The sequence below is a fragment of the Herpetosiphon geysericola genome (genome assembly GCF_001306135.1).
Lineage (GTDB): Bacteria > Chloroflexota > Chloroflexia > Chloroflexales > Herpetosiphonaceae > Herpetosiphon > Herpetosiphon geysericola.
Map to the genome: position 1 here is coordinate 173,014 of NZ_LGKP01000022.1, position 57,671 is coordinate 230,684.

Consider the following 57,671-nt stretch of genomic DNA (forward strand, 5'->3'; position numbering starts at 1 on the left):
AACCCTTGCCCCACTGGTTTTTGGCCAGCCTTGGAATTGAAACCGATTGATTGTTTGAGTTTTGGCAGGTGCTATGTACTACACCATTCGCCACGTTACCCGCTTTCGCTATAGCAACCCAATTAGCGAAAGTATGATGGAAGTTCGCAAACAGCCCCGTACCGAGGGCGAGCAACGCTGCCTTTCGTTTGACATAACCACCAAGCCCAAATCGAAAGTCTTGGTTTATCTCGATTCGCAGGGCAATACGGTGCACCATTTTGATCTACCTCGTGCCCACACCCAGCTGGAAATTGTGACCCAAGCCTATGTGGAAAATCGTGTTCAAGCGCCAGCAGCCGATCTTACGCTCGATCTCAGCACATGGCAAATCCTCGAAGATCATGCCTTGAATGGCTACGATTGGGATTATCTCAACCCAAGCCAATTTGTGGCTTCAACCGATTTGCTCCAAACTTTCGCCGCCGAAATTGGCCTCAATAAACAGAGCGATCCGCTTTCCTTGGCCCGACTGATTACCCAATCAATCTACGATAAATTTGAGTATGTTCCACAGAGCACACGTGCTGATTCGCCGATCGACGAAGCTTTAGCGACGCGACGCGGAGTTTGCCAAGATTACACCCATATTATGCTCAGCCTCTTGCGCTCGTTGCAGATTCCGGCGCGCTACGTGAGCGGCTATCTGTTTCATCGAACCGATGATAGTGTGCGTTCTGCTGCTGATGCTTCGCATGCGTGGGTCGAGGCCTGGTTGCCCAGCCTTGGCTGGATCGGCTTCGACCCAACCAACAATGTCGTGGTCGGCGATCGCCATCTGCGAGTAGCAATTGGCCGCGATTACGCCGATGTACCGCCGACGCATGGCATTTTCAAGGGCGAAACCCAAAGCACGCTCGAAGTCGCGGTGCAAGTGCGCTTGGCCGACGAACCATTGCACGCCGACGAGCCGTCGCAGCTCGCAGGTTGGTCGCAGGTTGAGGGTGGCGATGTGGCGGCGGCAATTCAACAAATGCAGCAACAACAATAGGTTTTATTCAAAAAAGCATGGGTGGTTTTCGCCCATGCTTTTGCTTTAAGTTGGCAGTTTGTAGGTAATTTTCGTATCGTCGACCTGAATAATTCCACGAGTTTTTAGCTGGTTGATGAGTGATGCTAGTTCTTGCTCGGATAGTTTTTTGGCAAAAATTGCATTGATCGTGTTACTCAGGGTTTTAATCGTTCGAGGCTTGTTACTTTTATTAGCTTGAAGATATTTACTGACGATCTCAATCTTTTTTGGTGGGGTTGGAGTTGGGGATGCCTGTTGTTTCGATGCTGTTGTTGCTTGAGCTACTTTTATGGGAGGAATCTCGCTAACATCTTGAACCCGCTTGGCCATAATCTTTTTCGTTTTGAGGTGCTGAATCAAGGGATCGAAGCCGGTATCTTTGGAAACAATATGAAAATAGGCATTTGGTTCTTGGGCGGCTAATTGCCCAATATAAAAGGCAATATGAAAATCGAGCGCATTGCTGCCATTGCCCGATATTTTGATGTAGCAGGCGCGTTCGCCGAGCTGCTGCAGGGCAACTGCAATCTCAATTGGCACTTTTGTCTGATTTGCGCCAACGAAGATCAGTAGTTTAATTTGTTTGTGATTAAGCAATTCGATTGTGGCTGGTTGCACATTTTCGTAGTCGATCAGCACAAAATTGGTTCTCAAATATGCCCCCTTAGATGATCAGCAACGCTCCACACCACCCTTATTTAAACTAGCTGCATCCTCATGATAATCGATTTGGAGCACTTAACCAAGCGGTTTGCTTAATTGCTCGTTCAATGCCCAGGCTGGCAAGGGTTCTCTGGCTGCACGCCACGCGCTAGGGAGGCCCTCAAGGCCCACATAACAGGCCACGATTCCCCCAACGATCGCGCAAGTTGTATCACAATCGCCTAAGCCTTCCAACGTCAGCCAAATTGCTTGCTCAAAATCGGTTAAGTGTTGGGCAGCACACCACAAAGCAAATGGCACCGTATCTTGGGCCGAAATCTTGCTGCCATTGCCCAAATGTGCCGCAACTGTAGCAATTGGGGTGGTCGAATCAAGCTCAATCGCCATGGCTAAGCCCTTGGCTACTTGGCTTGCTGGCACCCATGGCTGAATTAATTGTAAAAACGTGCTTGGGCTTGGCACTGTGGTTTGGTGGGCTTGCCATGCCAACGCTGCTGCAATCGCCACCGCAATCGCCCCAGCAATTGCTTCAGGATGAGCATGGGTAATTTCGGCAGAAGCTGCTGCTTGCTGGGCAACGCTTGGCAGATCAGCAGCCCAAAACGCGCCAATTGGTGCAACCCGCATGGCCCCGCCATTGCCAAATTAGCCTTGGCCTTGATGCAAACTTGGCGCTTCCTCGCGCCAACTTTTTCCGCGCTGAATGCGGCCTAAAATTGCTCTGGTAGCTGGGCCATAGCCGCGCGAACGCTCGTAGTGCAGGGCAAAACTTTGGGCCAATACATCTTGATCGATGGTTGCGGTTTGGCGCAGCACCGAAAAAACCGAAGCTGCCATTTGAGTGTCATCAGTCCAATGCCATGGGCCTTGGGGAACTTGGCGCAAACGCACGCGCGCAGGCACTGTCGAATGGGCAAATTCAAAAAAACCGCCCAATGCATCGCCTATCGCCAAGCCTTCGAGGGCAATTTGGGCACGATCTAGGGCGCTATCAGGGTTCATTCAATTAACCTCAACTTCGATAATTCGGTTTATTTTAAAGCAGGTACAGCAAGTAAACGCACACGTTTAGGCTGTTTTGGCTGTGACTGCGAATGTCACACGCGCTTGGTATGCTAGGCTTGCGCTTGAAGTAAGAGTTGATCCAGTATTAAGCGAGTGTTTCAGAGCGCAAAGGAGGCTTGATGATACCATCATCGCTTAACCCACCCCAAGTTTTCCAAAAATCCACTCCGCGCAATGTCAAGGAAGTGCCGTTTGTTGAGCTAGCCGATGGTCGGTTGCAAGGCGTTATCTCCAGCGGCTCGGATATTCAGCGGGTCTATGTGGCCTATTTCGAGGCGCGCAGCCTCAACTTCTACTGTAGCACCAACAATAATCGCCCGTGTGGTGGCTTGCGGGGCAGCCCATGCAACCATCTGATCAATTTGCTTGAAGAAGGCATTAAGCAATTTGGCATTCCAGCTATTTTGAAATATCTGCAATCTGCCCACGACCCAACCACCATCACCACAATTGGCGATTTTTTGAAGCTTGCTGGCCATATAACCCACCAAGCGCATGGCGCAATTTTCAGCCGCTTTCTTGGCTCGCTCCAGTTGCTTGAACTTCCGCTCAGCGCATTGCCATTGCCAGAGATGGATTGGTTTGCAGGGGGCGCGTGATGCTTGCAGCTGAATTTCATGCTAGCAATGAACTAATTCAAGCAATCGATCAGCTGTTGCTGGCGGGCTTTACCAATCTCAATCATAGCCATCAAACGACATTACAACGGCTGGCCCAAGTCTATCGTGCCACGCCGCTCGAAGCAGCAATGCTCAGCGCCGTGACCGATTTGAGCGATGGCGTGTTGCAACCAGCCGCTTTTAAGCTGCTGGCCGTTGCGCGGGCGGCGATCCAAAGCGCGCAATACGATCAACTTTCGCAGCAACTGAGGGCGCAACTTGGCCGCCCAACGAGTAATCAGCCGCTGCCTACCATCGCTGCGCTTGAATCGACCCCGCCCTTGTTGAGCAGCGTGCAGCATTGGCTGACTGATTTGGCAGTAGTGGGTTTTGCGCGGCTTGAGCCTGCAATGATCAACGCTTTTAGCCCAACCCTTACCCAACTCCAAGCCAACCCAGACTATCTGCGTACCGCCGCACTTTTGGCGGGCTGGATGCACGAACTTGTGCTTCAGCCAGAGCAATTGCCGCTCTTTCGCTGGGCCGATTTGTGGACGCGGGCAATGCTTTCAACCCTCAGCATCAGCGCAACTCCTGCAACCCAAGCTATCAGTGGCACGCTGTATCCTTTGGGCTTTGAATGGCGCCACCATTCCACCCTGGTCAGTTGGGTCTTGTACGCAGTGCTGGAGGCTGAAGCAACGCCGCGCATGGTCACCATCACCCAATCGGCCTATAAAGTTGCGGCCATTCAGGACGATCAACTGTGGTTGCTCTTTCCCGAGGCTAGCGTGTTGTTCGAAAGCCTGAGCACTGGCAAGGCTTTGGTTTTGCATAATCAGCAACTGCTGGCTGCTGGCCATTTACTGTGGAATGCGGCGGCGGCTCAGTTGGGCGATAAATATGATTTGCTTGCGGTTGCCGAGCGCCATTTTGGCCTGAATGCCAAGCAACCACTTGACCAAGCCCAACTTGCGCCCGAACAACGCCACCCAGTGCATTTGGCTGAGCCGATTGTGCTGAGCGACTATCAACTAGATCAAAGCGCCGAAGATGCCAGTTTGAGCGTTGGTGAACAGCGCTTCAAGCTTGATCTGGGCGCAATCAGCGGTACTGAAATCGATGTTGACGTGCTCGCATCGGCCCAACGCTTGTTTGGTTTGCTGCGCTTCGACGCTGGCGAATGGTTTATACGGCCATTGGCAACCAGCCTCAAAAAAGGCAAGCCATTGTTTATTGGGCTTGAAAACGGCAAAGTTTTCAAGAAAGCACCCAAAAATAACGCAGTTGGGATTCTCAAAGAACGCGCCAGCCGTTTGCTCAGGGAGAAATCATGAACCAATCCGAGCTATTAAATCGGCGCCAAGTGCTCTATTGGCGCATGCTCAGCACCATGTTTGGCTACGACCAACAAGCTGAAAATCTTGAGGCCATGAGCCAGCAGATTGCCAGCGATTTGGAGTTGCCCGAGTCGATTTTGCACCCAACGCTTTCGCTGGATCAGTTGTTTCAACGCTATCCTGAGCTTGAGCCAGAGTTTAATCTGACTGAGCTTGACGATCGCCACGATGAAACAACCTTGCGCCGCTCGTTGATTATTTCGAAGTTAATGCTGAATGTCTTTGGGCCGCAAACCCAAAAGCGCTTGATCAGCGCTGCTGAGTTTGCCCAATGGCTCAAAGATGTAGGCCATCTTGAGCGCTGTTTGGGCCTTCAGCCTGGAGCCTTGCGCCAAAGCCAGCCTGGTCAAGGCCAAGCTAGCCAACCTGGTGGTCTCCAAGGCGGCCAAGGCATTGGCTCAGGCTTCAATTTTTCCGAAGAAGATTTGCGCCACGTTATCCAAGGCTTGGAAAAAGATTTGATCAAGCGCATGGCTTTGCGTGAAGTGCTGCAAGATAATCGGCTTGCCGCCCAAATTACACCATCAATGGCGGTCGTTGAGCAATTGCTGCGCGATAAAAGCCATCTTTCGGGAAATGCCTTGAATAATGCCAAACGTCTGATCAAGCAATATGTCGATGAATTGGCCGACGTGTTGCGTTTGCAAGTGATGCAGGCTGTTTCGGCCAAAATCGATCGTTCGGTGCCACCCAAGCGGGTGTTTCGCAACCTCGATTTGAAACGCACAATTTGGCGCAATCTGACCAATTGGAATCCCAAAGAAGGCCGCTTGTATGTTGATCGGCTGTATTATCGCCAAACCGCCAAAAAACGCACGCCAATGCGCATGATCGTCGTCGTCGATCAATCTGGCTCAATGGTCGATGCGATGGTGCAATGTACAATTTTGGCCTCGATTTTTGCTGGCTTGCCGCATGTCGATATGCATTTGATTGCCTTCGACACGCGCATGCTTGACCTCACGCCGTGGGTGCACGACCCATTTGAGGTTTTGCTGCGCACTCAGCTTGGCGGCGGCACAAGCATCAACGAAGCCTTGCAATTTGCCAGCGAGAAAATTCTAGAGCCACGCAAAACCGCAGTGGTCTTGATTACCGATTTTTATGAAGGCGGCTCGCAGCAAGTGCTGCTGGATTCGATCAAAGCTATGATCGAATCGGGCGTGCATTTTATTCCGGTCGGCGCGGTCACTAGTTCTGGCTATTTCAGCGTCAACGATTGGTTCCGCACCAAGCTCAAAGAGATGGGTCGACCAATTTTTGCTGGCAGCCCCAAAAAGCTGATCGAACAAATTAAGCATTTTATTACGCTTTAGTAAGGAGTTTTGCTCATGTCAGATACATTATTGCGCTTGCCCGCCGAACTCAAATATGCCGACGAATTGCGCTATTTGGCCGAACGCGACACTGGCCAACGCCCTGCGCGCTGGTTGCTTTCGCCGCAAATGGTGCGCACCTTCGTATTGGGCAGCACGCCCGGCCAAAAGCTTGATCGCGAGATTGCCCAAAAATGGTATGGCGACCCCAGCATTGCCGAACGGGCAATTGTCACGCTGGCTTCAGATCGCGGCTTGCTCTTGATTGGCGACCCTGGCACTGGTAAAAGCTGGTTGGCCGAATTGCTGGCGGCGGCAGTTAGCGGCAATTCAACCTACGTGGTGCAAGGCACGGCGGGCACGACTGAAGATCAAATTAAATATTCGTGGAATATTGCTATGGTGATTGCCGCTGGCCAATCGCGTGAGTCGATGATTGCTTCGCCAATTATGACCAGCATGCAGCTTGGGGCGATGGGTCGCTTTGAAGAATTGACCCGCTGTACCAGCGACGTGCAAGATGCACTAATTTCGATTTTGAGCGAAAAATACATTTCGATTCCTGAGTTGCGCGAGCAAAACGTGGTCTTTGCCCAACAAGGTTTTAACATTATTGCTACCGCCAACAGTCGTGATCGCGGGGTCAACGACCTTTCATCGGCGCTCAAGCGGCGTTTCAATTTTGTGCATATTCCAGTTGTTACCAACAAAAAGCAAGAGCGCGAAATTATTCTGTTCCGCACCGCCGAAGTTTTGGAGCGCCAACAAGTGCGCGTCGACGTGCCACCAACTTTAATCGATGTGCTGCTGCAAACCTTCGCCGATTTGCGCGAAGCCAGCGCCAGTGCTAGCTCCGACGATGCCAAGCTTGAATCGGCGCTCTCGACCGCTGAACAAATTGGCGTGCTCGAAGATGCGGTGCTCTATTCAACCTACTTTGGCGAGCAACGCCTAACGCCTGAAATTCTTGGGCGTTCGTTGGTTGGCACGCTGATTCGTCGCCGCCCAGAAGATATTTCGGTGATGAACAAATTCTGGCATAGCGTGGTGGCCAAGCACAGCGAAAAACATCAAGGCGAATGGCGCGATTTCATGGCTGGCGGTCAGGATGCAATGAAGGTCATCGAGGGGTAACCCAATGCTTGATTCACTTACCCAGCAATTAAATGCTACGGCGGCGGCCTTTACCGAGGATGCAGCCGCCTTGCAACGCTTGCTTCAGCGCATGGCTCACGATGTTGAGCGCGCCGAACACGAAGCGCTTGATCTCTTTCCGGTGGCGCATCACTCGCCTGCTTCGGCCTTGCAACTGGTGCGCCGTTTGCACCAAAAGCAGCCCAAAGTCATTTATATCGAGCTTTGCGAAGATATGCTTGATTTAGTTGGTCATTTGCGCGATTGTAAATTGCCAGTCGCGTTTCAGGCTTTTGCTGCCGAAAGCGAGTTGGTGCCAGCAGAGGCGCTGCCAATTAGCGTGATTGCGCCCTTGACTGAATCCTCAGCAGAATATCAAGCGATTGCCTATGCCTTGACCCATCCCGAAACGCAGTTGGTGTTTGTTGATCGTCCGGTTGATTATGTGTTTCAATGGCAACCAGTGCCGATTATCAACGAAGCTGAATCTGACGAAGACGACGAGGCCGCCCAGCTTCATGGCAAATCAATTGGCGTGACGATTGGCACGCTTGAGCCAACCTTCGACGACTTTTTGCATTATTTGCTGCAAAATTCCAACTCGCGCCATTTTACTGAATGGTGGGAGCAATACGTTGAACGGGCGATTTTGCACGCTGATTATTCAACCTATCGCCAAGTGATGACCTTGGTTGGCAGCCTAATTCACCAACTTGGCCGCAAACCGCAGGATGTGATCAACGATCGTTTGCGTGAACGCTATATGTGGACGCGGATCAAACAACATTTGGCTGAGCATGCAATTGATCCTGCCGATGCCTTATACATTTGCGGCGCGGCCCACTTGGCCAGCGATGTCGCCGAATTTGGCACCAATACTGCTGAGCAATGGGCCGACATGCCCGCCAAAAGCGCTACTCAATGGCTGTTTGGCCTAATTCCATCAAGCTTTGTGGCGATTGAGCAACAATTCAATCATCCAGCAGGCACGATTGCTTTGGCCGAAGCGACATGGCGTAAAAGCCTCAAAGCTGGCCAAGTTAAGGCATTTCAGCTGAGCAAAGATCAAAAAGCTGCCAAGCCAAGTCGGGCCAAAGCGCCAGTTAGCGCAACCCAACCCCACAATCCGCAGGCTTTGGCCAACTTTTTGCAACAGCCGCCCGACGTTGCCGAAGCCGACCACGAGCAATTGCTCGACTGGTGTGCTCGCATTGTGGCCTTGGCGCGCGAAAATGGCTATTTGGCCAGCACCGCCGATTCGATTGCAATTTACGAAACGGCCTATCTGTTGGCCAATATTCGCAATCGCTATCAGCCTTCGCCCTACGATTTTCAAGATGCGGCGATTACCTGCTTGGAAAAAGATCGCACGCCGCGCAAACGCAATATCAGCCAATTGTGCCGCGTGTTGTTGGGCGGCGATCGGGTTGGCACAGTTGGTTATGAATCGCTGCCGCCATTGGCCAAAAATATCTATGACCGCTTGGCTCCGTTGAATGTCAACCTGTACGCCAAAACCAACCAACGGGCCTTAATGGATTTTAGCCAAAGCCCCGATTTGCTCGATAGCTCAGAGTTATTGTGGCGCTTGAATTATTTGTTGGGCGATTATGTGGTTCAACCAATTATTGGTGAGCGCAAACTTGGCAGCAAGCCAGTCCAAGAATCGTGGGAGATTCGCATTGGCAAATATCAACGCGATGTGATTCAACTTGGCTACGAGGGCATTACCTTGGAGCAAGTGCTTGAACAGCGGATGCGCCAACGGGCCTTTGGCGATGATGCGACCGCCGCCAAAGCATTACACACCGCCGAAGCCAGCTTGATGTATTTGCGTAGCCCGCGCTTTACCGAAGAATTGGGCTTTCACAGCCGCGCCTTGCTCATCCAAGAAACTGGGGTGCAAGATGCGCCGGATATTTTCGACCGCGCGCGCCATTTAGTCCAATATTATCGCACCACGCCGCAGGGCTTGGCGGTTTGGCTCGAATCGTTTGTGGCAACTGGCTACAGCCATTATGCCTCGTTGCTGCCGCAGGCAATTGCCGATCGTGGCACAACCCCAGAAGTGGTTGCTGGCATGTTGGGCTTTATCTTCTCGCTCGAAAGTTTGGCCTTGTCGGTTGGCTGCCAGCGTAGCGAATTGATCATTAGCGTTGAGCTGGCTGGCAAGGGCGAGGTTGTTCCCGATAAACTTGGTTTGTTGTGGGTGGCCGAGTGGCTGCTCAATCGGCGCACAATTCAATCAATGCGCGAATTTTTTGCGCATCTCACCGAAGATTCGCTGAGCTTGCAAGGGTTGCCAGCCTACTTGAACGGCTTTATTTTGGCCTTGAAGTTTGCTCCACGAATTGCCTTGTTTGTGGTTGAATTGTTGAGCCATATCTTCCGCGTCGTGCCCGATTCGGTGCTAATTCCATGGTTGCCTGGCTTTATTCTGCAACTGCGCCGCAACGCAACAATTTTGGAGCCATTGATCAAAGAAGCAGCCTTGGTCTTCCCATCAAATGTGGCTGGGCTGGGCAACTGGCAACCAAACTGGATGCAAGATCAACAACGTTTGCCAGAAGGTGAAGTGACAATAAGCGCCGAGCTAAGCCCTGATGATCAATTAGTTCATGAGTTATTACTCGCTCATCCTGCTGGTATGCAAGCGCTGGCCGTGTTGCTCAAGCTTGGGTAGCGATGAGGGGTCGGGATTCAGGGGCGAGGGGTCAGCGTGAAGGATCGGAGGTGAGGAGCACAAAACCACGAAGAACGCGAAGTTCGCAAAGGGGGATTTCGAAGAAACATAACAATCCCCAAAACGAATATGAGAGGGTGCTGGGGGATGAAAACCCCCGGCGTTTCCCTCCGGCGGAGGGACGGAAGGGTGGCGAAACGATGATGGGGACTGGTTGTTGGGGATCGGGGATTGGGAGCCGAGGAACCGCGAAGGACGCGAAGCACACGAAGGGGGGATTTCGAAGAAACATAACAATCCCCAAAACGAATATGAGGGGGTGCTGGGGGATGAAAACCCTCGGCGTTTCCCTCCGGCGGAGGGACGGAAGGGTGGCGAACTGTGGTAGGAATCGGCTACTGGAGATCAGATCGCGGTGCGAGATTTAACGCAGAGGCGCAGAGAGTAATGGTTAGAGGCTCTAGGCAATTGGAAATATTGTGGTATCCCAATAACTTCGATAGCCAAAAGCCCCTCCTTTGGGCGCTATAATAGCTGCATTCGTTGGTTTTAATAGTTAGGAGTTGCGACGATGCCACCCTTTAATCAACCAGCACCACAGCTTACCAATCAATATACAAGCGATCGCTTGCTGCAACTATATCTGCGCCGCCGTTTGCCCGCCGAGGTTTTGGCCCAAATGAGCCCCGCGTTGCACGAAATGGGCGATTTAGCCGCCAATGAACTGTATCAATTGCAATTGGCTGATCGGCTGAATGAACCTGAACTGACTCAGTGGAATGCCTGGGGCGAACGCATCGATCAGATTCTATTGACCCCGCTCTGGCAACGTGCCCAGCAGATCGCAGCCCAATCTGGCTTGATTGCAACTGGCTATGAACAAACCTTCGCTGAATATTCGCGCACCTGCCAATTTGCCTTGGCCTATCTCTTTCATCCATCGAGCGATGTTTATACTTGCCCTTTGGCGATGACCGATGGCGCTGCTCGCACCGTGCTTCAATCGGGCAATCAGGCCTTGATTGAACGGGCAATGCCCCATTTGACTAGCCGCGATCCCAAGCAATTTTGGACGAGCGGCCAGTGGATGACTGAATCGACTGGTGGCTCGGATGTTGGGCTTTCAGAAACCATCGCCCGCCAAGATACCGATGGCACATGGCGCTTGTATGGCCGCAAGTGGTTTAGCTCGGCGACAACCTCGCAAATGGCCTTGACCTTGGCGCGACCAGAGGGCAACCCTGCTGGCGGGCGTGGTTTGGCCTTATTCTATGTCGAAACCCGCGACCAACAGGGGCGGCTCAATCAGATCGAGGTCAATCGGCTCAAGGATAAATTGGGCACGCGCAAAGTGCCGACTGCTGAGCTAAATCTGCTTGGCACGCCAGCAATTCCTGTCGCAGGCTTGCAGGATGGCGTGCGTGCGATTGTACCAATGTTGCAAATTACCCGCACTTGGAACAGCGTTTCTGCGGTTGGCTTTATGCGCCGCGGCATGGCGCTAGCCCAAGATTATGCCCAAAAACGCTTCGCTTTTGGCTCGCTGCTCAATCAAAAACCATTGCATATTGATACCTTGGCTGGTTTGCAGGCCGAGTATACTGGGGCATTTCTGCTGACGTTCTATTTAATCGAATTGCTGGGTTTGGATGAAGTTGACAAGAGCACACCCCAACAACGCCAATTATTGCGCTTACTGACCTCGATTACCAAATTAACCACTGCTCGCCAAGCAGTCCAGCATACCAGCGAAATTGTTGAGAGTTTTGGTGGCGCTGGCTATGTCGAAGATACTGGCTTGCCAAGCCTGGTGCGCGATGCTCAAGTGCTTTCGATTTGGGAAGGCACAACCAATGTTTTGGCGCTCGATAGTTTACGTGCGATCAGCGAAGACCCTAGTATTTGGCCAAGTTTGCGCCAGCAAGTCAACCTGTGGCTCAGCAACGTCCATGAACCGAGTTTGAGCCAAGCGCTTGAGCTAGCCCAAACCACGCTCGATTGCTGTGAACGCTGGCTAGCTGAGAGCAATCGTGATCGGGCGGCTGCTGAAATGGGCGCCCGTCGTTGGGCATTAACCGTTGGCCGCGCGCTTGAATTGGCACTATTACTTGAGCATGCTCAAGCGGCCTTGAGCGACCACGCTGATCGTTGGTTGGTGGCTGCTGCACGGCGGTTTAGTTGCAGCCAGATCAATTTGCTTGTGGCGATCGATCCCAACGATAATCAAATGTTGTTAAGTTAATTTTTTACAATTGAATAGCTCGAAAATCCTAACATGTAATCATATTCAAAGCTTAATAATCACGCCCTAGTACTATGAAAAAGTAGTTGAACCTAGTACCGTTGTCTGTTTGCGCGCATGAATAGGCTAGGGTATAGTAGGGCAACTTGTTATTCCTCCAACGATCCAATAATTAATAGCTTAGCCGATTGAGCCAAAAAGGGTTTTTTCATGAAAGCACTAATAGCGTGGTTAGCTCAGGTTGATCATCCGCTTGAAGATGTGCGGCGCCGTGGCCAAATTATCATCAGCGTGATGTGTGCGATTTTTGTTATTGCGGTGATTGCCCTTCCATCCTTGTTCTTTAATCCCAAGCCATTAACCTCTGGTGTGGCCTTAGGCTTAGGTATTATCTTGTCATTGATCGTTATTCCACTGGCGCGCCGAGGCAAAGTATCGTTTGCTGGTTGGATTGTTGTGATCTCAACGGCCTTTATTATCTCGATTCCCATGATTTTACGCGGCGAAAGTAGCTATACCTTGGCCTATTTGTTGATTCCGGTCTTGATTGCTGGGGTTGTGCTGCGGCCATGGCAAATTGTCGGCGTTTTGATGGGCATATGGGTCATGATTTGGGTGTTGGAATTGAATTATCCTACGGCGCAGACCGTTGCCACAAGGGGCGGCGTATTAACCCACGCCCTGCTCATGACGTTTATCGGCGCCGTGATTAGCTTTGTGAATAGTCGAATTACGGTTGGGGCGTTTGATGCAGTGTCTTCTGGTCAACAGACAATCGAACAAAATGCTCGTCAATTGGCCGAACTTAATGCCTCGCTCGAACAACAAGTCCATGATCGCACCGCTGACCTTGAAACTGCACTCGTAAAGTTACAAGAGCGTGCCAGCACTCAAGAACGCTTGCTTGATGAGATTGAGCAACAACGCGAGGTGATTCGTGAAATGAGTGTGCCAGTGTTGCCAGTAGCGGCCAAGGTGTTGGTCATGCCATTGATTGGGGCGCTTGATAGCGAACGGCTTAGCCGCCTGCAAGATAATGCGTTGCAAGCGGTGCAGCGTCAATCAATCAAACATTTGGTCTTGGATATTACCGGGGTTGTGGTGGTCGATAGCCAAGTTGCCCAAGGGTTTATTAGCGTGGTGCGAGCGGTGCGCTTGCTTGGCGCAGAAACCATGCTGGTTGGCGTGCGGCCAGAAGTTGCCCAAGCCATGGTCTCGTTAGGGCTAGAATTGGATACAATCAGCACCTCGGCGACATTGCAAGAAGGCCTGCAACGGATTCATAGCTACAATTAAGCGTCGTTTGTTGGCTCAAATGGTTCGTCCCAACGGTTAGCATATGCCAAGGCTGCGGTGCGCTTGCGCTGCGATGACGTCCAATCGATCGTTGGGCGATCGGCGGTTTGCGGAATGTAGCCCAACCGATACAGCACCATCAAACTGTGCTCCTCGGGAATGTGCAACAGCTTGTTGATTTTCTCCCACTGGCCTTCAACTTCCATCGGCGTCGAAATAAACTGCATGCCAATGCCAAGTGAGGTGGCAGTTAGCCAAATCGTTTGCATCACCGCGCCCAACGAAAGCAGCGAGTACATTCCCGATAGGTCGTCGGGCTTGTATTCGCTTTTATCCAGCGTAATCCCCAAAATCAAGGGCGAGCCAGCCACCAATTTGCGGGCATCCTTGCCAAGCACTTTGGGCACTTGAAATTTGGCCATCAACTCGCCGCCACGCTCGGTAAAAATATATTTGGCAAACGGTTTAAGTACTGCTGGCAGGTTGTCGATCAAAATGCCATCGCCTCGTTGATCAACTTCCTTCTTTGAGAAGCGAAAATATTTGCGATAGCGTTGCCAGAAGCGACCACCAGCCATTAATTTCTGCATCGATTCGCCAGCAATATCAGCGAGTTGCATACGCGTCGCTTGATCTTGGATGACGACGAAACGCCATGGCTGCGAATTAAAGTGCGAGGGTGCACAGGCTGCCATCTCCAAAATAGTTCGCACATGGGCTGGGTCAAGCGGGCGATCTTCAAATGGGCCATTGGTGGTGCGGCGCGAACGAATCGCATCGAGCAAATCCATAGCTGGATATCCTTGTCTACACGGGCGGCCACGGAATTGAGCGCTGCCCATACGAAGCTGGAAATTTGGCATTGCTGATCAGGCGGCTGAGCCGTTGGCGCATGGCTTTGATTTCACGTGGGTACAGCATTGCGTTCAAGGCTTGGGTCAGGCTGCTGTCTGGCTCCAAATCTTGGGCCAGTTGCTTAAGATCGGCTAAATCTTCTGCGGGAATATCCTCGCCCACCCAATCCCAAATTACCGTGCGCAACTTATATTCATCGTGAAAACAGATGCCATGATCAATCGCCCAAATCCGCTGATCATCATCGACGAGCACATGACCACCCTTGCGATCTGCATTGTTAATCACAATATCAAACAAGGCCATGCGCTGAAAATCACGTTCGCGGCCTTCTTTCAAGGTAAAAAAATGCTGCTCGTAATCGGCGTGAATCAGCAATTGCACCGAGCCAACGCCGTGCGGGCCTTGACGGGTAACGGTTGGCGGCACCAAATGCCAGCCCAAGGCATGGCTAATCATAAACGCCGCTGCCTCGCGTTTATACAACGTGCCCTGCGGGAAATCCCAGAGCGGGTTCTCGCCACGTTGGGGTTTATAGACCGCCCCCAGCACAAGCTCGCTTGGCTCATCTGCATGGACTTCAACTAAGAAGGTATAGTTACTGCTCCATGGCAATAAGCCCTGCAATTCGATCCGGCCATCGCGCAACACTTGCAAGATCGTTGCCAGTTCAAGCGCTAGGGGTTGCTCTGATTCGTTATCGCTCATGGGCTACCTCAGTATTTGGGGAATGGGGGTCGGGGTTCAGGGGTTGGGGTTCAGGACGTTGCTCAATCCCAAATTAGGCTCAACCTGATCTCTGATCCCCCAACCCTACTTTATTGGCCAATGGAGGTTAGAAGGGGCTGGTGACAGGACGTTGCTCAATCCCATAACCTATTCCATAATCCCAATCAATGGTTGTATTGAGTCTTCGTATCCTGATCCCTGATCCCCGACCCCTACTTCTACATTTCGGAAGCTTTTTTATTGCCGTGGCCATTTTTCTTGACGCACATATGGCCTTCATCTTCCATTGGTTGCAAACATTGAGGGCAAATTGGCCGCCCGCCAGTGGTGATAATGTCCATGGCGTTGCGACTTAGCGCTTGCATTTGAGCGCGGGTTGCCGAAATACGGACACGGCGTGGCTCGTTTTTGGCTTCTTCATCGTCGCTGCGTTGCTGCAAAATTGGGTCAATATCTTCATCTTCATCATCATCGGCCAATTGCAATTCATCAGCCTCGATGACCAACAAATCGCTGGTTGGGTCGTAGGCAAGCGCCATTTGGGCGATGCGGAAGAAGGGATTCAACGGTGGCCGCAGCAATAATTCGGCTGGGGTTGGCTCCTCGGATGCATCGGGCCGGGCCACGCCACGCTTCACCAATTCTTCGAGAATATCGTCGATTCGTAAGCATAAGGCGCGAACCAACTCTTTTTCGGTAATTAACGAAACCAGATCGTTACCTTTTTGGGCTTGAAGATAGAACGTGCGCTGGCCTGGCTGGCCAACTGCTGCTGCCGTAATATGGCTAACGCGGCGTAAATCGTAGACGAAATCTGACATACCGAACCTTTCAATTCAGTGTAAGCGAGCGCTTAGCTTAACCCACAGGCCGTTCAGTTTCCGGCGTAACGTCGTTTGTATCGTTCGAAGCAGGCTTGGCTTCAGGAAAGCTGGGCATTTCGCTGGTCTGATTCACACACAGCACATGCGGCCCGCTATCGTTGACCGTAACCACCGTGACCGAAGCTGGGCTAATCACAATCCGTTGGAACAAATCTAAATGGACGCCCAAATAATGCGCAATCATGGCTTTAACCACATCGGCATGGGCAAAAACAGCGATAACATCATTGGGATGTTGCTGGCGCAAGGCTTCGAGCGCATCGACCACCCGATTTTGCATCTCGCGCAAGGTTTCGCCGCCTGGAATCCGCGTACCCGATGGAAAACGCTGGATATTGGTCCAAGTTGGGGTGTCGGCTAATTCCTTAATCGTGCGGCCTGTCCACTCGCCAAACTGAATCTCGCCAACGCCAGCCAAGATTTGAACCTCAAGGCCAAGCTGTTGGGCGATTGGTTGGGCGGTTTCGACAGCGCGCTCAAGCGGGCTGCTATAGATCGCTTTGATCGGGGCGTTGGCCAAATGTTCAGCCAAGCGTTGGGCTTGGGCTTGACCTTCGGCATTAAGGTGGACGTTGGGTGTCCAACCAGCCAAGGCTTTACCAACCATATCGTTGGTTGCATGGCGAATTAATAAAAACGTCGTCATTGGTCTTGATTTCCTCCGCTACGACGACAATACATCGTATTATACGGCGATTTTACTGCCAATGGTGAGATCGCGCTGATTAATATTTGGCTGCTGGCCGCTGGGCGTGCTATTGGCTGCTTGGCGCTGAACAAGCGCAGCCCACGCCCCAAGCACGCTAACTTGGCCAATTTGCAACCAGAATTTCTAAAGAAGCTTAATAAATCGCCCAAATCCAAGGCTGATGGCACTGCATTTGCTCTTTGCTAGGCCAAAAACCTACTCCCTGAGCCAAAAAGCACTTGCATTCTTGGCACGGGTGATATAAGGTAGGTGCTATCGCGAATGCTTGAGGTATTACGAGGATACTAAAGCCATGCGGCTGTCTTTCAATTTTGGTGAAGACAGGTAGTGTAAGGAGTAACTCCAAATGCATCAATCGGATTTGATCAAGGCCATTGCGGAAAAATCAGGTTTGAACCAAGCCCAAGCTGGCAAAGCAGTTAACGCCTTGCTCGAAAGCATCACCGAAGCGTTGGCAGCTGGCGATCGGGTCGTCTTGACTGGCTTTGGCACGTTTGAAGTCCGCGAACGCCAAGCGCGCACTGGCTTCAACCCCAAAACCCGCGAGCCATTGGAAATTCCTGCTACCCGCGCTCCAGCATTTTCGGCTGGGAGCAACTTGAAAAAAGCCGTCACCGAGAAATAGTGCTCGGGTGGCTCAACCACGGCTAGGCAACGCGCTTGGCCGTGGTTTTTTTGTGGCTTGAAGTTAGCACATTTGTTTTGTATAATTGCTTGGTTGTGTTGTATGAGGATTATCTATGCAGGTGTATGAACGGGCTGGGCTAACAATTGCAGGCTTGGCTACTCGCACGACTAATCAAGCAGAAACCGACCCTAACACTGGCTTAATCGGCCCATTGTATCAACGCTTTTTTAGCGAAAATATCAGCCAGCAGATTCCCACTGCTGATCTTACCAGTCGCTATGCGGTCTATACCCACTATGCCAGCGACCATCAGGGCGAGTACGATCTGATTGTTGGCCATGCTGTCAGCAACGATCAGCCAGTTGCTGCTGGCCTGACCCAAATTACTATTCCTGCCCAGCGTTATTTGCGTTGGCAGGCAACCATTGCCCAACCAAGCGATGTATTTGGGCTGTGGGTGCAGATTTGGGAGTATTTCAGCCAGCCCCAAGCCTATCAACGCAGCTATACTGCCGATTTTGAATATTACGATTTTGCCCAGCCTGAGCAGGTCGAAATCTGGATTGCCATTCAGTAATATTCCCACCGCCAACCCCTCGTCTGCGGCTCGTGAGCGAGGGGCTGGTTAAATGCGCGTTGTTATTTGGCCTCAAGCGTTTGTTTTTTCCAATCAATGCTATAGCTCGCTGCCGACTTGTCGATGACCTGCTCAACTGCCCCCAACACTTGGCCAATAAAATCAGGATTTTCATGAACGAACACAATTGCCTCATTCGGCCCAGTGCTCGGTACCACTAACAATCCATGTTGGTCACGCCAGCCAAGATAATCGAAAAAGAGATATATGATCCACAGGGCGAGGCCCGCAGATAGCACATTTTGGGCATCCTCGATTAAAAAGTTTGACCTTAAGCCCATCGTAATCGTTAAGCCTATGGCTAAAATCAATACTTGCATGGTTGGAAAAGCTTTGTAGATTTTTACTTGGGCAACTTTGGCAAGGTTTGCGGTTGGAATAAGCGTCTGATCAATCCGCAGCCGCGTGGCATCAATCTGCATGTGTTCGGCGTGTACGCTGGTAACGCGGTGTTTGGCGATCGGTTCGATTGCTGATTCGCTTGGCATAATTCCCCTCAATTCACTCCGATGCGGAGTATAATGCAATACGGTATTAGGATGAGTGTGTACATTAAGGAGCAATTCGCGTGGATAGTACCACCCTCAAAGTTGGCGATCAAGCCCCCGATTGGACATTAAGTGGCACTGATGGCGACGTGCATTTGGCCGACTTCCAAGGCCAAAAAAACGTTGTGCTGCTGTTTTATCCCTTAGATTTTAGCCCTGTCTGTTCATTACAATTGCCCAGTTATCAAGCCCGCAAACCTGAATTCGATCAACGTGATACTGAGATTTTTGGCATTAGCACTGATAGTAAATGGTCGCACAAAGCATTTTCCGATCAGTTAGGGCTTGAATATCAATTACTCAGTGATTATCAACGCCATGTTTCCGAAGCCTATGGCGTATTGCGGCCAGAAGGTTTTACCAATCGCGCAGTGTTTGTGATTGATAAAGCTGGGATTGTGCGCCACATTTCAGTCACCAACCCCGGCCAACAGCCCGACCAAAACGAAGTGATGAACGTGCTCGAAACCTTGTAAATTGCAATGGCGCGGTGCAGCAATGGATCGCGCTAGCCAATGATTGAAAGCACGATGATCAAACCACCTTGGAGCAATGCCAAGCCGGCCAAGCTTTTAAATGCGCCATCAGGCAACCAATCGGGCCAAAGCCCACCAGTTTGCTTAATTGGCTGGCGGTCTTGGCGATAGCGCGGGTGATAACGGCCATGCACATAGCTGGCAAGCATCAGCATCACCCCTGGAATGCTATCGATCAGCATGCGCAAGCCAGTGCTTAGCCCGCCAGTTTGCCAAAATGGGCTGCTGACCAAGGCTAAAGTTAGGCCGAAAAATCCAATTAGGCCAAATAGAATGTGCTTTGAATACTTCATCGTTCTCTCCGATTATGCGTTTAGAAAAACAGCTTGCTGAGGAGCCAACTAAGGACCGAAAGTGCTACGAATGCCACAGCAATATAGACTAGCCCATTCAAGATCCGTTGTTGGTTGGCGCTTAACCACGGGCCATTCTCGAACATTTTAAAGACTGGCACTTGCTTGGGTTCTATAGCAGCGTGGTGGTGCAGAAAAAGCCAGTAACTTCCGGCATGACCAGCAAAGGCTAACCCGAACATAATCCTGGCTAGTTCATGCAAACCTGTTACAAGCGATGTGCTAGTAAGGATTTTATCTAATCCGTCAAAGCTGATACTTATACCACCAAGCATCAAGCCTAAATACAGAAGCATATATTTGTGTTTCATCGCTTGCTCCAACTATTCCGTAATGCTGTACGCAGTGTTGCTGGTTTTGATGCAGCTTTAATTTGCGCCATTGGGTTGCAAAATATAGCCAACGCTAGGAATCGTCACCAAATATTGCGGCTCGGCGGGGTTTGGCTCGATTTTTTGGCGCAAACGATGCACCAGTTGTTTCAATAAGGTGCGATCGCCAATGCCATGCTGGCCCCAAACGTGGATGGTAACCTGTTCGTTACTGACCACACGGCCTGCATTGGCCAACAAATATTGTAGCAAGCGAAATTCGCGATTGGTCAACGAGACAAAGCCCAAGCCTTCGCGGCTGACACTTTGGCGCTCGGTATCTAGCACCAAATCGCCTTGTTGCAAGGGCGTTGGGCGTTCGCCGCCGCCACGTCGTAGCAGGGCGCGCACCCGTGCGGTGAGCGTGCGTGGGCTAAACGGTTTATTGAGATAATCATCAGCGCCGCCATCCAAGCCCCGAATCAAATCATCTTCGCTGTTGCGCACGGTTAGCAACATCACTGGCACCGCCGATTGCGCCCGAATTCGGCGACACACTTCAAAGCCATCCAAGCCTGGCATATTCACATCGAGAATCACCAATTCTGGTTGTTCGCTGGCAAATTGGGTTAAGGCTTGGGTTCCATCGGCAGCTTGCACCACGGTATAGCCTGCTTGGCTTAGGGCAAAGCCAATTAAGCCGCGTAATTCAGTATCATCATCAACGACTAAAATTTTCATCACTTCCTCTGGGTAATTCAATCACAATCCGCGTGCCAAGGCTGCGGGCTGGCACATGAATGCGGCCATCGTGGCGCTCAATAATTGATTGAACAATCCACAAGCCCAAGCCTGCGCCGCTTTGCTCTGGCTCGTTGCGCCCGCGCACAAACAAGCGAAACGGCGATTCGCTGGGCGATGGCGGCATACCTGGGCCTTCATCTTCGACCCAGACTCGCAAATGCTCGGCGCTTACCTCTCCACCAATGCCAATGGTGGTATCGGGCGGCGAGAATTTGCTGGCATTGGCAAGCAAATTAACAAAGACTTGGGTTAATCTGGTGGCATCGCCAGCCACATTCGGCAGTGGATAGGGCAAATCGACCTCGACTTGCTGGCGACGTTGTTGAATTAATGGCAACATCAACTCAACTGCGGCCTCGACGACCGAATCTAAGGCGATTTCGCTGCGCCGAATCGTTAATTGGCCCGCTTCGATGCGGGCACTTTCCAATAAGTTATCGATCAAATAGGTTAAGCGCAAGGCTCCACGCTGTAATGATACGATCAGTTGGCGAATTTGGGCGGTCGAAAGTTGCGGCAATTGATCAAGCAGCAGCTCCAACGAGGCTAATTGGGCTGAGAGCGGGGTGCGAAACTCATGCGAAATGGTTGCCAAAATTGTATCGCGCAAGCGGCGTGAGGTTTCAATATCAGTTTCATCACGCATCACTTGCACATGATTGTGCTCAAGATCGCCAGAGCTGGTGATAATGACGGTACGGCGGCGACCATCGCGCAATTGTAAATGCTCGGTGGCTTGAGCTTGGCCGCGAAACCGTGCATGAATAATTGGGCAAGCTTGCTCACAAGGCCGCACGCCATCGATCAACTGTGGCTGTAAGACATCGCCACAAAACCGTCCAATTGCCTGTTCAGGCTCGATGCCAAGCATATTAGCTGCTTGTTGATTCAAATAACGAATTCGCCGATCGCGATCAACGGTAAAGACACCTTCAACAATTCCTGCCAAAATAGCGTTGGCCTCAGATTGTTGGCGCTGAAGATCGGCGGTCAGGCCGCGCAAGCGTTGGCGCATATCTTCCAAGGTGCCAGCGAGCGTGCCGACCTCAACGCCTTTGGCAGGAGCGACAGGCGTAGTTAAATCGCCGCGACCAATTTGGGCGGCGGCTTTGGTCAAACGTCGCAACGGTCCACCAACATAGCGCCCAACCAACAAATTCAGGCCAAAAGCCAAAATCCCGCCAACCAAGGCAATTGTCAGCAACACTTCGCTGAGCCGTTGCGCCGAATTGCGAATTTGGGTGTCGGGTAGGGTTACACTAACAACGCCAATTGGCTGGCCGGTGCTAGCGAGCAACGGAGCGCTCGCGATGTAGTGATGTTGCTCGCGCAAATAGCTATCGGTGGTTGAGTTACTGTTCAGTGCCGCAGTTTGGGTTTGGCTCAATGGATCGTTGGTGTTGTTCAGGCGTTGTTGCGGCACAATTGCGACTGGCAAACTCAGAATAGTCGATAACTCAGCTTGATACTGTTGGTCAAGCTCGATCCAGACTGCGACAATGACGCTGGGATCGGTGGCGAGTGGTACGCGGGCGGCCAAGCGCAACAATGGGCCATCGAGCAATAATGGCCGATCTTCGAAGGCAGGCATGGCCGGAATCTCGGCGCCAACCGCGATTAATAATTGACCATTTTGATAGATTGCACAGCCTGCAAGATCGCTGGTGGCTTGAAATTGACTCAAAAATGTGCTGAGCGCAGCTTGATCGTTGGTTTGCAACAGGCGGGCGAGGGTTGGTCGTTCGGCTAGTAGTTGAGCGGTAGTCAATACCTCGTTGCCAGAACGCTGGACATCGTTTTGAGCGATTGCAACACCTTGGCGCACCCGGGCCAAGCCTTGATCATCGCCTAATTCTAGCAACAAGCTAATCGCTACCGTCGCAATGCCGACGATGGCAATGATTAACACCGCTAAGTTTACGCCGATCAGCAGCGTTGGTAGGCGAATTTTAGGCCGTAATTGCATCTCGACACCGCTGCGCTAAATCTTGATCCATAAAGAGCACAAAGGACACAAAGGAGCGAAACCGCGAAGGCTGCGAAGATCACGAAGGCTTCTTTTAGCCACAGATTCCACAGATTGCCCAGAGTATGGTCTTTTTCGCCACGAATGCCACGAATTGCACGAACAAGGTTCCGATAGCGCAAAGTCCATAGCCATCTTCTCTCTGCGCCTCTGCGTTAAAGCTTCCCCCTAAATCCCATTTTGCCTTTTGATTTTGCCCTTCATCCCTCATCCTTCATACTTTCGCTATGTTCTATGTTCTTGAAACGCATGGGTGGCACTTGCAAGGGCTAAACCCTCGACCCAGCGCTCGCGGATTGGGTCGCATCCGGTGAGGGCAGCCCCAACGATTTGCAAATTTTCGGCAATTGGCTGGTGCTGAGCATCGATTGGCTGAAGCTGTTGATTGACCGCGATGCCTGCTTGAAAAAGCTGATGTTGTTGGTGAATATCGTGCTCGAACCAGTCATCGCGATTATTTGGTTGGTGGACTGGCAAATTGAGCGCGGTTTCACGCAACAGGTTGGGATAATCGGCACGTAAGCCACCGCCGCCAATGCCGCCAGTTGCCAACATATAGTGCTTGGCAGTGTGACGTTGTTCGCGGGCGGCGGCAGCGCTATACACGGCAACTAACTGTTGGTTCTGAAACTCGCCGCGAATAACCTCTGCATTGAGTTGAATGCGGCCATTCAAGTGCTCAAAGTGGTTGATTAACATGCGTTGCAAGCGTAATCCGGCCACGTTGGTTGGCAAGGTTGGCACTTCAGCTACCAAACAGCCCAAGCTGGTTTGCAATTCATTAATGATGCTCGCGCTCTGGTCGAGGCCAAGCATCGCCGGAAACAGTAACAGTTGCGCATCGCCGCGAATACTGGCGATCTGCTTAATCAGCGCTTGGCGAAAGCTTGCTTGCTCGCATAAACGGGCCAAATTAACGCTATTGAAATCGCGGCTGCGTTGGCTTGGAGGCATCGTCAAATATGCCCCACGAGCGACAATTCCTTGTTCTGCGAGCCGTGCTGCCAACAATGGTGGAAAGAAATCGCGCAATTCGTGAAAACCTAGCACCAAGACCCGATAATTGCTGATGATCGAGCGTTCAGCGTTGATCATGGTTAAAGGGACGGCGTTGGTTGGCCGCCACGTGCCAATTGCGGTTGGCAACCAAACATGCTGACGCTTAGCCACAAAGCGATAGCCCTGCTGCTCGCTGAATTGCAGCCAAGCTTGGGTTGCTGGCTCCAACGCTGATTGCAGCATCGCGAAAGGATGGTGAACGCTTGGTTCAGCTGGTGGTTGGTGCGGCCAAAGATCAAGGCAGCCGCTGCTCCACGGCAAGGTGCCATGGCCTTTGGCCAACAACGTGACGCTTCGGCCCGCTTGGGCATGCAGAATTGCGCTCCACAAGCCTGCGAGGCCTGCGCCAATCACCAACACATCAGCTTGCACGCTTAGGCTCCTAGAATAATATCGCGGCGTTCAAAGGCAAAAAAGCCAAAGGCGCTGACCGCAATTAACAGGGCGATTTGACCACCCAAAATTGCCAAGGCTTGATTGATGTTGCTCTCGTAGGCTTGGCGAGTAACAGCTAGCTCAAAGCCTGCAAAAAGCGGGGTTAATGGAATGCCAACGATCGTGCGAATAGCTGCTAAAATTTTGCCCAAGCTGCCATTGGGGGCAAAGGTATTGGTAAAAATATCGCTGGTGCTTAATGAAGCCAAAGCAACAATGCCCAAAATGCTCAAACGCCAGCCTTGCGATAAGACCAAACTGGAAAGCAACAGCACCAAAGCAGTCACCAAGGCAATATCTAAAATGAGCGGCAACGCCCCAGCACCCCAAATCACTGCATCCCACAAAACAGGTTTGTTGATCAATGTGACGATCAGCGTACAGAGCAACAGATTGGTGAGGCTAATTAAAAAAGCGACTACAAATAAGCCAACCAGATAGCCTTTGCGCCCAATCGAGCGCGCTAAAACCACATAGCCCTGTGGTCGATTGCCCATACCTGCCATCATTGTGGTGGTGAAAATCGTTTGACATAACACAAAAACGGCAGTCATGCTAAAAAACTGGGTTGCGGTGAGTTGCGCCGCTGTATTTGGGGCGCGCAAAAACACATAGGCAAAAATAATTAATGCCCCAAACTCAATCAAAAAACGCCCACTGCGTTGATATTCGCTCCAGATAAAGCGTGTCCAAGCCCAAATTTGCCGAAGCTTTGCCATTATTGCTGCTCCTCGCTCGCTAACAAACTATCAAGAATTGCCAGCGGTGCTTGGGGTTGCATTTCTGCTGGTGGTTCTTTGCCCGATACAACGTGCAAATAGAGATCGCGCAGATTGCCAAGCGTCGGTTGCAAGCTCGACACTGTGTAGCCTTCGTCAAGCAACAATTGCAACAACCGCCCTTGCAAGGCTGGGTTATTTTCGGGCACGGTGATAAAGCGATCATCGCGCACAATGCTAGGGTCGATCGAGCGCAAGCCAAAATCGAGCGCAGCGGTTGGGGTTTCTTTCAGTGTCAGCACAATGCCATTGGTGCCCGTTAGTTGAGCTAAATCGGTTTCGGCTGCCAGCGCGCCTTGCACCAAAATGCCCACCCGATTGCACACCGCCTCGATCTCATCAAGCTGGTGCGAGCAAATTAAAATTGTATGGCCTTGACTACGCAGATCGAGCAAGAGATCGCGCATTTCAAGTTGGCCTTGCGGGTCGAGGCCCGATGATGGCTCGTCGATTAGCAACAGTTGCGGGTCGGCAAGCAAGGCTTGGGCAATCCCAACCCGCTGGGTCATCCCCTTGGAATAGGTGCGCATCCGCTTATCGGCGGCTTCGCTCAGGCCCACTAATTCGAGCAAATCGTTGACCCGACTGGCGAGGCTGGCGCCACGTTGGCCACCAAAATTGCCCATGTAGGTCAAATATTCGCGGGCGCTGCAATGGGTGTGGTAGCGCAAGCGTTCTGGCAAATAGCCAATTTGGCCATGCATGGCGGCAGGAGTTTTGCCAAAAACCTCAATCCGGCCACTATCGGGGTATAAAAACCCCATAATCAAATGAATTAAGGTCGATTTGCCTGCGCCATTTGCCCCAAGCAAGCCATAAACTTGGCCTTCTTGCACCATCAAATTCAACTGGCGCAAGATCGTCGTTGTATCAAAACGTTTGACAATGTTTTCAAGCAAAAGTGCTGTCATACCTTCTCCCTACATCCAACGCTGCATGACAACCAAGACAATACCGCTAAGCAATGCGACTGGCAAGGCACGGGTATAGCACCAACGCAAACTTTCGTTCAAGGGCTGGCGCACAGTTGAGCCGTTGATGTAGCGACCAACTCCAGCCAAGGCCAAGGTCGTGGCAACGCTCAAGGCTATGTGCAGCGACCAATGCAAACCTGCTGTGATTGGAAAGCCCAATAGTGGGATTAATGTGAGCAGGACTGTTGCACGAATTGCCCGCCCCCACTGGGCTAGCTCGGCGCTAGCGCGATTGAGTTCAGCTTCGGGGCCACCAGGCGTTAAGCTCCAATCGTGGGCAAATGGCCCCCAACCAAGCGCAACCGGCAAGGCCATAGCGGCAGCAATCAAGGCCAAAACCCGCGCTGGCACAATGTTCCATTGCCAATTATCGCCTGTCCAGAGCGCAACACCCAAGGCCAACCACAAGACAATCCGGCCTGCGCTACTCAATTGGGCCTCGCGCATGGCTGCGCGCACGCTCGAAGCGGCTAAACTTTGCAAACCAGGCATGAGCGCTAGCATAAACGAGGTTTCGAGCAAGGCCCACGCGAGCCACAATTGGCCTAAACGCGGGGTTGCTAGCGGTGAGCCAGCCCATGGCAAAAATGCAGGCGCAATTAAACCCAAAAGCGCTGCAATTGCCAGACTAAGCGAGGTTTTGCCTCGCAATGCAGCTAATAGCCCGCGGCTCAAGCCACCTCCAGGCGCGTGCAACTTGGTGATTCCAATCACGGCGAGGGTGAGCAGCATTGTGGTAAGCACGCCTGGGTAGAGCAAGGCAGCAATCAATTGTTGAATCAATGTATTCATAAGCGACCTTTAGTGTTTGGCGGTACGGGCGTTGAGTGCCTGAACAATGCCAGCCTGAATTGCGGTCACTGTCGGCGGATCGCCATCGATTTTCGCGGCAACCTGAATTTCTGGCAGTTCGGCCAAGCCGCCGCGGCCAAATGGATGCCCATCGATGCTGGCGCGCCCTAAGGCAATCAGCGGCGCACGATCAACGATAAAATCACGCCAAACATTCATGAGTGCTGGGCGCAACAAGAGTGGAATTGGCCCGGTCAGCACAAAAATATCAGCATGGGCCGGAGTGGCTGCCCAGGTTAGGTTGCGCGCGCTGCGGATAGCCTCGGCTAAAATGCGAACTTCGATGCCAGTTGAGCCAGCATTTAGGTGATAAACCGCAATCACGCTGACCTCCATTTCGTATGAAACCGCGTGCTAGTATACCAGAGTCTGGGGGGCTATTGCGTGAGGAGTTTGCTTCGGCATACAGCGTTTGCTCTATGCCGAAGCAATCGTTTAGCGGCCTTCTTCGGTTTTGACGGCGTTAACAAAACCTTGGATCTTCTCAAAGACTGGCCGTGGACTCCAATCGGGATTGAGAATCCCGAACGAGGCAGTTTGATCAAGCGGATCAGGCGAGGTTACCGCAAAATTAAGATTCCACACAAACATCGTGGCAACCCATGGATAATCGCGGCGGGTCATTTGCAAAGCATCGAGCACATATTGGCCTTGTTGTTCAAGGCTAATTTCGTTGCCATACTCGTAGCCTGGGCTGGTATTTTGGGTTGCCCAGCCAAACTCGGTCACCCACACTTGATACTCACTCATGCCATATTTATCCATCAAAATTTTGAGGTTTTCGATATGGCGGAAGTAGTGGGTTGGGCTTTCGAGCCAACCTGGGCCTGGGCCTGGCATATCGGGCCACAGGGTTGCAGGCGGGTTGTACGATGGTGAGGGATGGAATCCCACGCCATCAATATGATCTTTGAAAATGCCATCTTTGTAGCTGAACATTTGCTCGAAATAGGTCATATCATCGACTGCTGCTGGCGAATCGCCGGTTGAAGTCAAGGCACCTGAGATCACAAATGCTTCAGGGTCAATCGGTTTGATCCGATTGTAGGCTTCAACTAAGAGATCGACATATTTGGTTGCATCGATTGACTCGCGCGAACCACCATTTTCGTGATCAAGATTTTGCTCGTTCCAAATTTCGTAGGCTTGGACTTTGCCTTTGTAGCGCACAACCAAGGCCTCGACGAAATCGCCAAAATCTTTGATGTTATCGGGCATGCCGTTAGTGCCGTCGGCGCGTGCCCACGAAGGCGAACGCACAATGCTCAATAGCACTTTGATATTTTTGGCGTTGGCATCGGCGACAATCGCATCAAGCTCACCCCACCCAAAGCTGCCCTTGGGGCCTTCAATATCTTTCCATTGAATCTGTTGGCGCACCCAATCGAAACTGGCGTTGTTCATCAGTGTTAAGGCGCGATTGCGATCGGTATAGTAGAGTTGGGCAGCTGCGCCATATTGCAAATAGGGCAAGCTTAATGGGTTGCCGCTGGTAACTGCTGGGTTCGTGCCCGTGGTTGGGGCCGCAGTTTCCGGCGTTGCTGTCGCTGCCTCAGGATTCGTTGGTTGGGCTGTGGGAGCGCTATCGCCACCACATGCTGCCAAAATATTAACTGCGAGTAAGCAGCCCATGGCGGCGCTTAACCAGCGTAATTTTCGCATATCAAACTCCTCGTCAGACAACAAACACGAAGATCAAACACTGGCTTCAGAGCGTGATCTTCGTGTTGTGTAAACCGACTGCGGTTAATTATTTATGGGTTGCTGCAAATTGTTGCAAGCGGGTATAGGCTGGGCGTGGGCTCCAATCAGGGTTCAATACCCCGAACGAAGCGGTTTCGTGCAACGGATCGGGTGAAGTCACCGCGAAGTTTAAGTTCCACACGAACATTGCGCCAACCCATGGAGCGTAATCGTAGCGAGCCATGTACATTGCCCGTTCGAGGTACGCGCCTTGTTCTTCAAGCGTGTTCGAGTTGCCATATTCAAAGCCTGGGCTATTGTTGGCGGTTGCCCAGCCAATTTCAGTTACCCAAATTTGGCGGTCGCCGTTGCCACTGTTGGCCAGCACTTGATAGACATCCTCGATCCGGCGCCAGTAGAATTCTGAGTTGTCGCGCCAGCCTGGGCCAGGGCCTGGATTGTCTGGCCACTTGGTATCTGGTGGATTGTAGGTGCCACCGAAGTGAGCCCCAATCACGTCGACGTTGCTCCAGAATTTAGGAATTGCAAACATTTGGCTGAAGTAAATCAGCTCATCAATTGCAATATCGCTGCGATTGGTTGCGGTTGGCGTTGGCGAGCCTGAAACGACAATTGCTTCTGGGTCGGCAGCTTTCACGCCTTTGTAGGCATATTCGAGCATATCGACATAATACGAAGCAGTTGCAACTACGCCACCATTTTCAATTGCGTAATTTTGTTCGTTCCAAATTTCGTAGGCTTGCACTTTGCCTTTGTAGCGTTGGGCCATGCGCTGCATGAAATCGCCAAATTTGGGGAAGTTGCGGCGTGATGGCAAGCCGTGGGTGCCATTTTCGCTCGCCCATTCAGGCGAACGCACGACACTCAACAGGACTTTAATTCCTTTGGCGTGTGCTTCATTGACGACTTTATCCAATTCGCCCCAGTAGATTGTACCGTCGGCAGCTTGGAGATCTTCCCATGGTGCTTGTTGGCGAATCCAGCCGAAGGCTGCATTGTTGACCAATTGATACAAGCGATCGCGTTCTTGGTAGAAGGCTTGGACGTTGTAGCCATAGATAAAATCGGCTGGAATGGCTTCGTCACGAGTGTGATAGCGGAAGAACCATTCCTTGACTGCCAATTTTGGCTCGTCTTTGTGTTCGTTGTAATATTGTTTGCCTAACAAACCAAGCAACACTTGATATTCGGGCTTTTCTTCTGGGTGATATTCGAAGCGGTTGCGTTCGAAATATTGGACCCAATAGACTTTGCCCGTATCGGGGTTCAGCTCTTGGAATGGCTCCGACAAAGGATAGCCAAACACCGACAAGCCACCATAATTGCGCCAGAAGGTCAAGAATGGGCCTGGGGTGTTGGTCAAGGTGTGTTCGGTTTCTGGGAACCAAACCGTGCCATTGTTGGGGTTAGCAACTGGCTTGAAGGCTGGCTCGTTTTCGCGACCCTTGGCCAATTCTTTGCCCAACAAGCGCCCAAGCACAAAGTATTTGTTGCCATTGGTTGGGTGATTGAAGTTTTCAGGGTGCTCTTCTAAGATGGCGCGTTCGAAATATTGCACCAAATAGAATTTACCAGGCTCGGTAAAGCTTTCTTGGACAAATGGCAAGGAAATAGGATAGCCCAACACGCGCATAGCGTTTGGCGTATTCTTCCAAAATTGCCAAAAATAGTTGACCGCTGATTGCCCGGTTTCTGGGAAATACTGGGCTAAAGGCGGCGGCGGTGTAGCCTCGGCCTTGGTTCCAGGTAGCACTACGCCCATGGCAATAAGCATGAGCAGGCCAAGACGAACCCATCGTCGTCGCATGGCATTCTCCTTTTATCGAAGCACTAAATCGTTCGCAAGCAATTGCTTAGGTCTGACTGCGTAATAGTAGCATGCCCAACCTGATAAATTGCTTATAGCCTACTGATGAGCACGTTACGAATTGATTGCAATGTCCAAGCTGATGTCGAGCGCAACCGCTGAGTGGGTAATCGCGCCGCACGAAATCAGGTTCACGCCCGTTTCGGCAACTGCCCGAATCCGCTCAAGCGTAATGCCCCCAGAAGCCTCAACCAAAGCGCGGCCAGCAATTAACTGCACGGCCTCGCTCATGGCTTCAATTGACATATTATCAAGCATGATAATGTCGGCTCCTCCATCAAGCGCTGCTTGTACCCCCGCCAAATCCTCAACTTCAACCTCGATTTTGGTGGTATGCGGCGCAACAGCCCGTGCTCGCTGCACTGCGCCAACAATATCGTGGCCACCAAGCGCCAGATGATTGTCTTTGATCAAGACACCATCGCCCAAATTGAAGCGATGGTTCGCGCCACCACCTGCGCGGACAGCGGCTTTTTCCAAAGCGCGCCAGCCTGGAGTGGTTTTGCGGGTATCAACCAATTTGGCTTGGGTTCCGGCAATTTTGGCAACATACAATGCCGTTTTGCTGGCAATGCCCGAAAGCCGCTGCAAAAAGTTAAGCATGGTGCGTTCTGCCATTAGCACCGAACGCGCTGGCCCGCTGAGGTAGGCCACAATCGTGCCATACTCAACTGTTGCGCCATCGTTCAGCATTGCTTGCCACTCTAAGGCTGGGTCGACCAAACTGCAAACTGCCGCCGCAACCTCCATGCCTGCGAGCACACCTTGATCTTTAACTAAAACATGGGCTTTGGCTGTTAAATCAGCCGGAATTGTGGCTAATGATGTTAAGTCGCCACCATCGAGGTCTTCTGCTAACGCCAATTCAATCAGGCGTTGAGTTGCTTGAGGAAGGTACATTGCACAAACACCATTGTCCTTGTACATTGGGTTTCGATTGTCAATCATAGCATAAAAATCCTTGTTGCGGGGATCAATCTGCCCCAAGCGACCACGAATCCTGCAAACAACCCATGCTAATGGTATTGCTCACAGGATTCTCTGGCAGCATCGATTTGGCAAGTTGAATAATAAATTTATTAAAAATCTTTATAAATACGTCGGCAAATACGCATCTGATGATTAATATGATTCAGATTTAGCCTTTGCGCATCTCTTTAATTAAGTTCTGTTTCAATTCCCACAAGCGTTGGCTGAGCGAAACGTGATAGATGTGGGGATTGACCAAGCGCAAAACCCCAGGATCAAGCCGCGCCAAATCGCGCACGCGGCGTTCGCGCAACTCGGCCAAATCGGGCACATCGACCACGCGTCGCCCAGAATCGAGCACCGTGGTATACAAGGCTTCAATAGTGTGGTCGGCAGGCGTGAGCGTGCGTTGTTTGCCTGCATCAGTTGGGTGATACAAATTCAGCGCTTCGCTTTGCTGTGGATGTTCGTCATCCAAGGTCAAAACATCGGCGCTGGCGCGGCCACGGCTATCGTAGACTCGCCATGCTGCTTTACGCCCAGGCGTTGGGGTTTTCTGCGGGTTCTCCGAGAGCTTGATCGCCGGCTTCCATGTATCGCGATCAAACAATGAAACCAATTTGTACACGCCGCCCAAAGCTGGCTCGCCCCACGATGTGACCAAATGCGTGCCAACCCCAAAGACCAAGCGTTTGATCACTGCATCGGCTTCGAGTCCATAGCGCGGAGCTTCGGCGCGAATTTGGGTCAGAATTTGCCAAATCACCAGCTCATCGAGATTGTTTGAAAGCACAATCGCCACATCGGGAAAGCCAGCACTATTGAGCATTTTGGCCGATTGAATGCTGAGATAGGCCAAGTCGCCAGAATCGAGCCGAATGCCAACGGGTTTGTGGCCTTGGCGACGCAGTTTTTCAAATACCTTAATTGCGTTCGGCACGCCGCTTTCCAAGGTATTGATCGTATCGACAAGTAGCAAGGTGTCGTCGGGATAGGCTTCGGCGTAGGCTTCGAATGCGCCTAATTCGCCCATACCCAAGGCCATGGCGGTTTGGACCAAGCTATGGGCATGCGTGCCGCTTGGTTGCACGCCCATATCGAGGGCTGCCCCAACGTTCGATGAGGTATCAGCGCCACCGATTAATGCAGCCCGTGTGGCCAAATTGGCTCCCCAGCCTTGGGCGCGGCGCAAGCCAAATTCCAAAAACAAGCCATCGCCAGCGCTCTCGCGCACCCGAGCCGCTTTGGTGGCAATCAAGGTGCTGAAGTTGAGCATATTCAGCAAGGGGGTTTCGAGAATTTGGGCTAGTACCAGTGGGCCTTCGACAATTGTCATTGGCACAGTGTGGTGCACCACCCGGCCTTCGGGAATCGCGCGAATCGTCAGATTGCGCAGATCGCCATATTTGCGCAGCCAGCCCAAGAAATCATTATCAAACAAGGATTGACCAGTACGGCCTTTCATGGTCGAAAGTGCGCCAATTTCGCCCTCGCCAAAGCGTGCAGTATCCATCCATTCGAGCAATGGTTGCATGCCTGCGGCTACCGCATAGCCCGCCGCATGTGCGCCATAATTGGGATAGGCACGGAAATAGTGATCGAACAAGGCTGGCCGTTCGTGCAGCCCCAAACGGTAATAAACCTGCGACATAGTTAGCTGATATTGATCGGTGAAGAGAATGCCATGTTGAAAGCGCGTTGTCATCTATCACGTCCTTTGAATTTCAAATCGACTTAGTGTCTATAATACACTAATTAACAAGAATTGCAATATGATCCACGAAGAGCACGAAGGTTGAAACCGCGAAGAGCACGAAGAACGCGAAGGACGTTTTTTGCCACAGATTGCCCAGATTGCCCCAAATTATTCTTTCCTAAAGCCCAAAGCCATTTTGATTTCTGATTTTTGCCTTCTGATTTCTATGCTTCATCCTTTCACTCTGTTCTATGCTCTTTGCTCTATGTTCTATCTTGGCGGTTCTTTGCTACAATGGATGCATATCGCATGAACGTTGAGATTTTTCATAACCCAAGGGGGAAACGACGATGTTTAGTCCCGATCAGTTAGCTCAAATGCGGGCGGCGCAGGAGCGCTGGAACGATGAAACGCTGGCTCCGACGCTCCAGAAAACTCCTGAACGTCCGGCGTTATTTAGCACCGTCTCAAGCGAGCCGATTCAGCGGTTGTATACGCCGCTCGATATTGCCGAGACCGACTATGCCAAGGATATTAGCTTTCCTGGCGAGTTTCCCTATACCCGTGGGATTCACCCAACTGGCTATCGCGGCAAGCTCTGGACAATGCGCATGTTTGCTGGTTTTGGCACTGCTGAAGAAACCAATGCCCGCTTCAAATATCTGCTAAGCCAAGGCCAAACTGGGCTTTCGACTGCTTTCGATATGCCAACGCTCTATGGCCGCGACACCGATCATCCCTTGGTCGAAGGCGAATTTGGCAAGTGTGGGGTGGCCGTCACCTCATTGGCCGATATGGAAATTTTGTTCGATGGCATTCCATTGGATCAAGTGACCACCTCGATGACGATTAACTCGCCAGCAGCAATTATTTGGGCAATGTATATTGCGGCGGCGGAAAAACGGGGTATTTCGCGCGCCAAATTGGGCGGCACGCTCCAAAACGACATCCTCAAAGAGTATGCAGCCCAAAACGAATATATTTTTCCAATTGCTCCATCGATGCGCTTGGTCGTCGATACGATTGAATTTGCGGCCCAACACATGCCCAAGTGGAATCCGGTTTCGGTCAGCGGCTATCATATTCGCGAAGCTGGCTCAACTGCGGCCCAAGAATTGGCCTTTACGCTTGGTGATGGCTTGGCCTATGTCAAAGCCTGTATCAAACGGGGCATGAATATTGATGATTTTGCGCCACGAATTTCCTATTTCTTCAATGCTCACAACGATTTCTTCGAAGAAATTGCCAAATATCGCGCTGCGCGGCGGGTGTGGGCACGTCAAATGCGCGATGTTTATGGCGCGAAAAATCCCCGTTCGTGGTGGATGCGCTTTCACACCCAGACTGCTGGCGTTTCGCTGACCGCCCAACAACCAGAAAACAACATTGTGCGGGTCGCGATTCAAGCCTTGGCAGCGGTCATCGGCGGCACGCAATCGTTGCACACCGATGCGATGGACGAAGCGCTCGCCTTACCATCAGAAAAAGCCGTCACGATTGCGCTGCGCACCCAGCAAATTATTGCAGAAGAAAGCGGCGTAACGAACACTGTCGATCCGTTGGCTGGCTCGTACTTTGTTGAAGCCCTGACCAACCGCATGGAAGCAGAATGTCTCGATTACTTCCGGCGGATCGAGGAGCAAGGTGGCATGGAAGCTGCTTTGGAAAAAGGCTGGATTCAACAACAAATCGCCGATTCGTCATATCGCTTCCAACAAGAAGTTGATAGCGGCCAGCGCGGCTTTGTTGGGGTCAACAAATACACCGTTGACGACCCAATTGAAATTCCAATTTTGCAAATGGACCCCAACGGCGAGAGCAAACACATGGCGCGTTTGAACAAAGTGCGCAACGAACGTGATCAAGCTCGTTGGGCGGCAGCTATGGACAACTTGCGCCAAGCAGCTCAAGGCGATCACAATCTGATGGAGCCAATTTTGGCAGCGGTCAATGCCTATGCCACCTTGGGCGAAATGTGCGATGTGCTACGCGAAGTCTTTGGCGTCTATCAAGAAGTGATGATCGTCTAATTTGAACAAAAGAGCATAGAGCAAAGAACATAGCTCTTTAGAACTTGCTAAGTTTCGAGTATCATAGGCTTATGCTGAGCTAACGATTTATGATGTTCTATGCTCTTTGTTCTATGCTCTAACTTATGAAACAACGCTATTTTTCCACAGCACCCATCCACGATCCGCGCGACTTTGTTGGGCGTGAGCGTGAAATTGTTCAAATTAACGAAGCCTTGGCGGCTGGTCGCTCGTGTGCAGTGATCGGCCCGCAAGGCAGCGGCAAAACCTCGTTGCTGCATCATATTGGCCAAGCAGTGGCCATGGTGCTCGATGAGCCTCCCCAAGTTGTTTTTCTCAGCCTAACGCGGGTTAACGACGCCCGTGATTTGTATTCGCCAATGTTGCGGGCCTTACGCGCCAACGGCGACGATGAGCTAAGCCTAACCCAAGCCTTCAACGAAACCAATACCCCGCCAATGTTGCTGTTGCTCGATGATTTGGAAGCGGCGGGTTTGGGCTGGATTGGCGTTGTGCGCAGTGCGCTGCGTGGCTGGGTTAACCAAGGCTTTTTGCAAATCGTGGCGGCCAGCAGCCAAGCGCTTGATCACGTTGCGCCTGATTTACAAAGCACGCTCAGCCAAATCACGCTGCCACCAATGCCTGAGCGCGAAGTGCGCAGTTTAATCGATACCCTGAGCCAAAGTGCCAACCTTGATCCTGATCCTGCCACCATCAACCAAGTCATCAATCTGGCTGGTGGCTATCCAGCAGCGATCAAATTGGCCTTGGAAACCTGGGCGCAGTCGCAGGCCACGACGGGTTTTGATTGGCAGCAAGTCTTTCGCGAGCAGCAACAACAAGCAGCCCATGCCAGCAATGGCTTGGGTGGCTATAGCACAACGATTGAAAGCGAAGCCCTGTCAACCAAGGTCAAGCAGCATCCTGCTCAGCCGAGCGAACCACGAGCTAAAGCAGACGAACCGCAGCGCCCGCGCACTTACAAAGCCGACGACCCGAGCGAATTTTTGATTATGCTGATTTTATTATCGCTGGCGGTATTGCTTGGCTATTTGGTTGGCTCGTGGTTGGGCCTCGTGGTTGGGTTGGCCGTTTTGGGCATGTGGGTTGGCTTGGCGCATGCGATGGTACGCTGGCGTGGCAATGGCGCGCTGAGCCATATCTATGTGCGGGCCACGCGCTGGCTGCCCTTGGTGGGCCGTTTTGCCCCCAAATAGTTCCCACATCTGCTGCTTGATCCTAGGACTAAGAACCTACTCCGTTGGGATAAAAAACTATGGTATTATCAGCCGCAGTTAGGCGAACCAAAGGCTCACACGCTTAATTCAACATCCTACAAGATTAATTGTGCTCGTTAGCAATCATCAATTGCTGCCGACTTTGCGAAATATGGTACAATCGCATTTTTAGAATAATCGTAAAGCTCGCAAGCGATGATATTGCGCAACAAGGAGGTTGGCATGAAGCTGGAGCGTAATTTGGGGTTTGAGCTCCAACGGGCGACGGAAGCGGCTGCGTTACGGTCAGCTCGCTGGATGGGTCGGGGCGATAAGAACGAAGCCGATGGTGCGGCGGTCGATGCCATGCGTTTTGCGCTCAATGCCACCGATATGGATGGGATTGTGGTGATTGGCGAGGGCGAAAAAGATGAAGCACCGATGCTCTACATTGGCGAGCAGATCGGCAACGGCAACGAACCAAAGGTTGATATTGCGGTCGATCCAGTTGAAGGCACGACTTTGCTGGCGCAAGGGATGCCGGGGGCAATTGCGGTCGTCGCAGCGGCGGAACGCGGCAGTCTTTTCAACCCGCCTGGAATCGTCTACATGGATAAAATTGCCGTTGGCGAATCGGCCAAGGGTAGTATTGATATCAATGCTTCGGTCGAAGACAATATCCGAAGCGTTGCCAAAGCACTTAAAAAACGGGTCGAAGACGTAACCGTGATTGTGCTTGATCGGCCCCGCCATCACGAGGTTATTGCGCGGATTCGTGAATTGGGCGCGCGGATTAAGCTGATTTTGCATGGTGACGTTGCAGCGAGCCTCATGCCGAGTATGCTTGAGGCACCCGCAGATATTTTGATGGGCATTGGCGGAGCACCAGAGTCGGTGATTTCGGCCTGTGCCATGAAGTGTACTGGCGGCGAGATTCAGTGTAAGCTCTGGCCTCGCAATGAAACTGAGCGCGACCTAGCCCGCCAGAATGGCTTGGATCTCGACAAAGTGTACACGACCAACGATTTGGTACAAGGAGACAATATTTTTTGGGCGGCGACGGGAATTACGACCGGAGACTTTCTCAAGGGCGTACAATTTTTTGGGTGGGGTGCTACCACTCACTCGTTGGTTATGCGTTCGGCCTCTGGCACAGTGCGCTACATCGAGTCTCGTCACCGTTGGGATAAATTGATGCGGATCTCAGATTTGCCGTTTGCTGAGCACTAAACCTATCATTGCTGCATAAGTTAGAAATTGCTTAAAATTGGGCAACGTCATGCTAAAAATGGCGTTGCTTGCTTTTGTCAGTCGTGGTATACTGCGTGCGACGCATTTGGGAATCCCCTTCCAGCGTCACATTCACACATCTCCAAACAGCAGCCAACTATTTAAAACACAACTCATTGTTACATCCCCTCACAAGATCGCTTCCCATTGTGGGCACGTCCGTGAACGCATGGTAGTGCGGCATATTGGTTGAACTATGCTATTTAGTTCGCCACGCAACGCCATTGATTTTTTGAAGAGGTCGGATGATGCACGCCCGCTGTAAGAATTCATCGTAGGAGGATAGCACGGTGGTCAACCTTGCTGATTTAGAAAACAAAACGTTGAGCGACCTCCAAGAAATGGCTCGGGAGTTAGATATCTCTGGCTATAGTCGCCTCAAGAAACAAGACCTCATTTACAAATTAATTCAGGCTCAAACTGAACAAGCAGGCAATATTTTCAACACGGGGATTCTCGACATCGTTTCTGATGGTTTCGGGTTTCTGCGAAGCGATCGGATGCTGCCTGGCCCCGATGATGTGTATGTCTCGCAAACCCAAATTCGTCGCTTTGGCCTCCGCACTGGCGACCGCATCTCCGGCCAAATTCGCCCACCCAAGGAAAGTGAACGCTACTATAGTTTGCTGCGGGTTGAATTAGTCAATGGTATGGACCCTGAGCAAGCTCGCAAGCGCCCCCATTTTGAAAAATTGACCCCGATTTTTCCCAATGAACGCTTTATTTTGGAAACCGAGCCGCAAATTCTCTCAACGCGCTTAGTTGATTTGATTGCGCCAATCGGGCGTGGCCAGCGGGGCTTGTTGGTTTCGCCACCCAAAGCTGGCAAAACGATGTTGATGAAGGCGATTGCCAATGGCATCACCACCAACTATCAAGATGCCCACTTGATGGTTTTGTTGATTGGCGAGCGCCCAGAAGAAGTAACTGATATGCGGCGCTCAGTCCGTGGCGAAGTCATTGCCTCGACCTTCGATGAGCCAGTCGAAGACCATACCAAGGTTTCAGAAATGACCCTCGAACGAGCAAAACGCTTGGTCGAAGGCGGCCAAGATGTGGTGATTTTGATGGACTCGATCACTCGTTTGGCCCGTGCCTACAACTTGGATATGCCGCCATCAGGTCGGACGTTGACTGGTGGGATCGATCCGGTTGCGTTGTATCCCCCGAAGCGTTTCTTCGGCGCTGCGCGGAACATCGAAGGCGGCGGCTCCTTGACGATCATCGCTACTTGTTTGGTTGATACTGGTAGCCGCATGGACGACGTGATTTACGAAGAATTCAAGGGTACTGGCAACATGGAATTGCATTTGGAACGGCGCTTAGCTGAACGCCGCACCTATCCTGCAGTCGATATTGCCCGCTCTTCAACGCGGCGCGATGAATTGTTGCTCTTGCCTGAGCAATTGCGCCAAGTTTGGACCTTGCGGCGGATGGTGAGTATGTTGGGCGAAAACGAAGGCACCGAATTGGTGCTGACGCGCATGTCCAAAACTCGCACCAACGATGAGTTCTTGCTGACGCTCAACAAGAGCCTCTAGGATTCGATTCATCGCGATTCTTCCCTGTTCTCATTCGTTGAGGGCAGGGAAGCGGTTTTTAAAGGATGAAATATGAAGGATGAAGGATGAAGAAGCGTTTTGATCCACGCAGGGTTGAAACCGCGAAGAGCGCGAAGGACGCGAAGGTTAAGTTTTTAGCCACGAATTGCACGAATTACACGAATAATTTTTTAGCCACAGATTCCACAGATTTATTTGATTCTAATTTCTCTTAGCCTAATGCCAAGCACATGAGCCCCAAACCCCAACTCCTATGTTCTTTACTCTATGTTCTATGTTCTCACTTCATCCCTCATCCTTCATCCTTCATCCTTTCCTATGCTACTCTGTGGCATGCGAATTGCCGCAGCATTTGGCGAAAAACAACTAGCAGAGGAACTCTATGTTCGATTGGATTCAACCTTACTTACCACCTGTCAATAGCATTTCTTACTATATCTTGCGAGGCACACTGACGTTTTTGCTGGTGGCAGTCGCCGCCCGCGCGATTAGCATTATCATTCGGCGAGCTTTTCTCTCGAATGCCCAATTGCTCCGCCATAACCTCAGCGAGCGCCGCCGCACCACCTTGCGGGCCTTGGTTTCGTCGTTGACCAATGGCTTGGCAATATTAATTTCATTGTTTTTGATTTTGGGCATGTTTGTGCAGCCAAGCGCCTTATTTACTTTTTTGGGCTTGTTTAGCGCTGGCTTGGGCTTTAGCGCCCGCCCGTATGTGAGCGATTTTCTGGGCGGCATTACCTTGCTGTTCGAGGATCAATTTGCCTTAGGCGATAAAGTGGAGATTGGCGATCGTCAAGTGGTGGGTTGTGTTGAGCGAATTAGTTTGCGTATGACCTATATTCGCGGCGAGTCGGGCGAGCTTTGGCTGGTGCCAAATGGCGATATTCGCACGATTCGCAATTTTACTCGCGGCAAATGGTCGCCAGCCAGCATTAAATTAACCGTGCCAACCACCAAACTTGATGAAACGATGGTCGTTCTGCACCAAATTATCAGCGATCCAGGCGATGATGTGATCGAAACCCCTGAAATCATCAGCGAAGATGGTGAGATTGGTGCAGTAACGACGACGATTACATTAAAAGTTAAAGCCCGCTATAGTATGGCTCCGGCAGTCCGTGAGCGCTTGATTACTCAGTTGCAGGCGGCGTTAACCGAGCACCATGTGTTGGCTGCGGATGAAAATCGGGAATAGCATCGCCAGTTAAGGCATCGTAAGAAACTGCATCGGCAGGCTCGCGCAACAGCGATTTGACCCGTGGCCAAAAACCACGGAAAAACTCCGAGCGGCGATAGCGTTGCAAGTCACGGCCTGATTCCCAAGTGCTCCAGGTTGCAAAGGCGGTTGGGTCGCCAGTTTCACGTAACAGCGATAAGGCTAAACAGCCTTCTTGATGGCGAATTGTTGGCTCGCATTCAGCATAAAATGCAAGGAATTCTGCTACATGTTCGGGTGCAAATTTTAACCGAACTAAGCGCACAACCATTGGCATAGCTCCTTATTGGGAAGTGACACAAAAAGAGGTGGCCGTAACCACAACGCTATCTTAGCATGCTTATGCTTCGCTCAATGCAAAAACAGCGCCATCATGGGCGATCAAAACTTCGCCTTGGAAAATCTTGGCGACGCGGGCCAACACTTCGGCCTCGGGCGCTGTATTGATTGGGCTATAGTGGGTCAGAATCAGCCGTTGCACGCCAGCGCTTTGGGCTGTAGTTGCCGCCTGTTCTGGGGTTGAATGGGTTTCAAAGGGTGTTGACACTGTGCATTCATGAATTAATGTATGTGCACCTTGGCTTAGCCCAACCAATGCCTCGCATGGCCCACTATCCGCCCCATAGACCAAACTGCGTTTGCCAGGCTGATCGATGCGCAAGGCTAAAGTTGGGCGGCTATGATAGGTTGCTGCGCTGCTGAAGCTTGCACCGAGATCGAATGGCAATTCGATTGTACCGCCAGCATCGGCCACCGTTTGAAAGCTTGGCGTGATTGCATGAATGCCCAAATCGGCTGCTTGGATGACCGCCTCAGCAGTGGCGATTGTGCGTTGATTGCCAAAAACCAGCAATTCGCCGTTATGTTGCGCCAACCACAGGTGTAACAACAAACTTGGCAAGCCCATCAGATGGTCTGGGTGATTATGCGAGATGAAGATTGCCCGCAGTTGGCGTGGATCAAGCCCATATTTGAGCATGCGGCGATACGGGCTGCCGCCGCAATCAAGCAAGACCAAACCAGCCTCGCTTTGCCAAACATAGCCACTATTTTCACGCTCAGCATCGGGAAGTGCCGTGCCAGAACCAAGCACAATTAAATTGTTCACGATGATCTCCTTTGGTCGTGAAAGATGCGCAGAAAGCGCAGCAATTAGTATAATAGGCCACAAAAGACCAGACAAGGGTGCAAAATTACGATTTTGTAGCCACTATAGGAGCCAGTATGGACGCACTCTCCGCCCCAATGCAGCTTTGGTTGGCTGGATTATTGATCGCTTGGGCGCTTGTGCTCGTTGGTGGATTTGTGCTTGGGCGACCCAATCCAGAGGGCACGCGGCGCATGACGCTTTGGGGCCGTTTAGGCTCATCGGCTATCTTGGTTGTGGCTGCTTGGAGTTGGTGGTGGCAATTGCGCCAAACCCACAATCTGACGGCATTATTGCTCGCCGTTGGCATGAGTTTGGGCTTTTTAGGCGATTTATTTATGGCCAAAGTTTTTCCAATTAACAATTATGTGCTTGGTGGAATGAGCGCGTTTGGCTTGGGCCACATTGCCTATATTAGCGCTGGCTTGCTGATCGAACGCTTTGATTGGCTGAGTTGGCTCATTTGGATGATCGTTGGCGCAATTGGCTGGTATATGATCGTCTGGCACGATAGCTCGCGTAGCCGTTTGCATCAAGTTGCCTTGCCCTATTCGCTTTTGCTTGCGAGCACAACTGGGGTGGCAACTGGGGTGGCCTTGGAGCAATTGCCGATGGCGACATTTGCGCTTGGGGCTGCGCTGTTTTTGCTCAGCGATTTGGTGTTGGCCACCCAATTGTTTAATAATGCTCATTGGCGCGGAATTGGCGATGTGGTTTGGTTCACCTATGGCCCAGCCCAAGCCTTGATTGTCTATAGCATGGCGTGGTTGGTGTAGGTTGGGCGATGGGAACCGCGTTTTGATCCACGAAGGGCACGAAGAATGGGAAAAAGAACCATAATAATACTCTACGGAAAAACATTTGGGGGTGCTGGGGGAGGAAAACCCCCGGCGTTTCCCTCCGGCGGAGGGACGGAAGGGTGGCGAAATAATTTTTGGAGCGCAGGAATTTTCGGTCGGAGCCGCGAAGCTATCGAAGCTGGGGCTAAATCTAGCATTCAAGCACAGCGCTAAAAGCCAAACCAAGCCCAATTTTGCTTGGATTGATTGACATTTAACAGAACGTGCTACAATGATCATGCTCTCGACCATTGTTGGCGGGAAGCACTGGTTCGTTTTCTGGTTTCAAACACCACTTGGATCGCAACCGACCGAGATGGTAAGTACACAGTGATGTGCTTCGTTCTCCTCGGCTGACGCGATTCGGCGTTGCGGAGGTTTTTTTATGGCTTTTTCCGCTCGACCGACGGTCGGCATGCTTGGCGCAGGCAAGGTTGGCACTGCTTTGGCTTTGGCTTTAAAGCGGGCTGGCTATCCGCTTGCTGGTGTTTCCTCACGTTCAGCAACGTCGGCCCAAGCTTTGGCCCAGCAGCTTGAATGCTCGGTGCTGGCACCTGATGCGTTATTCACTCAAGCCCAACTCGTTTTTCTGACGATCCCCGATGATCAATTGGCGCCGTTAGCCCAATCACTCGCTGCAACCCTGCCGCATGGCACTGGCATTGTGGCCCATTGTTCGGGCGCTTTGACCAGCAGTGTGTTGCAGCCCTTGCAATTGCTTGGTTGCCAGGTTGCTAGTTGTCATCCATTGGCTCCGTTTGCTAGCAGCACAACTCCGTTACCCCAAGCCATTACTTGGGCAATCGAGGCCGATCCAGCGCTGTATGCTGTGCTGGCCGAGCTTGTTCAGGCTGTTGGTGGACTTCCCCGCCCAATTCAGGCCGCGCATAAAGTGCTGTATCACAGTGCCGCCGTGCTCTCGGCCAATTATGCTATTACCCTTGCGGCGCGAGCCGTCGATTTGCTGCAACTTTGCGGTTGGTCGGGGCCAGAAGCCTTGCAAGCGCTCGTGCCATTATTGCGCGATAACGTCGAGAATTTGGCGCGGCTTGGCTTGCCGCAAGCATTAACTGGCCCATTGGCTCGCGGCGATTATGGCACGGTCGAACGCCATCTTCAGGCGCTCGATGTCAATGCTCCCGAGATTGCGCGCTTGTATCGAGCGTGCATTGAGGCAACTCAACCATTGTTAACCCTAAGAAAGTATGAGGGATGAGGGATGAAATCAAAAGTCAAAAGTCAAAAGTCAAAATAGGGGCGAGATAGCGGGGTTTCGTTTTTAATGCAGCGGCGCAGAGGAAGGATGGCTATGGGCTATGTGTAATGGTTTATTGCCTTAGTAACCGCAGCATTCCCGCATCGCAACCCTATCCCAAGGGTTGGTTTTCACTGTCTACCACGCATCCGCAGGGTCATCAATGGATGCGGTTCGCTCACGAATTGTCCTTGAGGGGGTGCAGGGGGATTAAAGCCCCCTGCGTTTCCCGCTGGCGGGACGGAAGGGTGGAAAAGAACGATGGTGGTTAATGTGATGAACCATTACATCTATGGGCTATCGGGGAGTAGGAACATAATCCCAAAAATCTGTGCAATCTGTGGCTAAAAATAATTATTCATGCAATTCGTGCAATTCGTGGCGAAAAGTAATCTTTGTGGATTTTTAACGCAGAGGCGCAGAGAAGAAGGGCTATAGGCTTCAAGCTTTGGACTATCGGGGATTTGTCAGAAACTTTAGATCCAAAGCCAATAGCCAAAAGCCCATAGCCTTACCCTTCGTGACCTTCGCGTTCTTCGTGGTTTCAGTGGCTTTGGACTATCGGGGATTTGTCAGAAACTTTAGATCCAACTCCAATAGCCAATAGCCTTAACATTCGCGATCTTCGTGCCCTTCGTGAATCAACACGTTAAACACTTTTTTTTCAACCAAGCAAAGGAGCTAAGCAATGCGTACCCAATTGAGCGATATTCAACGGATGAAAGATCGAGCCGAACGCTTGGTGATGGTGACTGCTTACGACTACACTAGCGCCCAATTGATCGATCGTACCGATATTCCCTTGATTTTGGTCGGCGATTCGTTGGGCATGGTCGTGCAGGGCAATAGCTCAACCGTGCCTGTCACAATCGATGAAATTGTCTATCACACCAAAGCCGTGATGCGCGGGAGCAGCAAAGCCCTCGTGGTGAGCGATTTGCCATTTTTGAGCTATACCAGCCCTGAGCAGGCCATCCAAAATGCTGGCAAATTGATGCAGCTTGGCGGTTGTGGCGCGGTGAAACTTGAAGGCGGCGCGAATATGGCGTCGACCGTGCGCCGCTTGGTCGATTTGGGCATTCCCGTGATGGGCCACTTGGGCTTTACGCCGCAATCAGTTAACCAAATTGGGATGCGCGTGCAGGGCAAAACCGTTGCTCATGCCCGCCAGTTGCTCGAAGATGCCTTGGCCTTGGAAGCTGCTGGCGCGTTCGCGATTGTGTTGGAGCTAATTCCTGCTGCCTTGGCCAAAGCCATCACTGAGCGGTTGCATATTCCGACGATTGGCATTGGCGCAGGGGTTGGTTGCGATGGTGAGGTGCAAGTTTGGCACGATATTTTGGGCTTATATAGCGATCATCTGCCACGCCATACCAAGCGCTACGCCGATTTAGGTAGCACGATTGAGCAAGCACTGAATCAATATGCCCACGAAGTGCGCGAGCGGAGTTTCCCAACTGCTGCCAATAGCAGCGTGATCGATGCTAAAACGTTAACCGAAGCGCTCGGTGACCATGCAGTCAGCCTAGGCGCAACTGCCAAAGCAACGGTTTAGAATAAGTGATTAGAGCGAACGTCCGCTGTTGCTCACCAGCGGACGTTTGCTATTTAATTGAACAATTCAGCAACCGATTCAATAATGGCGGTTGGGCGATAGGGATAGCGTTCTGCATCCAAGCGGGTCATCATGCCCGAAAGCACGAGGGCGGTGCGCATGCCTGCCTCGGTACCGCCAATAATATCGGTGTCCATGCGGTCGCCAATCATCATCGCTTCGGCGGCGTGGGCCTCGATGGTACGCAAGGCGGTGCGCATCATCACTGGGTTGGGCTTGCCCACAAAATAGGCCTCTGCATTCGTCGCAGCCTGAATTAAGGCCACAACCGCGCCACATGCTGGCAAAATTCCCCGCTCCGATGGTCCCGAAACATCAGGGTTAGTTCCGATCAGGCGTGAGCCAGCAGCAACTAACCGCACAGCTTGGGTGATCCGTTCAAAGCTGTAGGATGTAGTTTCGCCAATCACCACATAATCGGGGTCATGCTCGGTCATTGTATAGCCAACATCGTAGAGCGCATTGGTCAAACCAGCCTCGCCAATGACGAAAGCTGTGCCATTTGGCCGTTGCGAATCGAGAAATTTGGCGGTGGCCAAGGCCGAGGTATAAATATCTTCAATTTCTAAGGGCAAGCCAATCCGTGCCAAACGCGCTTGCAAATCGCGCGGCGTATAAATTGAATTGTTGGTCAAAACTAGAAATTTGCGGCCTGAAGCCCGAAGTCGACCCAAAAACTCCGGTGCGCCAGGAATAATTTGCGCGCCGTGGACTAAAACCCCATCCATATCGCATAATACGGCACGTACATCATCAAACTGATTCATCATAAGCCTCCCAAAACAAAGTGCGGGACGATAGGCCTATTATAATCCGAAAGGATGAAGGTTGAGGGATGAGGGCTAGCGGAACAATGGTTGGGATTTGCAATAATCATCCAAGCCAAAAGCTTCATCCGCTCTGCGCCTCTGCGTTAAACAATGGATGCAGTGACCTAAGCAAATAGCCAATAGCCTGATCCCTTTTGCCTTTTGATTTTTGACTTCTGATTTTCGTAGCTACTCGTGAATTTCTTGGCCTTCGGTTGGTGGGGAGCGGCGTGCGACCTCGACTTCAAGGTTGCGCAAGCGATAGAGAATTTCTTCGTTGATCCGGCGATTGTTGCCGCTCAAGTCGGCCAAAATGCCAATAAAGAAGGTCAAAATGCCGACAATCATAAATACGCCGCCAATAAAAACCGATTGTAAATAGCGGGTATAGGTCTGATTCGGATCAAGCAGGTAGTAGATCATAAAGCGCAGCAGCAGGCCGCCACCAATCAGCAAAAACGGCAGCGCAAAGTAGGTGAAGGTTTTCAGCGGCTCATATTGGGCATAGGTTCGAATAATCGTCGCGCCTTGGCGTTTAACAAAATTGAAATTGCCACGATGCAAGCGTGATGGTCTGGTTGGCTTGGTGGTAATTGCCACATGGTCAACATTTAGGCGGCGCTTGCCAGCTTGAATTAAATTTTCAATCGTGTAGGAAAATTCGCTGGTGACATACAAGCGCAAGCCAGCTTCTTTGGAGTAGGCGCGAAAACCGCTTGGTGCATCGGGCACATCGGTATCGGAAGCAACCCGTACAACCCAGCTGCCAACCCGTTGCAGTAATTTCTTTTGGGTTGAAAAATGCTCGACGTTTTGGGTTTGGCGGTCGCCAATCACAATATCGGCCTTGCCCTCTAAAATTGGCTTGATTAGCTCTGGAATCGCCGAGCCTGGATATTGATGGTCGCCATCGGTGTTGACGATAATATCAGCGCCAAGTTTGAGCGCCGCATCCATGCCCGATTGAAAAGCTGCCGGCAGGCCTTTGCGCCCCCGATGGCGCACAATGTAGTTAACCCCAAGCTCACGCGCCACCTCAACTGTGCGATCAGTTGAGCCATCGTCGATGACGAGGGTTTCAAAATGCACATTGGGTAAATCCAAGGGAATATCATTCAACACCGCTGGCAAGGTTTCTTCTTCGTTCAAACAGGGAATTTGAATAATCACCCGCCAAGGATGGCTGCGCGTTGGTTCGCTTGGTTGAATATAGGTTTCACTCATTGGCATCGTGGCCATGGGCGTGGCCTTCCTTTGTATGCTAGTTATTTAGCGAATCAGCAGATTGCCTGTATTGGCCCAATAGTAGCACGAAATTCAATCGTTGGCGCGTTCAGGCCAAACTGGTTGCAGCACGCCCCAACTTGCAGGCCAGCGGACAATCCAGGTTTCCAAATAGCTCAGCATTTCACGTGCTACTCGTTCTGCTGCTTGGTCGGCGGTTTCATCGGGCAAGGCTTTAAAGTAGCGAATGGGATCGACGCGAAAGAATGGCTCATTGGCGCCAAACCATGCGCAGCTGCCAAGCGCCACTGGCCAGCCACGTAACGCCAAGCGCGCTGGGCCAATTGGCACATCGGCCAACTCGCCAAAGAAGGGGATTTTGATCGCTTGCGAAGCCAAATCGCGATCGCCTGCTAAAACCACAATTTTCTTAGCTCGCAGTGCTTTGAGCACTTCGCGGCCTGCATTTGGCCCAAGCACAATCAACTCGCCGCCATGGGCTTCGCGCAATTCTTTGACCAACTGCAAATATTCTGGTGGCTCGATGGCCTCGACAACCAGCACCACGGGCAAACCATGGGCCGCCAAGACCGAAAGCCCTGTGCTAAACGCGCCAGTGTGGGCAACCACCAACAAGCCGCCAGTTTCGGCCAGCGCCTGCAAATGCTCTAGGCCAGAGTAATCGAAGCGTTGGCGCATCTGCTCCAAGCTCCACGCTGGCAAGCGCACAAGATCGGCATAATGGCGCAAAACATTAGCAATCACCCGCGATTGCACGTACAAACGGGCTAGGCCTCGCGTTTTGGGGGCAACCCGAGCCAAATTTGAGCGGGTGTTACGGCGGAGTTTGGGGCTGAATAGCGCCAAAAGAGCGCAAACATCGCAGGCTGCATAGACCAGCCAATTGGGGAAACGCGGCAACCAGCGCATTGCCAACCGATACAATTTTAGTGTATTCATAATACTTTAGAACAAAGAGCATAGAACATAGAGCTGCGATAGGGACTAGCTGTCAGGAGCCAGCGGTTAGGCACAGAATCATCAAGCAATAATCTTGTTCATCTGTGCCAATCTGTTTAAAAGCTGAGCTAAGTTATACTCTGAGCCCTAGTGTCTGCTACCTAGTCCCTGATCCCTAACCCCTCACAGTGCTCTATGCTCTATGCTTTCCCTCAACTATTCGCCAGCAATAAATTGTTCGGTGCGGCGGTGAGCTTCGTCGTCGGTGTATTGTTCTGGTGGAGTTTTCATAAAGTACGATGAAGGTGCGTACAAAGCCCCACCAACGCCACGATCAAGCGCCAACTTGGCACAGCGAATGGCATCGAGCACCACACCAGCAGAGTTTGGCGAATCCCACACTTCGAGCTTAACTTCGGCGTTCAATGGTACGTTGCCAAAGGTTGTGCCTTCCATGCGGATATAGCACCACTTGCGGTCGGTTAACCATGGCACATAATCGCTTGGGCCAACGTGGACGTTTTGGTCAGGCAAGCCATAGGGCAATTGGCTGGTAACAGCGTTGGTCTTGGAAATCTTTTTCGATTCCAAGCGTTCGCGTTCGAGCATGTTGTAGAAGTCGGTGTTGCCACCAAAATTCAATTGATACGTGCGATCTAAGTGCACGCCCCGTTGCTCAAACAAGTTGGTCAGCACGCGGTGCACAATCGTTGCGCCAACCTGTGATTTGATATCGTCGCCAATAATTGGCAAGTTCTTTTCTTCGAAGCGCTTGCGCCAGTATTCTTGGCTGGCAATAAAGACTGGCACACAGTTGATGAAGGCACAGCCTGCTTCGAGAATTTGCTCAACATACCATTTGGTGGCCATTTCCGAGCCAACTGGCAGGTAGCTAATGACCACATCGGTTTTGGTATCGCGCAGAATTTTAACAATATCTGCGGTTGAGCCAGGTGCTTTTTCAATCACTTGGCTCAGATATTTGCCCAAACCATCGTGGGTCATGCCGCGATAGACTGGCACATTCAAGTGGGGCACTTCGGAGAATTTATAGGTGTTGTTTGGCTCGGCGAAAATCGCCTCAGACAAATCCTTGCCTACCTTCGTAATATTAATATCGAAGCCAGCGGTGAATTCAATATCACTGACATGATACCCACCAAGATTGACGTGCATCAAACCAGGAATGCGGTCGTTCTCGTTGGCATTTTTGTAAAATTCAATCCCTTGAACGAGCGACGAGGCACAGTTGCCCACGCCGATAATGGCTACGCGAATTTTCTTACTCAAAACGACACAACTCCTTAAATGGCTGAACGGAAGCTCTATCCAAGGAAAAATTGTACTCCAGTTAAAATCCATTGGCAAGCAAACAGCGCAAATTGCACAGCTTAATCAAGCTGTGCAATTGCTAGACCACGTTTTGGCCTCTTTTTGCTTAACCTACAGCCAAATTGGCTAAAATTTGGTAGTTAAACAAGCGTTGTAATCGATACCATTTGCCATTTATCGCATCGCGGCGTTGACACACCACAAAGAATGATTGCTGATCAGAAGGATGGGCTTCGATTGCCATTGAGGTGCGGCGAATCGCTGGAAATTGCGGTGGTTGCAACGAATCACCATCAATAATCCCATAGCCTTGAGGTGGCACAAAATCATGCCAGAAGTTTTCAACATGTTGGCAAAACAACCAGACTGCTTGGCGTTCTAAAACGGTTCGTTGTTGGGCATTGAACATACAATGCTCCTTCCTGTGATTGCGCTAGCCGAAGCTATGCAGATCAGTTATCAGTGGATGTTGAAACCGCTAGGGGTAAATGCTGTGGCATGAATATGCTACAATTCAAACACACCGAGTACTCCATAGGTTGCAATCGCTGCAACAGCGCTTTATAACGACAGTTGTAACGTCGGTCAAAGCTCGCTAGGCGATGATTCGGTAGAACTGCTTGCATCTCATGGTTATTAAATGTGGGGTCGGATGTGTTGAGATGGCTATGATGAAAACAGTAGGATCACACAAGTTAACTCGTTGGTTCATGCTAGCAGCATTTATCATTATCGTCAATGGCCTTCTGTCATGGCAATATCTGTTAACCATTCAAGCTAATAATGCGAATGTAATTGAATCGGAAACGATGACCAATCGCTTAAATCGGCTTTTAGCCTTGTTGACCGATGCAGAAACTGGTCAACGTGGCTTTATTATTACTGGCAGCGAGCAGTATTTAGAACCCTACAAAATTGCCCAAATTGAGCTACCTGGATTAATTGCTGAGATTGAAGCTAATAGTACGACCCGTCCAATTTTTTATTCGCGGCTTCCGGATTTAAAAAACCTCATTCAACAGCAACAACAAGAGCTTATTACAACAATCGAATTGCGGCGCACGCAAGGCTTTGAAGCAGCGCAAATTATTGTGCTGGAAAATCAAGGCAAAGAACATATGGATACAATTCGCCAAATTGTAAATGGCTTGCTGATCCGTGAAAATAATCGGGCACTTGAACGGGCTGCCCAAACCAAACTCAACGTGCAACGAGCTGGGTTTGCCTTGGCCTTCGCCACCTTAATCGCCAGTGCTTTTGTGATTGGCACCATGGTGTTAACCAAGCGCGATGTGCGCCGTCGCGAACAAACTGCCAATGAGCTGCGCAACCAACGCGAATGGTTTGCAGTAACCCTCGCTAGCATCGGTGATGCAGTATTAACCACCGATACTGCTGGCCAAATTACCTTTATGAACCACATCGCCAGCACGATTACTGGCTGGCCCGAAGCCCAAGCGCTGGGCAAATCGATCAATGAGGTAGCGGCGATTTTCGATCCCATCAGCAAACAAGCGCTTGCACATCCTGTTAATACCGCCTTGGAACACGAAGAAATTGTTACCTTAAGCAATTCGGTGGTGATGCGCCAAGGCAATGGTTATGTTGCTATCGAGGATAGCGCCGCGCCAATTTACGATCGCGAACAACAGGTCATTGGCGCTGTAATGGTCTTTCGCGATGTAACCGAGCGCTATCGCGATGAATTTGGCCAACGTTTGCTACGCACATTACATAATCAATTGGCCTCGACAATCGATTTGAGCCAGGTTTTAGCAACCAGCGCTGCGCTACCAACTCCAAATTTTTGCACTGCCTGCGGCTTGTATCTTATGCTCGACCCCGATGATGAGCCAATGACCAGCTATAGTAGCGCTGAGCAACCATTGATCGATTGGCATGAACACCAGGCTTTTGCTCCAGCGATTGCCAGCGGCAAAGCTCAAATCATCGATCAAGGCTTGCCACTTGGCTATCAATCAGCAATTATCATCCCATTTAAAGATCAACATCAACTAAGTGGGGCAATTGTCTTTTTGCATGCTGAACGCGATTTTGACCAAATTGATTTTGAATTGGCTGAGGAACTAGGCCAACGTATGGTTTTGGCGCTTGAGCAGGCCCATCTGTATCGCCAAGCTCAAGATGCAGTCCGTCTGCGCGATGTGTTTTTATCGATTGCCTCGCACGAGTTAAAAAACCCGCTGACGACGTTGCTTGGCCAATCGCAATTAAGTTTGCGCCGCCTCGAACGCCTAAACTATGAAGATGAGCGGCTTCAGCGTTCGCTCCAAGCAATCGAAGCCCAAGCCAATCGTATGAACAAAATGGTTACAGCCTTGCTCGATGTTTCGCGAATTGAAATGGGCCAGCTTGATATGCAGCACGATCAGATCGATCTTGCTCAACTGCTGCATAATTTGGTCAATGATTTGGCGCTGACAACCGACCATCATCAAATTAGTTACCAATGCCTCACCAGCCAACCAATTCAAGTCATGGGCGATTCAATGCGCTTGGAGCAAGTATTTATCAATTTGATCAACAATGCGCTTAAATATAGCCCCGAGCAAACCGAAGTGCTGGTGCGAGTCGACCGCGATGGGCAGCAAGCGATTGTTGCGATTCGCGATCAGGGGATTGGCATTCCAGCTGAAGCCCTGCCAAACTTATTTACCCGCTTTTATCGCGCCAGTAATGCAGCCCACAGCCATGTGGCAGGGCTGGGCATTGGACTCTTCGTCGTCAAAGAAATTGTCGATCTCCACGGTGGCACAATCAACGTGAGCAGCCAAGTTGGAGAAGGCAGTATTTTTACAATTTATTTACCCCTGCAAGCCTGAAATACCCCAGATTAACTCCGAGTCATTAACAAATGTTGACAATATGTCCTAGTGTACAATGTGTAATTGTCACTCTACAATCTTTTAACTGAATGGTACATTAGTTTCAGCTAATAGTTACAACAAAAAGGAACTAATGCAATGTATAAGCAAGAATCAACCAATATATTTAGCTCAACCAGCCAACAATCATGGATGCCAATTGATACAACAGCCCATTGGACAATCAAAAACCCACTGAATGTCTTTATTGTCCTACCAATTGTCCTGCTTGTCTTCTCACTTGTCATGGCATAGATGACAATAATGGCGTAGGGCTGGTACAATAGAGCTCTACGCCATTGTCTTTAATTGCCAATCCTTCCACAGAAAGGCCAACCATGGAATTTCAGCTCGATCGCCAACATGCCAAGCCACTCTACATCCAATTGTCCGAACAATTACAAGAACGGATTCGGAGTGGATCTTTGCCCGCTGGCACCAAATTGCCACCAGTGCGCGATTTAGCCGAATCCCTAGGCCTTACTCGCTTGACTGTCCACAATGCCTATAGTGAATTGCAAGCAAGTGGTTGGGTTGAGGCCTACGTCGGGCGTGGCACCTTCGTCGCTGAACGCTCGAAGCCCATTATTCCCGAATACGAGTTGCGCCAACGCGCTGGCGACGAGCTGCAAACCCCGTGGATTAGCCAAGGCATGCTGGCCGACATGCTGCGCTTGGCGCAACAGCCCAACCTGATCTCCTTTGCCCAAGCCTCGCCTGCCGAAGAAACCTTTCCGGTGCGCGAAATTGGTCGGGCAATTCAACAAGCCCTGCGCGATCCGAGCGCTTTAGGCTATGGCCCAACCCAAGGCGAATTATGTTTACGCGAAGCGATTGCAACATGGCTGCTTGATCGTAATGTTGTGACCTCGCCCGACCATGTGCTGGTTACGACTGGCGCGCAGCAAGGTGTGGCTTTGGCATTAAAGGCCTTTGTGCGCCAAGGCGATGTGGTGTTGGTTGAAGAACCAACCTACTTGGGCTTTATCGAACAAGCGACAGCGTTGGGTGTGCGCCTGATCGGCATTCCCTTGGATGACCAAGGCTTGCGGCTGGATATTTTGCAACGGGTATTATGCGAATACAAACCACGGTTGCTCTACACCGTGCCAACCTTTCACAATCCAACCGGAGTTTGCCTTTCACCAGAACGCCAAGCAGCGCTATTACACTTGGCCGAAGAGCATAATCTGATTATTTTAGAAGATGATGTGTATGGGCCGTTGAGCTATGATACCCAGCCACCGCACCCAGTCAAAGCTCGCGATACCAATGGGCGGGTTGTGTATCTTGGCAGTTTCTCCAAAATTTTGACTCCTGGCTTGCGTTTGGGCTACTTGGTTGCCCGTGATGAACTATTGAACCCATTGCTTGCTGCCAAACGGGGCAACGATTTGCATTGTTCGCCGTTGTTGCAACGGGCTTTGGCCGATTACCTTGGCCGCGGCCAGTTGGCAGCCCATCTGCGCTATGTGCGCGAACTCTATCGCGAGCGCCGCGATGCCATGGAACGGGCGCTCAACCGCTATTGTCCCCGTGATATTCAATGGACCCATCCACGCGGCGGGTTATGCTATTGGCTGACCTTGCCCGCTGGATTGAATGGCACCGATATTTATACCGAGGCGATTGAAGCAGGCGTTGGCGTAACCCTTGGCAATGTTTTCTTTCCCCAACCGCCACGCAATGCGCACCTGCGGCTTTGTTTTGCCACCCAATCACCAGAATTAATTGATCGTGGCATTCGCCTATTGGGCGATGTTTTGACCCGCCATGTCTTGCGTTGCGGCCAACTTGCTGCTCGGGCTTGGCGCGAAACAACCCCATTGATGTGATTTTGGTGCGCCAAAACAACCTTGGAGCAGATTGCTAGGCCTCGGTTGGATCGATCGATTGTTGGCTTGCAAGGAAGGAACTTGTGGTATGACACTGCGGCAAATGGGCGTATTGATGATTCTAGCGTTAGTTTGGGGAGCATCGTTTTTATTCATTCGGCTGGGCGTAGAAACAATTCCGCCAATTAGCTTTGTGTTTCTGCGACTGGCCATTGCTGCGGTGTTAATTTATGCAGTCTTGCGCTGGCAAAAAATTAGTTTACCCCGTGAGCGCAAGCTTTGGTATTCGCTGGGCTTTGTTGGCTTTATTAATGCGGCCTTGCCCTACTGCCTCTTTGCCTGGGGCGAGCACAAAATGGGCGCCAATGCCAGCGGGCTAGCTTCGATCTATAATGCGACGACCCCGTTATGGACGGTGATTCTGGCGTTTAGCTTTGTGCGCTCAGAACGCCTGACTGGAGTGCGCACCTTTGGCATTTTGCTGGGCTTTGCTGGGGTCGTCTATCTCTTTTCGCGCTCAATTGGCAACATTGATAGCTTGGATACGTGGGGCCAAATTGCCTGTATTATTGCTTCAGCGATGTATGGCATTGGCACGTTGTATGTGCGCCGCACCTTTGGCAGCTTGCCAGCGCTCATTCCAGCATTTGGCCAGATGGCGAGTGGCGCGCTCATGCTCTTGCCAATCGCGATTGTCGTTGACCATAATAGTTGGCAAACGCCGAGTTTAGTTTCGCTTGGCTCGCTCTTTGGCTTGGCCATTTTGGGCACTGCAATCGCTCAGATTCTCTATTTCTGGTTGGTTAAGCAGGTTGGGGCGGCGCGTACCTCGCAAGTAACCTATATTTTGCCAATCTTCGCGATTTTTTGGGGCTGGCTGTTTTTGAATGAAGCCATTCGCAGCGATATGCTGATTGGTTTATGTTTGATTTTGCTGGGCGTGATCATTGTCAATGGCAAATGGCCATTTCGGCGTCAGAGCGTGGCCACTTCCAGCAGCTAATTAATTCTTGCCTACAATTAAGGAGTAGCTATGTCAACCAATCGTTTTGCCTTTTTCAAAGGGGAAATTGTGCCGATTGCTGATGCCAAAGTCAGTGTTATGAACCATGCGTTGAATTATGGCACTGGCTGTTTTGAAGGCATTCGGGCCTATTGGAACGAAGCCGACGAGCAATTGTATGTATTTCATTTGCACGCCCACTACGAACGCTTGTTGCGCTCGTGCAAAGTGTTGCAAATTCGCTTGCCCTACACTGTTGAGCAACTGGCCGAAACGACGCTCGAATTATTACGGCGCGAAGAATTTCGCAGCGATGTCTATATTCGCCCGTTAGCTTACAAATCGTTTGAAGGTATCGGGGTGCGCTTGCACGACATCAGCGATGATTTTACAATTTGGGCGATTCCGTTTGGCAAATATATTGAAAAAGAAGCTGGCTTGAAAGTTGGCATTAGCTCGTGGCGCCGTATTGATGATAATGCGATTCCAGCGCGGCTGAAAGCTACGGGATCGTATGTCAATTCAGCGCTGGTTAAGAGCGAAGCCATGCAAAATGGCTTTGATGAAGGCATTGTTTTGACCCAAGATGGCCATGTTTGCGAAGGCAGTGCCGAAAACATCTATGTAGTCCGCAATGGCGTATTGTATACCCCAGGCATCACCGATAACATTCTTGAGGGCATTACCCGCCATGTTATCAAACAACTGGCGACTGAAGAGCTTGGCTTGCAGGTTGTTGAGCGCACAATTGACCGGACCGAATTGTATGCAGCCGATGAAATCTTCTTCTGCGGGACGGGCGTGGAAGTTACCCCAGTGGTAGAGGTTGATCATCGCGCGGTTGGCAATGGCGAGATTGGCCCAATCTTCACTCAGCTGCGTAGCCTGTATTATGCAGCAACCCATGGTCAAGATGCCAAGCGCCGCGAATGGTGCAGCCCAGTCTATACATCTGTGTTGGCATAAACTCAGCGAACCAAGCAAAAACGCCAGTTCACCCGAACTGGCGTTTTTTATATGCACAAAAAAAGCCTGCTCCATTGCTGGAGCAGGCCCAAGGGAATCCTCAAAGGTTTAAGCCTAGTTGAAAGGAATACCGTTGTAGTCTTCGCCGGTGGTGCTTGTGCCGACAGGTGAAGTTACCCGGGTAACCACGATCAAACTAGCGCCATTGCCTTCAACCACAGCTGAACCGCCGCCAACGCCCATGCCAGCAGCGCTTGGAGTTGCGCTAGTTGGGTTTGAGCTAGCCTTAGCGCCAATTCCGATGCTTGGGATGGTGTGCGTACCAATCAATGCACCGCTTGCGTTGTAGTACTTGACGGTAACATTGGTTGCAGCAGCCGTACCAACATTTTGGATAGCGATGAAGGTTTGTTGGCCACCTTGAGCTGGAGCCAACCAGCGAACGTATGGCAATGCAGTCTTAGCGCTACCAGCGGTTGCACCTTCGAATGCGGTATACAAGCCACCACCACTAACCTTGCCAATCGCCAAGATTGGTTGGTTTGAGTTGATGGTTGCTGAGCCACTAAAGCCGTTTGGTGCCAACGTGGTTGCGCCTTGGCTACATGGGTTGAAGCTAGCTTTTGAGCCAGCAGCAATCGTTACAGCTGGTGAAGTTACGTTGACTGGGTTGCCATTAGCGGTACCAACATAGGTGACGGTAACGCTAGCTGCTGAAGTACCTGCATTTTGGACTGCATAGAACGAGGTGGTTGCGCCACTTGGAATGACCAAGTTACACAGCGAAGTTGCCATGTAGACTTTGTTTGCAGCAGCGGTTGATGGGAATGCTTGTGAAGCATAAGCACCAGCACCGTTGGTTTGCAATTCAAGCGCGGTACCAACAGCGCTACCTGGGTTGGTGGTGCCATTCTTTGTGGCGGTTACGCGCACTGAACCATTGAAGCTTGCGCCCAATTCAGCAATCGTGCCAGCATCATAGTAAACTGAAGCGTTTGGCAAGATGTTGGTTGGGTTGGCAGTGTATGAAACACCGGTTGGGGTGACGAATTCAATCTTGAAATCGTTCGCAACTGAGTCGGTGTTTTGAATGACAAATTTGCTGGTGTAGTTAGCAAATGACTTCAAAACGGTTGGAATCAAAACGGTTGCTGAACCGCTTGAGAAACCATTCGACAATGGGCGGTTTTTTACAACTGAGGCTGCTGCTGGAATTTGGACCAAGGTTGCAGCGATTGGTTGATCAGCTGAGATAACTGCTGAACCATTGAAGCTCGTGCCGAAGCTGCTAACTGAGCCAACGAAGAACGAGCCAGCGCCATTTTGAGCCAAGGTTGAGGCTGGAACCGGTGATGCAACACCAGTTGAGCTGTAAATGGTCAAGTTAATGTTTGCTGTACCAGCACCAATGTTTTGGTAGGTAATTGAGGTGGTGAAGGCGGTTGCATAGGCGTTGGTTTGAGCTGATACGCCCCGACCGCCTACTGCAAAGATTGAAAGCAACAAGGCAACCATCATTGCCCGTACACGCAGCTTCGCAAACGTCATGGATGAACTCCTTTATAAGACCGTTAATTTACCTAAACACTTCGATAGGTATTCCCTTGGATGCTTGCTATAGTATCACAAGATCATAGGTTCAGGGCAATACTCCATCTTGGCTAATCGGGGGATTATTA

The 57,671-nt window shown here is 51.1% G+C and carries 53 protein-coding genes and 1 pseudogene (1 of these 54 running past the window's edge); 25 read left to right on the top strand and 29 right to left on the bottom strand.

From position 1 onward, the window contains the following. Positions 1-50 carry the end of an ADP-ribosylglycohydrolase family protein gene (locus SE18_RS13600; RefSeq protein ID WP_054535013.1) on the top strand. 871 nt of this gene lie to the left of the window's left edge, so 50 of the gene's 921 nt are visible here — the last part of the coding sequence; its start codon lies beyond the left edge, outside the window; it ends in the stop codon at positions 48-50. Positions 51-73: 23 nt separating this feature from the next. Then, positions 74-1,030 (top strand): transglutaminase family protein, encoded by a 957-nt coding sequence (locus SE18_RS13605; protein WP_054535014.1) that lies wholly within the window; start codon positions 74-76, stop codon positions 1,028-1,030. A gap of 45 nt (positions 1,031-1,075) precedes the next feature. Here the strand turns inward: SE18_RS13605 and SE18_RS13610 are convergent, their stop codons facing one another. Then, complete coding sequence (locus SE18_RS13610) at positions 1,076-1,705, bottom strand: PIN domain-containing protein (protein ID WP_054535015.1); 630 nt, start codon at positions 1,703-1,705, stop codon at positions 1,076-1,078. A gap of 84 nt (positions 1,706-1,789) precedes the next feature. After that, positions 1,790-2,716: pseudogene (locus SE18_RS13615) on the bottom strand (ADP-ribosylglycohydrolase family protein). 182 nt (positions 2,717-2,898) lie between these two features. Between SE18_RS13615 and SE18_RS13620 the strand changes: the two are divergent. The 7 genes from SE18_RS13620 (at position 2,899) to SE18_RS13655 (ending at position 13,449) form a co-directional block, all read left to right on the top strand. Then, complete coding sequence (locus SE18_RS13620; RefSeq protein WP_054535016.1) at positions 2,899-3,378, top strand: hypothetical protein; 480 nt, start codon at positions 2,899-2,901, stop codon at positions 3,376-3,378. Continuing rightward, positions 3,378-4,715 (top strand): hypothetical protein, encoded by a 1,338-nt coding sequence (locus SE18_RS13625; protein WP_054535017.1) that lies wholly within the window; start codon positions 3,378-3,380, stop codon positions 4,713-4,715. Before SE18_RS13620 ends, SE18_RS13625 begins: the two co-directional genes overlap by 1 nt. Next, on the top strand, positions 4,712-6,094 hold the full coding sequence (locus tag SE18_RS13630; RefSeq protein ID WP_054535018.1) for a VWA domain-containing protein: 1,383 nt from the start codon (positions 4,712-4,714) through the stop codon (positions 6,092-6,094). Before SE18_RS13625 ends, SE18_RS13630 begins: the two co-directional genes overlap by 4 nt. A 15-nt stretch (positions 6,095-6,109) precedes the next feature. Continuing rightward, a complete protein-coding gene (locus SE18_RS13635; RefSeq protein ID WP_054535019.1) occupies positions 6,110-7,228 on the top strand; it encodes an ATP-binding protein in 1,119 nt (372 codons plus the stop codon). Between the two features lie 4 nt (positions 7,229-7,232). Continuing rightward, a complete protein-coding gene (locus SE18_RS13640; protein ID WP_054535020.1) occupies positions 7,233-9,911 on the top strand; it encodes a DUF5682 family protein in 2,679 nt (892 codons plus the stop codon). 571 nt (positions 9,912-10,482) lie between these two features. Next, positions 10,483-12,153, top strand: coding sequence for an acyl-CoA dehydrogenase family protein (locus SE18_RS13650; RefSeq protein WP_054535022.1), 1,671 nt, complete (start codon positions 10,483-10,485; stop codon positions 12,151-12,153). Between the two features lie 210 nt (positions 12,154-12,363). Then, positions 12,364-13,449, top strand: a complete 1,086-nt coding sequence (locus SE18_RS13655; RefSeq protein ID WP_054535023.1) for an STAS domain-containing protein — start codon at positions 12,364-12,366, stop codon at positions 13,447-13,449. Here the strand turns inward: SE18_RS13655 and SE18_RS13660 are convergent. The 5 genes from SE18_RS13660 to SE18_RS27510 form a co-directional block, all read right to left on the bottom strand. Further along, entirely contained in the window at positions 13,446-14,240 is a 795-nt protein-coding gene (locus SE18_RS13660) for a nitroreductase family protein (protein WP_054535024.1), read from the bottom strand. The genes SE18_RS13655 and SE18_RS13660 overlap by 4 nt on opposite strands. A gap of 16 nt (positions 14,241-14,256) precedes the next feature. Then, the gene (locus tag SE18_RS13665; protein ID WP_054535025.1) at positions 14,257-15,012 is read right to left on the bottom strand and encodes an SCO1664 family protein; all 756 of its coding nucleotides are present in this window, start codon (positions 15,010-15,012) and stop codon (positions 14,257-14,259) included. 239 nt (positions 15,013-15,251) lie between these two features. Next, on the bottom strand, positions 15,252-15,854 hold the full coding sequence (locus SE18_RS13670) for a DUF3090 domain-containing protein (protein WP_054535026.1): 603 nt from the start codon (positions 15,852-15,854) through the stop codon (positions 15,252-15,254). A gap of 37 nt (positions 15,855-15,891) precedes the next feature. Then, entirely contained in the window at positions 15,892-16,563 is a 672-nt protein-coding gene (locus SE18_RS13675) for an MSMEG_4193 family putative phosphomutase (protein WP_054535027.1), read from the bottom strand. A 39-nt stretch (positions 16,564-16,602) separates the two neighbouring features. Continuing rightward, positions 16,603-16,740, bottom strand: coding sequence for a hypothetical protein (locus SE18_RS27510; RefSeq protein WP_160319511.1), 138 nt, complete (start codon positions 16,738-16,740; stop codon positions 16,603-16,605). A 232-nt stretch (positions 16,741-16,972) separates the two neighbouring features. Here SE18_RS27510 and SE18_RS13680 point away from each other — a divergent pair, with 232 nt between their 5' ends. Together SE18_RS13680 and SE18_RS13685 are read left to right on the top strand one after the other, a co-directional pair. Then, a complete protein-coding gene (locus tag SE18_RS13680) occupies positions 16,973-17,251 on the top strand; it encodes an HU family DNA-binding protein (protein WP_054535028.1) in 279 nt (92 codons plus the stop codon). A 115-nt stretch (positions 17,252-17,366) separates the two neighbouring features. Further along, entirely contained in the window at positions 17,367-17,831 is a 465-nt protein-coding gene (locus tag SE18_RS13685; protein WP_054535029.1) for a GyrI-like domain-containing protein, read from the top strand. Between the two features lie 62 nt (positions 17,832-17,893). Here SE18_RS13685 and SE18_RS13690 read toward each other — a convergent pair whose 3' ends face one another. Continuing rightward, the gene (locus SE18_RS13690; RefSeq protein WP_054535030.1) at positions 17,894-18,379 is read right to left on the bottom strand and encodes a hypothetical protein; all 486 of its coding nucleotides are present in this window, start codon (positions 18,377-18,379) and stop codon (positions 17,894-17,896) included. 80 nt (positions 18,380-18,459) lie between these two features. Between SE18_RS13690 and SE18_RS13695 the strand changes: the two genes are divergently transcribed. After that, the gene (locus SE18_RS13695; protein WP_054535031.1) at positions 18,460-18,915 is read left to right on the top strand and encodes a redoxin domain-containing protein; all 456 of its coding nucleotides are present in this window, start codon (positions 18,460-18,462) and stop codon (positions 18,913-18,915) included. 32 nt (positions 18,916-18,947) lie between these two features. On the opposite strand, the gene SE18_RS13700 is transcribed toward SE18_RS13695, so the two are convergent. From SE18_RS13700 to SE18_RS13760, 13 genes are all read right to left on the bottom strand, one after another. Beyond that, positions 18,948-19,268 carry a hypothetical protein gene (locus SE18_RS13700; RefSeq protein WP_054535032.1) on the bottom strand — a complete coding sequence of 107 codons (321 nt, stop codon included), beginning with the start codon at positions 19,266-19,268 and terminating at the stop codon, positions 18,948-18,950. A 20-nt stretch (positions 19,269-19,288) separates the two neighbouring features. Further along, the gene (locus SE18_RS13705; protein WP_054535033.1) at positions 19,289-19,639 is read right to left on the bottom strand and encodes a hypothetical protein; all 351 of its coding nucleotides are present in this window, start codon (positions 19,637-19,639) and stop codon (positions 19,289-19,291) included. Positions 19,640-19,696: 57 nt separating this feature from the next. Beyond that, the gene (locus tag SE18_RS13710; RefSeq protein WP_054535034.1) at positions 19,697-20,380 is read right to left on the bottom strand and encodes a response regulator transcription factor; all 684 of its coding nucleotides are present in this window, start codon (positions 20,378-20,380) and stop codon (positions 19,697-19,699) included. Beyond that, positions 20,361-22,409: an ATP-binding protein gene (locus SE18_RS13715; RefSeq protein WP_054535035.1), complete on the bottom strand. Its 2,049-nt coding sequence runs from the start codon at positions 22,407-22,409 to the stop codon at positions 20,361-20,363. The genes SE18_RS13710 and SE18_RS13715 overlap by 20 nt, the downstream gene beginning before the upstream one ends. A 285-nt stretch (positions 22,410-22,694) precedes the next feature. Next, entirely contained in the window at positions 22,695-23,900 is a 1,206-nt protein-coding gene (gene glpB, locus SE18_RS13720) for a glycerol-3-phosphate dehydrogenase subunit GlpB (RefSeq protein ID WP_054535036.1), read from the bottom strand. Between the two features lie 2 nt (positions 23,901-23,902). Next, positions 23,903-24,682, bottom strand: coding sequence for a hypothetical protein (locus SE18_RS13725; RefSeq protein ID WP_054535037.1), 780 nt, complete (start codon positions 24,680-24,682; stop codon positions 23,903-23,905). After that, positions 24,682-25,653 (bottom strand): ABC transporter ATP-binding protein, encoded by a 972-nt coding sequence (locus SE18_RS13730; protein WP_054535038.1) that lies wholly within the window; start codon positions 25,651-25,653, stop codon positions 24,682-24,684. The genes SE18_RS13725 and SE18_RS13730 overlap by 1 nt, the downstream gene beginning before the upstream one ends. Positions 25,654-25,662: 9 nt before the next feature. Next, complete coding sequence (locus SE18_RS13735; RefSeq protein ID WP_054535039.1) at positions 25,663-26,508, bottom strand: hypothetical protein; 846 nt, start codon at positions 26,506-26,508, stop codon at positions 25,663-25,665. 9 nt (positions 26,509-26,517) lie between these two features. Then, the gene (locus SE18_RS13740) at positions 26,518-26,892 is read right to left on the bottom strand and encodes a hypothetical protein (RefSeq protein WP_054535040.1); all 375 of its coding nucleotides are present in this window, start codon (positions 26,890-26,892) and stop codon (positions 26,518-26,520) included. Positions 26,893-27,003: 111 nt separating this feature from the next. Continuing rightward, complete coding sequence (locus tag SE18_RS13745) at positions 27,004-28,230, bottom strand: endo-1,4-beta-xylanase (protein ID WP_054535041.1); 1,227 nt, start codon at positions 28,228-28,230, stop codon at positions 27,004-27,006. A gap of 88 nt (positions 28,231-28,318) precedes the next feature. Next, positions 28,319-30,079 (bottom strand): cellulase family glycosylhydrolase, encoded by a 1,761-nt coding sequence (locus SE18_RS13750; RefSeq protein WP_054535042.1) that lies wholly within the window; start codon positions 30,077-30,079, stop codon positions 28,319-28,321. A 114-nt stretch (positions 30,080-30,193) separates the two neighbouring features. Beyond that, positions 30,194-31,087 carry a carboxylating nicotinate-nucleotide diphosphorylase gene (gene nadC, locus SE18_RS13755; protein ID WP_152976649.1) on the bottom strand — a complete coding sequence of 298 codons (894 nt, stop codon included), beginning with the start codon at positions 31,085-31,087 and terminating at the stop codon, positions 30,194-30,196. Positions 31,088-31,277: 190 nt separating this feature from the next. Then, positions 31,278-32,813: a nicotinate phosphoribosyltransferase gene (locus SE18_RS13760; RefSeq protein ID WP_054535043.1), complete on the bottom strand. Its 1,536-nt coding sequence runs from the start codon at positions 32,811-32,813 to the stop codon at positions 31,278-31,280. A 341-nt stretch (positions 32,814-33,154) separates the two neighbouring features. Here SE18_RS13760 and SE18_RS13765 point away from each other — a divergent pair, with 341 nt between their 5' ends. The 5 genes from SE18_RS13765 to SE18_RS13785 all read left to right on the top strand — a co-directional run bounded on the left by SE18_RS13765 (position 33,155) and on the right by SE18_RS13785 (position 40,101). Further along, entirely contained in the window at positions 33,155-34,834 is a 1,680-nt protein-coding gene (locus tag SE18_RS13765; RefSeq protein WP_054535044.1) for an acyl-CoA mutase large subunit family protein, read from the top strand. 125 nt (positions 34,835-34,959) lie between these two features. Continuing rightward, complete coding sequence (locus tag SE18_RS13770; protein ID WP_054535045.1) at positions 34,960-36,051, top strand: nSTAND1 domain-containing NTPase; 1,092 nt, start codon at positions 34,960-34,962, stop codon at positions 36,049-36,051. Positions 36,052-36,294: 243 nt separating this feature from the next. Beyond that, positions 36,295-37,281: a class II fructose-bisphosphatase gene (gene glpX / locus SE18_RS13775; protein WP_054535046.1), complete on the top strand. Its 987-nt coding sequence runs from the start codon at positions 36,295-36,297 to the stop codon at positions 37,279-37,281. Between the two features lie 350 nt (positions 37,282-37,631). After that, positions 37,632-38,882, top strand: a complete 1,251-nt coding sequence (gene rho, locus SE18_RS13780) for a transcription termination factor Rho (RefSeq protein ID WP_083469902.1) — start codon at positions 37,632-37,634, stop codon at positions 38,880-38,882. A gap of 403 nt (positions 38,883-39,285) precedes the next feature. Next, positions 39,286-40,101, top strand: a complete 816-nt coding sequence (locus SE18_RS13785) for a mechanosensitive ion channel family protein (protein ID WP_054535047.1) — start codon at positions 39,286-39,288, stop codon at positions 40,099-40,101. On the opposite strand, the gene SE18_RS13790 is transcribed toward SE18_RS13785, so the two are convergent. Together SE18_RS13790 and SE18_RS13795 are read right to left on the bottom strand one after the other, a co-directional pair. Further along, positions 40,037-40,393, bottom strand: coding sequence for a putative quinol monooxygenase (locus tag SE18_RS13790; protein WP_054535048.1), 357 nt, complete (start codon positions 40,391-40,393; stop codon positions 40,037-40,039). The genes SE18_RS13785 and SE18_RS13790 overlap by 65 nt on opposite strands. Positions 40,394-40,462: 69 nt before the next feature. Continuing rightward, positions 40,463-41,230, bottom strand: coding sequence for an MBL fold metallo-hydrolase (locus SE18_RS13795; RefSeq protein WP_054535049.1), 768 nt, complete (start codon positions 41,228-41,230; stop codon positions 40,463-40,465). A gap of 116 nt (positions 41,231-41,346) precedes the next feature. Here SE18_RS13795 and SE18_RS13800 point away from each other — a divergent pair, with 116 nt between their 5' ends. The 3 genes from SE18_RS13800 to panB all read left to right on the top strand — a co-directional run bounded on the left by SE18_RS13800 (position 41,347) and on the right by panB (position 44,918). After that, entirely contained in the window at positions 41,347-42,045 is a 699-nt protein-coding gene (locus tag SE18_RS13800) for a lysoplasmalogenase (RefSeq protein ID WP_054535050.1), read from the top strand. A 448-nt stretch (positions 42,046-42,493) separates the two neighbouring features. Beyond that, entirely contained in the window at positions 42,494-43,324 is an 831-nt protein-coding gene (locus SE18_RS13810; RefSeq protein ID WP_054535052.1) for a Rossmann-like and DUF2520 domain-containing protein, read from the top strand. A 727-nt stretch (positions 43,325-44,051) separates the two neighbouring features. After that, positions 44,052-44,918, top strand: a complete 867-nt coding sequence (panB, locus tag SE18_RS13815; protein WP_054535053.1) for a 3-methyl-2-oxobutanoate hydroxymethyltransferase — start codon at positions 44,052-44,054, stop codon at positions 44,916-44,918. A gap of 53 nt (positions 44,919-44,971) precedes the next feature. On the opposite strand, the gene SE18_RS13820 is transcribed toward panB, so the two are convergent. The 5 genes from SE18_RS13820 to SE18_RS13840 all read right to left on the bottom strand — a co-directional run bounded on the left by SE18_RS13820 (position 44,972) and on the right by SE18_RS13840 (position 49,712). After that, a complete protein-coding gene (locus SE18_RS13820) occupies positions 44,972-45,745 on the bottom strand; it encodes an HAD-IIA family hydrolase (protein ID WP_054535054.1) in 774 nt (257 codons plus the stop codon). A 231-nt stretch (positions 45,746-45,976) separates the two neighbouring features. After that, positions 45,977-47,026, bottom strand: coding sequence for a glycosyltransferase family 2 protein (locus tag SE18_RS13825; RefSeq protein WP_083469905.1), 1,050 nt, complete (start codon positions 47,024-47,026; stop codon positions 45,977-45,979). Between the two features lie 78 nt (positions 47,027-47,104). After that, complete coding sequence (locus SE18_RS13830) at positions 47,105-47,971, bottom strand: lysophospholipid acyltransferase family protein (protein ID WP_083469906.1); 867 nt, start codon at positions 47,969-47,971, stop codon at positions 47,105-47,107. A 216-nt stretch (positions 47,972-48,187) separates the two neighbouring features. After that, positions 48,188-49,261 carry an inositol-3-phosphate synthase gene (locus SE18_RS13835; RefSeq protein ID WP_054535056.1) on the bottom strand — a complete coding sequence of 358 codons (1,074 nt, stop codon included), beginning with the start codon at positions 49,259-49,261 and terminating at the stop codon, positions 48,188-48,190. Positions 49,262-49,409: 148 nt separating this feature from the next. Then, entirely contained in the window at positions 49,410-49,712 is a 303-nt protein-coding gene (locus SE18_RS13840; RefSeq protein WP_054535057.1) for a hypothetical protein, read from the bottom strand. Between the two features lie 259 nt (positions 49,713-49,971). On the opposite strand from SE18_RS13840, the gene SE18_RS13845 reads away from it, so the two are divergent. The 5 genes from SE18_RS13845 to SE18_RS13860 all read left to right on the top strand — a co-directional run bounded on the left by SE18_RS13845 (position 49,972) and on the right by SE18_RS13860 (position 55,992). Then, on the top strand, positions 49,972-52,146 hold the full coding sequence (locus SE18_RS13845) for a sensor histidine kinase (protein ID WP_160319512.1): 2,175 nt from the start codon (positions 49,972-49,974) through the stop codon (positions 52,144-52,146). 141 nt (positions 52,147-52,287) lie between these two features. After that, on the top strand, positions 52,288-52,443 hold the full coding sequence (locus SE18_RS27515) for a hypothetical protein (RefSeq protein WP_160319513.1): 156 nt from the start codon (positions 52,288-52,290) through the stop codon (positions 52,441-52,443). An 83-nt stretch (positions 52,444-52,526) separates the two neighbouring features. Then, positions 52,527-54,023 (top strand): MocR-like pyridoxine biosynthesis transcription factor PdxR, encoded by a 1,497-nt coding sequence (gene pdxR / locus SE18_RS13850; protein WP_054535059.1) that lies wholly within the window; start codon positions 52,527-52,529, stop codon positions 54,021-54,023. An 88-nt stretch (positions 54,024-54,111) separates the two neighbouring features. Next, positions 54,112-55,026, top strand: coding sequence for a DMT family transporter (locus SE18_RS13855; RefSeq protein ID WP_054535060.1), 915 nt, complete (start codon positions 54,112-54,114; stop codon positions 55,024-55,026). Between the two features lie 30 nt (positions 55,027-55,056). Next, entirely contained in the window at positions 55,057-55,992 is a 936-nt protein-coding gene (locus SE18_RS13860) for a branched-chain amino acid transaminase (protein WP_054535061.1), read from the top strand. A 114-nt stretch (positions 55,993-56,106) separates the two neighbouring features. Here SE18_RS13860 and SE18_RS13865 read toward each other — a convergent pair whose 3' ends face one another. Then, positions 56,107-57,540 carry a hypothetical protein gene (locus tag SE18_RS13865; protein WP_054535062.1) on the bottom strand — a complete coding sequence of 478 codons (1,434 nt, stop codon included), beginning with the start codon at positions 57,538-57,540 and terminating at the stop codon, positions 56,107-56,109. Positions 57,541-57,671: the final 131 nt, after the last annotated feature.

Coding starts and splice junctions, on each gene's coding strand:
- SE18_RS13605 (WP_054535014.1), top strand. CDS start 74: ATGTACTACACCATTCGCCACGTTACCCGCTTTCGCTATAGCAACCCA.
- SE18_RS13620 (WP_054535016.1), top strand. CDS start 2,899: ATGATACCATCATCGCTTAACCCACCCCAAGTTTTCCAAAAATCCACT.
- SE18_RS13625 (WP_054535017.1), top strand. CDS start 3,378: ATGCTTGCAGCTGAATTTCATGCTAGCAATGAACTAATTCAAGCAATC.
- SE18_RS13630 (WP_054535018.1), top strand. CDS start 4,712: ATGAACCAATCCGAGCTATTAAATCGGCGCCAAGTGCTCTATTGGCGC.
- SE18_RS13635 (WP_054535019.1), top strand. CDS start 6,110: ATGTCAGATACATTATTGCGCTTGCCCGCCGAACTCAAATATGCCGAC.
- SE18_RS13640 (WP_054535020.1), top strand. CDS start 7,233: ATGCTTGATTCACTTACCCAGCAATTAAATGCTACGGCGGCGGCCTTT.
- SE18_RS13650 (WP_054535022.1), top strand. CDS start 10,483: ATGCCACCCTTTAATCAACCAGCACCACAGCTTACCAATCAATATACA.
- SE18_RS13655 (WP_054535023.1), top strand. CDS start 12,364: ATGAAAGCACTAATAGCGTGGTTAGCTCAGGTTGATCATCCGCTTGAA.
- SE18_RS13660 (WP_054535024.1), bottom strand. CDS start 14,240: ATGGATTTGCTCGATGCGATTCGTTCGCGCCGCACCACCAATGGCCCA.
- SE18_RS13665 (WP_054535025.1), bottom strand. CDS start 15,012: ATGAGCGATAACGAATCAGAGCAACCCCTAGCGCTTGAACTGGCAACG.
- SE18_RS13670 (WP_054535026.1), bottom strand. CDS start 15,854: ATGTCAGATTTCGTCTACGATTTACGCCGCGTTAGCCATATTACGGCA.
- SE18_RS13675 (WP_054535027.1), bottom strand. CDS start 16,563: ATGACGACGTTTTTATTAATTCGCCATGCAACCAACGATATGGTTGGT.
- SE18_RS13680 (WP_054535028.1), top strand. CDS start 16,973: ATGCATCAATCGGATTTGATCAAGGCCATTGCGGAAAAATCAGGTTTG.
- SE18_RS13685 (WP_054535029.1), top strand. CDS start 17,367: ATGCAGGTGTATGAACGGGCTGGGCTAACAATTGCAGGCTTGGCTACT.
- SE18_RS13690 (WP_054535030.1), bottom strand. CDS start 18,379: ATGCCAAGCGAATCAGCAATCGAACCGATCGCCAAACACCGCGTTACC.
- SE18_RS13700 (WP_054535032.1), bottom strand. CDS start 19,268: ATGAAGTATTCAAAGCACATTCTATTTGGCCTAATTGGATTTTTCGGC.
- SE18_RS13705 (WP_054535033.1), bottom strand. CDS start 19,639: ATGAAACACAAATATATGCTTCTGTATTTAGGCTTGATGCTTGGTGGT.
- SE18_RS13710 (WP_054535034.1), bottom strand. CDS start 20,380: ATGAAAATTTTAGTCGTTGATGATGATACTGAATTACGCGGCTTAATT.
- SE18_RS13715 (WP_054535035.1), bottom strand. CDS start 22,409: ATGCAATTACGGCCTAAAATTCGCCTACCAACGCTGCTGATCGGCGTA.
- SE18_RS13725 (WP_054535037.1), bottom strand. CDS start 24,682: ATGGCAAAGCTTCGGCAAATTTGGGCTTGGACACGCTTTATCTGGAGC.
- SE18_RS13730 (WP_054535038.1), bottom strand. CDS start 25,653: ATGACAGCACTTTTGCTTGAAAACATTGTCAAACGTTTTGATACAACG.
- SE18_RS13735 (WP_054535039.1), bottom strand. CDS start 26,508: ATGAATACATTGATTCAACAATTGATTGCTGCCTTGCTCTACCCAGGC.
- SE18_RS13745 (WP_054535041.1), bottom strand. CDS start 28,230: ATGCGAAAATTACGCTGGTTAAGCGCCGCCATGGGCTGCTTACTCGCA.
- SE18_RS13750 (WP_054535042.1), bottom strand. CDS start 30,079: ATGCGACGACGATGGGTTCGTCTTGGCCTGCTCATGCTTATTGCCATG.
- nadC (WP_152976649.1), bottom strand. CDS start 31,087: ATGATTGACAATCGAAACCCAATGTACAAGGACAATGGTGTTTGTGCA.
- SE18_RS13760 (WP_054535043.1), bottom strand. CDS start 32,813: ATGACAACGCGCTTTCAACATGGCATTCTCTTCACCGATCAATATCAG.
- SE18_RS13765 (WP_054535044.1), top strand. CDS start 33,155: ATGTTTAGTCCCGATCAGTTAGCTCAAATGCGGGCGGCGCAGGAGCGC.
- SE18_RS13770 (WP_054535045.1), top strand. CDS start 34,960: ATGAAACAACGCTATTTTTCCACAGCACCCATCCACGATCCGCGCGAC.
- glpX (WP_054535046.1), top strand. CDS start 36,295: ATGAAGCTGGAGCGTAATTTGGGGTTTGAGCTCCAACGGGCGACGGAA.
- SE18_RS13785 (WP_054535047.1), top strand. CDS start 39,286: ATGTTCGATTGGATTCAACCTTACTTACCACCTGTCAATAGCATTTCT.
- SE18_RS13790 (WP_054535048.1), bottom strand. CDS start 40,393: ATGGTTGTGCGCTTAGTTCGGTTAAAATTTGCACCCGAACATGTAGCA.
- SE18_RS13800 (WP_054535050.1), top strand. CDS start 41,347: ATGGACGCACTCTCCGCCCCAATGCAGCTTTGGTTGGCTGGATTATTG.
- SE18_RS13810 (WP_054535052.1), top strand. CDS start 42,494: ATGGCTTTTTCCGCTCGACCGACGGTCGGCATGCTTGGCGCAGGCAAG.
- panB (WP_054535053.1), top strand. CDS start 44,052: ATGCGTACCCAATTGAGCGATATTCAACGGATGAAAGATCGAGCCGAA.
- SE18_RS13820 (WP_054535054.1), bottom strand. CDS start 45,745: ATGAATCAGTTTGATGATGTACGTGCCGTATTATGCGATATGGATGGG.
- SE18_RS13825 (WP_083469905.1), bottom strand. CDS start 47,026: ATGGCCACGATGCCAATGAGTGAAACCTATATTCAACCAAGCGAACCA.
- SE18_RS13830 (WP_083469906.1), bottom strand. CDS start 47,971: ATGAATACACTAAAATTGTATCGGTTGGCAATGCGCTGGTTGCCGCGT.
- SE18_RS13840 (WP_054535057.1), bottom strand. CDS start 49,712: ATGTTCAATGCCCAACAACGAACCGTTTTAGAACGCCAAGCAGTCTGG.
- SE18_RS13845 (WP_160319512.1), top strand. CDS start 49,972: ATGATGAAAACAGTAGGATCACACAAGTTAACTCGTTGGTTCATGCTA.
- SE18_RS27515 (WP_160319513.1), top strand. CDS start 52,288: ATGTATAAGCAAGAATCAACCAATATATTTAGCTCAACCAGCCAACAA.
- pdxR (WP_054535059.1), top strand. CDS start 52,527: ATGGAATTTCAGCTCGATCGCCAACATGCCAAGCCACTCTACATCCAA.
- SE18_RS13855 (WP_054535060.1), top strand. CDS start 54,112: ATGACACTGCGGCAAATGGGCGTATTGATGATTCTAGCGTTAGTTTGG.
- SE18_RS13860 (WP_054535061.1), top strand. CDS start 55,057: ATGTCAACCAATCGTTTTGCCTTTTTCAAAGGGGAAATTGTGCCGATT.
- SE18_RS13865 (WP_054535062.1), bottom strand. CDS start 57,540: ATGACGTTTGCGAAGCTGCGTGTACGGGCAATGATGGTTGCCTTGTTG.